The 57,671-nt window shown below is 63.7% G+C and carries 41 protein-coding genes (2 of these 41 cut by a window edge); 21 read left to right on the top strand and 20 right to left on the bottom strand.

Annotated features, from left to right (window positions below; translation table 11 throughout):
* The 5 genes from WKV53_RS24130 to WKV53_RS24110 form a co-directional block, all read right to left on the bottom strand.
* Positions 1-246, bottom strand: the 5' portion of a protein-coding gene (locus WKV53_RS24130) for a hypothetical protein (RefSeq protein WP_341407391.1). Its footprint begins 252 nt before the window's first position; the window shows 246 of its 498 coding nt (coding positions 1-246); the start codon lies at positions 244-246; its stop codon lies beyond the left edge, outside the window.
* Positions 243-1,736, bottom strand: coding sequence for a tryptophan 7-halogenase (locus tag WKV53_RS24125; RefSeq protein WP_341407390.1), 1,494 nt, complete (start codon positions 1,734-1,736; stop codon positions 243-245). Before WKV53_RS24125 ends, WKV53_RS24130 begins: the two co-directional genes overlap by 4 nt.
* Positions 1,737-1,753: 17 nt before the next feature.
* Complete coding sequence (locus WKV53_RS24120; protein WP_341407389.1) at positions 1,754-3,277, bottom strand: FAD-dependent oxidoreductase; 1,524 nt, start codon at positions 3,275-3,277, stop codon at positions 1,754-1,756.
* A 76-nt stretch (positions 3,278-3,353) separates the two neighbouring features.
* Positions 3,354-4,475: an STM4014 family protein gene (locus WKV53_RS24115; RefSeq protein ID WP_341407388.1), complete on the bottom strand. Its 1,122-nt coding sequence runs from the start codon at positions 4,473-4,475 to the stop codon at positions 3,354-3,356.
* Complete coding sequence (locus WKV53_RS24110) at positions 4,472-5,386, bottom strand: STM4015 family protein (RefSeq protein ID WP_341407387.1); 915 nt, start codon at positions 5,384-5,386, stop codon at positions 4,472-4,474. Before WKV53_RS24110 ends, WKV53_RS24115 begins: the two co-directional genes overlap by 4 nt.
* Before the next feature lie 52 nt (positions 5,387-5,438).
* Here WKV53_RS24110 and WKV53_RS24105 point away from each other — a divergent pair, with 52 nt between their 5' ends.
* From WKV53_RS24105 to WKV53_RS24090, 4 genes are read left to right on the top strand one after another with little or no spacing between them, the layout of a single operon-like run.
* Positions 5,439-6,113, top strand: coding sequence for an HAD family hydrolase (locus WKV53_RS24105; RefSeq protein WP_341407386.1), 675 nt, complete (start codon positions 5,439-5,441; stop codon positions 6,111-6,113).
* Positions 6,110-6,916: an STM4013/SEN3800 family hydrolase gene (locus WKV53_RS24100; protein WP_341407385.1), complete on the top strand. Its 807-nt coding sequence runs from the start codon at positions 6,110-6,112 to the stop codon at positions 6,914-6,916. Before WKV53_RS24105 ends, WKV53_RS24100 begins: the two co-directional genes overlap by 4 nt.
* Before the next feature lie 9 nt (positions 6,917-6,925).
* Positions 6,926-8,248 (top strand): STM4012 family radical SAM protein, encoded by a 1,323-nt coding sequence (locus WKV53_RS24095; protein WP_341407384.1) that lies wholly within the window; start codon positions 6,926-6,928, stop codon positions 8,246-8,248.
* 9 nt (positions 8,249-8,257) lie between these two features.
* Positions 8,258-9,136: an STM4011 family radical SAM protein gene (locus tag WKV53_RS24090; protein ID WP_341407383.1), complete on the top strand. Its 879-nt coding sequence runs from the start codon at positions 8,258-8,260 to the stop codon at positions 9,134-9,136.
* On the opposite strand, the gene WKV53_RS24085 is transcribed toward WKV53_RS24090, so the two are convergent.
* Positions 9,111-9,458: a VOC family protein gene (locus tag WKV53_RS24085; protein WP_341407382.1), complete on the bottom strand. Its 348-nt coding sequence runs from the start codon at positions 9,456-9,458 to the stop codon at positions 9,111-9,113. The genes WKV53_RS24090 and WKV53_RS24085 overlap by 26 nt on opposite strands.
* 87 nt (positions 9,459-9,545) lie before the next feature.
* Between WKV53_RS24085 and WKV53_RS24080 the strand changes: the two genes are divergently transcribed.
* Together WKV53_RS24080 and WKV53_RS24075 are read left to right on the top strand one after the other, a co-directional pair.
* A complete protein-coding gene (locus WKV53_RS24080) occupies positions 9,546-10,355 on the top strand; it encodes a trypsin-like serine peptidase (protein WP_341407381.1) in 810 nt (269 codons plus the stop codon).
* Positions 10,356-10,575: 220 nt separating this feature from the next.
* Positions 10,576-12,897, top strand: a complete 2,322-nt coding sequence (locus WKV53_RS24075) for a hypothetical protein (protein ID WP_341407380.1) — start codon at positions 10,576-10,578, stop codon at positions 12,895-12,897.
* A 162-nt stretch (positions 12,898-13,059) separates the two neighbouring features.
* Here WKV53_RS24075 and WKV53_RS24070 read toward each other — a convergent pair whose 3' ends face one another.
* Together WKV53_RS24070 and uvrA are read right to left on the bottom strand one after the other, a co-directional pair.
* A complete protein-coding gene (locus tag WKV53_RS24070; RefSeq protein WP_341407379.1) occupies positions 13,060-13,320 on the bottom strand; it encodes a hypothetical protein in 261 nt (86 codons plus the stop codon).
* Between the two features lie 16 nt (positions 13,321-13,336).
* Positions 13,337-18,994, bottom strand: coding sequence for an excinuclease ABC subunit UvrA (gene uvrA, locus WKV53_RS24065; protein WP_341407378.1), 5,658 nt, complete (start codon positions 18,992-18,994; stop codon positions 13,337-13,339).
* A gap of 131 nt (positions 18,995-19,125) precedes the next feature.
* On the opposite strand from uvrA, the gene WKV53_RS24060 reads away from it, so the two are divergent.
* Positions 19,126-19,491: a globin domain-containing protein gene (locus WKV53_RS24060; protein WP_341407420.1), complete on the top strand. Its 366-nt coding sequence runs from the start codon at positions 19,126-19,128 to the stop codon at positions 19,489-19,491.
* A gap of 6 nt (positions 19,492-19,497) precedes the next feature.
* Here the strand turns inward: WKV53_RS24060 and WKV53_RS24055 are convergent, their stop codons facing one another.
* The 3 genes from WKV53_RS24055 to WKV53_RS24045 form a co-directional block, all read right to left on the bottom strand.
* Positions 19,498-22,143: a serine/threonine-protein kinase gene (locus WKV53_RS24055; protein ID WP_341407377.1), complete on the bottom strand. Its 2,646-nt coding sequence runs from the start codon at positions 22,141-22,143 to the stop codon at positions 19,498-19,500.
* A gap of 21 nt (positions 22,144-22,164) precedes the next feature.
* Positions 22,165-23,412: a serine/threonine-protein kinase gene (locus WKV53_RS24050; protein WP_341407376.1), complete on the bottom strand. Its 1,248-nt coding sequence runs from the start codon at positions 23,410-23,412 to the stop codon at positions 22,165-22,167.
* 63 nt (positions 23,413-23,475) lie between these two features.
* On the bottom strand, positions 23,476-24,828 hold the full coding sequence (locus tag WKV53_RS24045) for a CPBP family intramembrane glutamic endopeptidase (protein WP_341407375.1): 1,353 nt from the start codon (positions 24,826-24,828) through the stop codon (positions 23,476-23,478).
* Positions 24,829-24,971: 143 nt separating this feature from the next.
* Between WKV53_RS24045 and WKV53_RS24040 the strand changes: the two genes are divergently transcribed.
* The 9 genes from WKV53_RS24040 to WKV53_RS24000 all read left to right on the top strand — a co-directional run bounded on the left by WKV53_RS24040 (position 24,972) and on the right by WKV53_RS24000 (position 38,014).
* A complete protein-coding gene (locus WKV53_RS24040; RefSeq protein ID WP_341407374.1) occupies positions 24,972-26,021 on the top strand; it encodes a CPBP family intramembrane glutamic endopeptidase in 1,050 nt (349 codons plus the stop codon).
* Complete coding sequence (locus tag WKV53_RS24035; protein WP_341407373.1) at positions 26,018-26,896, top strand: thiamine-phosphate kinase; 879 nt, start codon at positions 26,018-26,020, stop codon at positions 26,894-26,896. Before WKV53_RS24040 ends, WKV53_RS24035 begins: the two co-directional genes overlap by 4 nt.
* A complete protein-coding gene (locus WKV53_RS24030; RefSeq protein ID WP_341407372.1) occupies positions 26,893-27,282 on the top strand; it encodes a ketosteroid isomerase-related protein in 390 nt (129 codons plus the stop codon). Before WKV53_RS24035 ends, WKV53_RS24030 begins: the two co-directional genes overlap by 4 nt.
* Positions 27,283-27,376: 94 nt before the next feature.
* A complete protein-coding gene (locus WKV53_RS24025) occupies positions 27,377-28,063 on the top strand; it encodes a 3-keto-disaccharide hydrolase (RefSeq protein WP_341407371.1) in 687 nt (228 codons plus the stop codon).
* Between the two features lie 165 nt (positions 28,064-28,228).
* Positions 28,229-29,245, top strand: a complete 1,017-nt coding sequence (locus tag WKV53_RS24020; RefSeq protein ID WP_341407370.1) for a hypothetical protein — start codon at positions 28,229-28,231, stop codon at positions 29,243-29,245.
* Positions 29,246-29,251: 6 nt separating this feature from the next.
* A complete protein-coding gene (locus WKV53_RS24015; protein WP_341407369.1) occupies positions 29,252-30,397 on the top strand; it encodes an FAD-dependent monooxygenase in 1,146 nt (381 codons plus the stop codon).
* Positions 30,394-31,179 (top strand): fatty acid desaturase family protein, encoded by a 786-nt coding sequence (locus tag WKV53_RS24010; protein WP_341407368.1) that lies wholly within the window; start codon positions 30,394-30,396, stop codon positions 31,177-31,179. The genes WKV53_RS24015 and WKV53_RS24010 overlap by 4 nt, the downstream gene beginning before the upstream one ends.
* Positions 31,176-32,105, top strand: a complete 930-nt coding sequence (locus WKV53_RS24005) for a hypothetical protein (protein ID WP_341407367.1) — start codon at positions 31,176-31,178, stop codon at positions 32,103-32,105. Before WKV53_RS24010 ends, WKV53_RS24005 begins: the two co-directional genes overlap by 4 nt.
* Positions 32,106-32,506: 401 nt before the next feature.
* Positions 32,507-38,014, top strand: coding sequence for a beta strand repeat-containing protein (locus WKV53_RS24000; protein WP_341407366.1), 5,508 nt, complete (start codon positions 32,507-32,509; stop codon positions 38,012-38,014).
* Positions 38,015-38,117: 103 nt separating this feature from the next.
* On the opposite strand, the gene WKV53_RS23995 is transcribed toward WKV53_RS24000, so the two are convergent.
* The 4 genes from WKV53_RS23995 to WKV53_RS23980 form a co-directional block, all read right to left on the bottom strand.
* Positions 38,118-39,386 (bottom strand): MFS transporter, encoded by a 1,269-nt coding sequence (locus WKV53_RS23995; protein ID WP_341407365.1) that lies wholly within the window; start codon positions 39,384-39,386, stop codon positions 38,118-38,120.
* Between the two features lie 76 nt (positions 39,387-39,462).
* A complete protein-coding gene (locus WKV53_RS23990; RefSeq protein WP_341407364.1) occupies positions 39,463-39,771 on the bottom strand; it encodes a hypothetical protein in 309 nt (102 codons plus the stop codon).
* 64 nt (positions 39,772-39,835) lie between these two features.
* The gene (locus WKV53_RS23985) at positions 39,836-40,834 is read right to left on the bottom strand and encodes an alpha/beta fold hydrolase (protein WP_341407363.1); all 999 of its coding nucleotides are present in this window, start codon (positions 40,832-40,834) and stop codon (positions 39,836-39,838) included.
* A gap of 70 nt (positions 40,835-40,904) precedes the next feature.
* Positions 40,905-41,978 (bottom strand): LOG family protein, encoded by a 1,074-nt coding sequence (locus WKV53_RS23980; RefSeq protein WP_341407362.1) that lies wholly within the window; start codon positions 41,976-41,978, stop codon positions 40,905-40,907.
* Positions 41,979-42,057: 79 nt separating this feature from the next.
* Between WKV53_RS23980 and WKV53_RS23975 the strand changes: the two genes are divergently transcribed.
* The 3 genes from WKV53_RS23975 to WKV53_RS23965 are packed head-to-tail and all read left to right on the top strand — an operon-like array spanning position 42,058 to position 44,258.
* Positions 42,058-42,498 (top strand): nucleoside deaminase, encoded by a 441-nt coding sequence (locus tag WKV53_RS23975; RefSeq protein ID WP_341407361.1) that lies wholly within the window; start codon positions 42,058-42,060, stop codon positions 42,496-42,498.
* A gap of 45 nt (positions 42,499-42,543) precedes the next feature.
* Positions 42,544-43,560, top strand: coding sequence for a class I SAM-dependent methyltransferase (locus WKV53_RS23970; RefSeq protein ID WP_341407360.1), 1,017 nt, complete (start codon positions 42,544-42,546; stop codon positions 43,558-43,560).
* Complete coding sequence (locus WKV53_RS23965) at positions 43,557-44,258, top strand: pseudouridine synthase (RefSeq protein WP_341407359.1); 702 nt, start codon at positions 43,557-43,559, stop codon at positions 44,256-44,258. The genes WKV53_RS23970 and WKV53_RS23965 overlap by 4 nt, the downstream gene beginning before the upstream one ends.
* Before the next feature lie 84 nt (positions 44,259-44,342).
* Here the strand turns inward: WKV53_RS23965 and WKV53_RS23960 are convergent, their stop codons facing one another.
* Positions 44,343-49,331, bottom strand: a complete 4,989-nt coding sequence (locus WKV53_RS23960) for a lamin tail domain-containing protein (RefSeq protein ID WP_341407358.1) — start codon at positions 49,329-49,331, stop codon at positions 44,343-44,345.
* A gap of 221 nt (positions 49,332-49,552) precedes the next feature.
* Between WKV53_RS23960 and WKV53_RS23955 the strand changes: the two genes are divergently transcribed.
* The gene (locus WKV53_RS23955) at positions 49,553-50,089 is read left to right on the top strand and encodes a hypothetical protein (RefSeq protein ID WP_341407357.1); all 537 of its coding nucleotides are present in this window, start codon (positions 49,553-49,555) and stop codon (positions 50,087-50,089) included.
* On the opposite strand, the gene pabB is transcribed toward WKV53_RS23955, so the two are convergent.
* The 4 genes from pabB to WKV53_RS23935 all read right to left on the bottom strand — a co-directional run bounded on the left by pabB (position 50,076) and on the right by WKV53_RS23935 (position 55,948).
* Positions 50,076-51,329, bottom strand: a complete 1,254-nt coding sequence (gene pabB / locus WKV53_RS23950; protein WP_341407356.1) for an aminodeoxychorismate synthase component I — start codon at positions 51,327-51,329, stop codon at positions 50,076-50,078. The two genes, WKV53_RS23955 and pabB, sit on opposite strands and share 14 nt — an antisense overlap.
* Positions 51,330-51,396: 67 nt before the next feature.
* On the bottom strand, positions 51,397-52,290 hold the full coding sequence (locus WKV53_RS23945) for an alpha/beta hydrolase (protein WP_341407355.1): 894 nt from the start codon (positions 52,288-52,290) through the stop codon (positions 51,397-51,399).
* Positions 52,291-52,340: 50 nt separating this feature from the next.
* The gene (locus WKV53_RS23940) at positions 52,341-52,988 is read right to left on the bottom strand and encodes a response regulator (RefSeq protein ID WP_341407354.1); all 648 of its coding nucleotides are present in this window, start codon (positions 52,986-52,988) and stop codon (positions 52,341-52,343) included.
* A complete protein-coding gene (locus WKV53_RS23935) occupies positions 52,985-55,948 on the bottom strand; it encodes a sensor histidine kinase (RefSeq protein ID WP_341407353.1) in 2,964 nt (987 codons plus the stop codon). The genes WKV53_RS23940 and WKV53_RS23935 overlap by 4 nt, the downstream gene beginning before the upstream one ends.
* Before the next feature lie 169 nt (positions 55,949-56,117).
* Between WKV53_RS23935 and WKV53_RS23930 the strand changes: the two genes are divergently transcribed.
* On the top strand, positions 56,118-57,671 hold the 5' portion of the coding sequence (locus tag WKV53_RS23930) for a coiled-coil domain-containing protein (protein ID WP_341407352.1). The gene runs 564 nt beyond the window's last position; the window shows 1,554 of its 2,118 coding nt (coding positions 1-1,554); it begins with the start codon at positions 56,118-56,120; its stop codon lies off the right edge, out of view.

The raw sequence follows: 57,671 nt of genomic DNA, 5'->3' as shown, positions 1-57,671 counted from the left end.
TGCCTCGTTGGCCGGAAGATTCTTCCTGTAGATCCCCCACTGTTCATACCAGTTCGCACCCCATTCGATGTGCAAACCGTTGACAGCGCTCTGGGCACTGCCGCGAATTCCGTGTAGGGACGAGGTGCGGCTACTGGAATCCCGCCATGCCCAGAAGGTGAACACGATCACCAGCAGGCCCGCCCAAAAGGTGAGAGAGCGGCGGAGGGCGAGGCCGAGTCGTATCCCGTGCCGCGGCTCACTCACGGCAGCGGCACGCGCGGCGACGGCTTCACCGCATTCCGCGCTGCGCCGAGGCAGAGCTCGGCATGCACCGCTTGCCGGGCCATCTGACGGCGCTGCTCGCAATGCGAGTCCCACACTTTCTGTTCGTTCGCCGGGATTTCCGGGTGACGACGGAAAGGCACGCCCAAGCCTAACAATGCCGCCAGCCATGCCTCGAGCCCGACGACGCCGGGCCACGAAGGAATGCAGGACTCGAGGATCGGCGAGGGGCCGATGCTTTGGTAGAGGTCCACGAGTTCGGCGTGGACGAGCAGCTTGGTCTCGCGCGCCGCTTGCCAGAAGGCGGACTGGCTCGCCGTGTTGAAGCGATAGTGGGTGGCATGGAAGTCACGCGTTTCATCCCACGCCTGTGTGGCCACCCGATTGTAGAGCTCGCGGCTGCGTTCGCCGGGCATGCCGTCGTTTTCCACCAGGATGCGGACCAGCCATTGGACGTGGCGGACCAGATGGACCAGTCGCAGCGAGGAGAGCGGTTCCAGGAAGCCGTTCGCGTCGCCAATGGTCACGACACTGCCGCTCCATCCTGCCGTGCGGTAGCCGCAATTCCACGTCTGCACCTGCGGGACCAGCGAAGAGTCACCGGACTTGGCGACGAGTTCCGCACAGGCTTCGTCGTCACTGGTGAAATCGGAATTCCAGGCACTGCCGAGACCGACGGCATCATCGTGCTCCACGCGCCAGCGCCAGCCGCTTTCGAGCGTTTCGAGCGTGGTGAAGGGCCGGATCGGCTCGCTGCCGCGGCGGCGCAGCACGGTGGCGGCGCGGTTGCAGGGCAAGTCGTAGCCGGTCCATGCGGTGTTGCCGGCGGCGGTGGCCACTTGAGCGTCGCGACCGGTTGCATCGAGAAAAAGATCAGCGGCGATCGAGCCACCACCTTCGAGTTGCAGCGTGTCCGGATCGCGGGTGAAGCCGGTAACCTTGCCATCGCGAATCACCACGCCTGCGACGCGGCAGGCGCGCAGCAGCATCGCATTGAGGGACTCGCTCTTGAAGGTGAGGCCGGTGATATGCTCGAGCGGCTTGAAGGCGTTCGAGCCATCGCGCGGGAAGAGCTTTCCTGCGGCCATCAGCGCGGCGCCGGGCGATGAGGCATCAAGTCCCTTCTCCGCGGCGAGGAATCCGGGAGTCGTCTGGAATCCAGACAGGCCGTTGGCAAATGGCGCGTCAAAGGCGCGGAAGAAGGAACCGCGCGCACCCCACAGGCACTTGAAGCCGAGCGTCCAGACCGGCCGCCCCTGCAGGTGGACTTCCGGCCCTTGCAGGCCCACGGCGTGGACCAGGTGCTGAAGTACGGAAGGCACCGTACTTTCACCGGCGGGATCGGTGGCGGTGGCCTGCGGATCACGCACCAGGATGACGGGCAGGTTCGGCAGGGCGCGCTTGATCGTGGCGGCGGCCAGCAGGGCATCGGTGCCGGAGCCGGCGACCACGAGATGGCGAAGAGGGTTCATCAGGAAAATCGGTTGGTTCAGGTCCACTGCCAACCGGACTTGCGGATGGCATCGAGCGCTTCGCGGACGGAGAGGCCGCCCTTGGCAGCGGTGGCAAGTTTATGGCGGTGGCGATCGAACGCCTCACGCTCCTCCGGCGCGGCGAGGTGCACGCGTTCATAGGGCACTTGCATGCCCACCAGCATGGCGAGGAAGCCTTCCACGCCGTAAACGTTGGGCCGGTTCGGGATGGCGTGGACCAGCAGCGTCGGGCTCGGTCCGACCTCGCGATAGAGGCGGTAGAGATCCTCGTAGTTGCCGAGGCTCGTTTCGTTCCGGCAATGGGTCCAGAACGGCGTCGAGAGGCGGGTATTGAACTTGTAGTGGAAGGCGAGGAAGTCGCGGATCTCGTCCCATGCGACGCCGACGATGCGGTTGTAGCTCGCCTTCATGCCCTCGTCCGGGCTGCCGCCGGTGAGATGCAGCGATTCCACCAGCCAGCGTGATTCATAAACGATCTGCGCGAGTGCGGTGGCTTCCAGCGGCTCGACGAACCCGGAGGCATTGCCGATGGCCACGACATTACCCACCCAGCTCCGCTCGTAGCGGCCGCTGCGGAATTTCACAATCCGTGGCTCGGTGGTGATCTTCGGGTTCTTCGCGAGAAACTCGGCCTTCGCATCTTCATCCGAGACGAAATCGCTGGCATAGACATAGCCACGATTGATGGAGCCCTCGTGCTCGATCTGCCAGCACCAGCCATTGTCCATCGTCTCGGCGGTGGTGTAGGGAAGGATCGGCTCATCCGTCCGTTCCCAACCGGCGACCATCGCGCGGTCGCAGAAGAGGCTGCCAGCGAAGCTCTTGAAGGGCTCGTTCAGCGCTTTGCCGATCAGCTCGGCGGCGAAGCCGGAGGCATCGACGTAGAGATCCGCGGTGCGACTGCCGCTGTTCTTGAAATGCAGCGCCGCCACTTCGCCATTTGCCATTTCCACGCGGTCGAGCGTGTCATCCTCGAGGATCACGCCGCTCTGCGCGGCGGTTCCTTCGAGGCAGGCGACCAGCCGGTGATTCTCGATGTGGAAGGCATACTGGCCCTTGATCACCGGGCGATTGAGCGGGCCGGTGGTGAAGGCATTCCCATGGGTCATCAGCGCCGAAGCCTGCGACAGGTTGCGGCATTCACCCGCGGTGTAGAAGCCCGTGGCCTTCCGCGTGCCGGGGAACTGCTGGTCGTACTGGAACTCGAAGTCGTAGAAAAATTCATCGCGGGGTCCCCACAGCAGACGGAGCCCCTGTTTCCACGTCGGCTGCGCTTCGCGGTAGAACTCGTCCTTGGAAATCCCCAGCGTGCCGAAGAGATGCGCGGGGAACACCGCGGTGGTTCCTTCACCCACGCCGATCACCCCGATCTCGGAGCTGCGCACCAGCGTGACTTCCAGCGCCGGCATCAGCCGCTTCAGCGTGAGCGCTGCGATGAGGCCGGCACTGCCGCCACCGAGCACCAGCACGCGCCGGATCGCTGCCGCCGGACTTCCTTGGGATTCAGAAAACGAGACCATGGTCAGATCACCATGCCAGCGAATGCCGGGCGGGGTGGCAAGGGGGAAGATGGAGCCTGCCTTGGATAAGGTGAGATCACCACCGCCAGAGGTCCACCTCGAGCTCCCACGGGTTTTTGCCACGCCAGCGCTCATGATGGAGGAGGTCGCCGAAGGCATTGATCTCGGCGATCACCTCGCCCTGGCCACGGACCCCGATCATCACGTCGACTCCCACATAGTGACATCCGGGGAAGCAAAGTGCCGCGGATTCGGCGAGCTGAAGTCCCCGTCGCCAGGCCGGCTCGCCAACCGCCTGCCAAGTGGCCTTGAGGTCGCCGCGGCGGTTGTCGAGATGGAGATTCGTGATCGGACCGCGGCTCGTGCGCACCACCACGTGTGCGGCCATCCCCGCGACCACCACCACGCGCAGGTCGAAGGCGCGACCGCCGAGCGTGGCTTTTGGAAACCAGCGTTCGACCAGCGCGCGTTGGCGGCCTACGGCATCCACCGTACTTCGCAGCTCGTCCAGCTGGCGGATCTCGCGCGGGCGTTTCAGGTTACGGATGACGTTTCCGTCCGGTTGCGCCGTGGTGACGGCGCGCCAGTCGCCACGCTTGTTCCGGGCGATGGCCATCACCCCGGATGCCGATGAACCATGGCAGGGTTTCAAGAACACCCGGTCGTGGCCCCGGTCCATGATGGCGACGAGGTGGTCGAAGCCGTGACAAAGCCCGCCCGAGGGCGGCATCGAGACGTCAGCCGCCTCCAGCACCTCGCGGGTGGCCAGTTTGTCGAAAAGCACCGCGATTTCACCCGGCGCGTTCATTGGCCGCACGCCGGTCCGGCGACACCAGGCGTCGATGTCGTCCAGCACGGCACGAAAGCCAAGATACCACTGGCGCTGGTGGCGGAGTTGCCCGTCGTCATCGGGCAGGGCGGCGCAATCTTCCGGGGCGAGCGTGGGATGGTGGCTCTCCGCCTGGCGGGTGTCGTGACCGCGGGTGAGCAGGACGCGCTCGGCCGCCGGGCAATCGGCGGGCGTCTCGATGCGCAAGGCATCCACGCCCGACAAACGGGCAGCCGGATCGAAATCCGGTGCCAGCGCTTCCTCCCACGGGATCACCCGCGGCTCTGGCAATCCACGGCTCGCGCAGGCGGCGAGAAAGCCCGCCGTGCGGCGGGTGCCCGGCTGTCCCAGCAGCGCGAAGCGGGTCATTCCCCCACTGCCACGTAGTAATGGGGTTCGCCGTCCCAATCGTCCGGCTTTTCCTGGGCACCGACATCGACCTTCGGACCCAGCCCCTGGAGCCGTGCGATGGTCGCATCGGTCAGATAGTTCCGGTGAAGGTTGAGCGACTTGAGATTGCGAACCTTCCCGGACGCGATCAGCGCCTCGGCCCCCTTGTCGGTCATCGTGCCGAGCGAAAGATCGAGTGCTTCCAATTGCCCCAAGACCGGGGCATTCGTCATCGCCTCCGCGAGTTCATCGGCGATCAAGCTGTTGCGGATGCCGAGCGACTTGAGCTTGGGGAAGAGTGCGGGCTCGATCGCCGGCAGCACGTCATCCAGGTCACCTTCCCAGCCGTAGCCATCGTCGCCGAGCCACAGCTCCAGGTGTTCGAGGTTCGGGAAGGAACAGCGGGCGAGATTGTGCAGCACCGCGGTGGGCATGCCACCGGTTTCGATGGTCAAGCGCTTCAATCCTTCATTCTTGCACGGGCTGAGTTCCAGCGATGACTGGCCACGCACGCGCAGCTCTTCCAGATTCGGGAAGGCGGCAAGGATCAGGCCGATGTCACCCTGCTCGATCCATGACATTTCGTTTTCCTCCTGCTCGATGTCACCGAGGAAAATCCCGCGCAGCGCGGGCAGCTTGCCCGCATGATCCACCAGGATGCGGATGATGGCTTGGAAGGACTCGCCGGATTCTCCCGGCATGCCGAAGACGAGCGCCTTGATGGTGGCAGCACGCGGGTCGGCGAGATATGTCGCCACGATCTCCGGAGAGAAGGCATCCTCATCGTCATAGGAGTAGCCGAAGCGAGGGATGGACAGCCCGTAGCCGGCGCCCGGTTGGTAATCTTCGACCTTTTGGCCGAACCATTCCTTGAGGTGATCGTCGATCATGATGGGAAACGTGCGTGCAGCTTTGGATCGAAGCTGCTAGCCGTTCGGCCTCGTGGTGGCAAACATTTCCGGGTTGCGATTCGGTTTCCCGATCAGGGCGGTGGCGTTCGATTTGGACGACACGCTGTTTGACCGGCGCATGGCGCTGGCACGTTTGTTAGATGAGTGGAGCTCTTCGGCGGTGAATCCGGAAGATGCCTGGAAGGTAGATCAGGACGGGCAGGCACCGCGGGAGGAGTTCTTCGGGTGGTTGGCGAGCCGGTTTGGAGGGCCGGGTGGCAATGGGCCGTCATCCGCGCGTCATTTTCAGCGCGCGTTTCCTTTGCACGTCACTCCGGATCCAGCGGTTCTTCACGTGCTGGATCGACTTCGGGAGTCGGGGCTGCCGCTTGGGCTTCTGAGCAATGGCTCGCCGGGCATGCAGATGGCGAAATTGCGCGCGTGCGGAGCTGCGGGTTATTTTGACAAGTGCTGCCGTCTTTTTTCCGGAGGGATCCAGCTGGAGAAGCCCGACCCGCGGGCCTTTCTCCTTCTGGCCTCGCGTCTGGATTGTAGACCCGGTGAGATCCTGTTCGTCGGCGACGATCCGGTGCGCGATATCGCGGGCGCGGCGGCAGCCGGGATGATGACCTGTCGCCTGAAACGTCCGGGACGTACTGGCGACTGCGAAGGCGCCACCATTGAATCGATGGCCGAATTGCCAATGCTCCTCGCTGCTCACGCATGAAGATCGACATGAACCGCATCGTCGGCAGTCACGACCTCGTGTGGATCGTGTTGGATTCACTGCGCCATGATGTGGCGGACCGTGAGATGCGGGAAGGCCGCACGCCGAACCTTGCGGCGTGGTTTCCGGATGGATGGCAAAAACGTCACTCACCGGCGAGCTTCACCTATCCGGCGCATCAGGCCTTCTTCGCGGGCTTTCTGCCGACTCCGGCGGATCCGCGGGCAGAGGCGGACCGGCTGTTTGCGGTGCGCTTCGCGGGTAGCAAGACCACGGGGCCGGCGACTTGCGTGCTGGATGGTCCGGACGTCGTTTCGGGACTCGCGGCGCGCGGCTATCACACGCTGTGCATCGGAGGGGTGGGATTTTTCAACAAGCGCACTCCGCTGAGCCGTGTGTTGCCGGGATTCTTCATGGAGAGCAATTGGTCTTCAAAGACCGGAGTGACGTCGAAAACGTCGGCGGAGGAGCAGTTCGCGCTGGCGGCGCAGCGCCTCGGGGAAATTCCCCGGGACCAGCGGGTCTTCCTCTTCCTCAATCTCAGCGCGATCCACCGGCCGAACCGCCACTACCTTCCGGGAAAGAAGGACGACGATCTAGAGACGCATGCCGCCGCGTTGCGTCATGTGGATGCCTGTCTGCCGGTGCTGGCGGCCGCGCTTGACCGGCGGGGCCCGGCGCACTTGCTCGCGTTCTCGGATCACGGCACGCTTTACGGCGAGGATGGCTTTCATGGCCATCGCGTGGGGCATCCCGATGTTTACACGGTGCCCTATGCCGCCACCATGCTCACGCCTGTCTGACCCCAAACGATGCTGACGCTGCGCGAACGCCTGCAGGACGACCCCTTCCAAGGATACGCATACGCTTATCCACACAAGACCGCGTACCGGCACTTTGACACGCCGCTGCCGCTTCGCGACTTGTGGGCGGACGAAGACAAGCAGGCCCTCTTTCTCTACCTGCATCTGCCCTTCTGCGAGATGCGCTGCGGCTTCTGCAATCTCTTCACGACGGTCAATCCGCGGGAAGGAAAGGTCGCGCGGTATCTTGATGCATTGGAGCGCCAGATCGACGTGACGGCCGAGGCTTTGGGCAGCCATCGCTACGCCCGCGGCGCGATTGGCGGAGGCACACCGACCTTTCTCACCATCGATGAGATGGACCGGGTGTTTGCGATGCTGCGGAAGGCCGGCAGCTTGCCGCGTGGCATCCCGCTGTCGTGCGAGCTTTCACCAGCGACGGCAGAGCCGGAGAAGATCGCACAGCTCCTCGAACAGGGCGTCACGCGGGCGAGCATCGGCGTGCAGAGCTTCGTGGAGAGCGAAACCCGCGCGCTCGGCCGGCCGCAGAAGCCGGCGGTGCTTCATGCCGCATTGGAGCGACTTGCCGCCGCGGGCTTCCCGGTCGTGAACGTGGACTTGATCTACGGAATCGAAGGCCAGACCGCGGGCTCCTGGCGGGAATCACTTGAGCAAGCGGTGCACTACCAGCCGCAGGAAATTTTCCTCTATCCCCTCTACGTGCGGCCGCTCACGGGCTTGGGAAGAAAGGGCCGAGATCCCTCCGACCGCCGGCTTGAGCGATTTCGTCAGGCCCGTGATTTCCTGTTGGAACGCGGCTACCGGCAGATCTCGCTGCGGCTGTTCCGCCACGAGTCGAGTCCGGTCGAGGGCGATGGTGGCGCCAGCTACTGTTGCCAGGAGGACGGTATGATTGGCTTTGGTGCAGGCGCGCGGTCCTACACGCGGCGAGTCCACTACTGCACCGAGTACGCGGTCGGCCGGGCAGGAATTGAGGCAATCCTGGATGATTTCGTGTCCCGCCCTGCCAGTGATCATGGATTCGCGTGGTATGGCTGCGAACTCGATGCCGCCGAACAGAAGCGCCGCTATCTGATCAAGTCGCTGCTGCGGGCAGACGGACTCGACGAGCGTGCCTACGAAACATGGGCCGGCCTGCCATGGACGAGCGACTTTCCAGCACTGGCAGAGCTGTTGGATCACGGTCTCGCCATCCGGGAGGACGGTGTTTTCCGGCTCACGAAGTACGGCCTCGAACGCGCCGACACGATCGGCCCGTGGCTTTACTCGGATGCCATCGCCAGTCGCATGGAGGAATACGAACTCGTCTGACTCACGCCGATGGAAGATCGCTGGGACATCCTCTACCGCGGGCCGCTTTCGAGCTGCAACTACGCCTGCGGATACTGTCCCTTCGCGAAGACCCGGAACACCATCGCCGAGCTGCGCGACGATGCGGAGAAGCTTGTCCGCTTCATCGACTGGATTGAATGCCAGGCGCCGCGCGAGATCGGCGTGCTCTTCACGCCGTGGGGAGAGGCGCTGATTCACCGCGCATATCAGCAGGCATTGTTGCGGCTGGGCAGCATGCCCCACGTCCGTCGTGCCGCGATCCAGACGAATCTCGCGGGAAACCTGAAGTGGCTGGAAGATGCAGACAGGGAAACCCTCGCCTTGTGGTGCACTTTCCACCCCACCGAGACCAAGGTGGAGAAGTTCGCGGCGAAGATCCGCCAGCTCCGGCGACTCGGCATTCGACATAGTGTCGGCACCGTGGGGGTGAAGGAACATTTCCCGGTGATCACGGAGCTACGCGGACTGCTACCGGACGATACCTACCTGTGGGTGAATGCGATCAAGAAGCATCCGCGCTACTACGGCGATGAACACGTGGAGTTCCTGAGCAGGATCGACCCGCATTTCCCGGTGAATCTCCGCAATCATCTCAGCCAAGGAAAAGCGTGCCGTGCCGGTCACACCAGCTTCACCGTGGATGGTGATGGCCACGCGCGCCGCTGCCATTTCATCGACCGGTCCTTCGGCAATATCCACGACGTCGATTTCGCGGAAAAGCTTCGCCCCCGGTCTTGCCCGAATGCCGTCTGCAGGTGCCACATCGGCTACGCGAACCTCGCGGAACTCAAGCTGGACCGCATCTATGGCGAGGGGCTGCTGGAGCGGATCCCCGCGTCTTTCAATGCCTCCGCTGGGTCATCATGAATTCGTTCCCCTCGGGATCGATGCACATGGCCAGATGAAGGGGATCTTCCGGAGTGTCTTCCGGCTCGCGGGCCAGGGTGCCGCCGCATTCCTGTAGTCTGGCGATGCCTGCCCGCAGGTCATCGAGCTGGAAGGAAAGCCCCGTCCACGTCCGCTTCCCCTCGCCGCCGCCGTGGATGCCGAGCGTGGCACCGGCGACCACGATCTCGCTCCACACCTCGGATTCGAAGCTCACGACTCCGCCGAAGAGCTCGCGATAGAAACCCAGGCAGCGCTGCCAATCGGCGGCCCATAGGACGTACTTCACTTTTTCGACCTTCACGGCGGGATCATGGGAGAAGGCGGGCCTTCCGTCCACTCCCCTCATCTTGGGCTCGTCAAGCGGCCCCATCCCGACTATCAGGCGCGCGTGACTTTCCCCTCCCCAAGCCGGGTCACTGCCATGGCGGCGATGCTTTCGCTCGCCCTCATTCCGATTTCCCGTGCCCTGGAGATCCGGAATTACAAGCCGCGTGCGAATGATTGGCTGGTCTGGACGGGAGATGAGGCAGCGTTGAATCCTGCGTTCAAGCCGTCAGCGGCCCGGTTCAGCGGCGTCGGTTTTCCGGATCAGCCGGATGCCTGGGAGCGCCACGTGACGCTGGTGTCCCCCCTTCATTTCGTCTGCGCGACTCATCATCCGCCGGAGGTTGGCTGGCGGATCGAATTCATCGCTGCCGATGGGACTCCCTTTTTCGGAACGGTCGCTTCCGTGGCGGCTGTGCCGAATGCCGACGGGCAGCCGACCGACCTCATGCTCGGAACCTTCGCCGAGGAGATCAATCCCGCCATCGAGCCGTTTCCCGTGTTGGTTCTCAAAACGGAGGCCCGCTACCGGGGACGCCCGATGCTTGTCTTCGGCCAAGCCGGTGAGGCGGCCAAGACGAACCTGCAGGGATTCACGACGCTGGAGAATGACCCGGGGTTCGACACGACGCGGTTCGCCTTTTTCGACTTCGGGAAGCGGAGCGCTTGCACCTACGAGAGCGGCGACTCGGGCTGCCCGGTCTTCATGCTTTCTAACGGTGAGCCCGCGCTGATTGGCACCGCGAGCGGGCAGGATCTGTTAGGCGACGGCTCGTTGCGCAACTACTGCAACTTCATCCCCGCGTATTTGAGCTCGCTCGACGCGATGATGGCACCGGACGGTTACCTCATGCGGCGCGTGCCGGAGCGCTGAAAGCCTCTCGGGAGACGCTTGGGAGCGTTGCATCTGGCAATCCCTCTCTGCCAGCTTTGCATGCTGGCGAGAAATTTTTCCAGCGGCTCCTGATGCCGCAGGTCACTGACAGGCAGGGGTTTTCAGCCTGAATTAGCGGCTGGCCGGAAAAATGCGATTGAATGAACTGCCGCCGGGTCCCGTCAGCCCCGGTGACATTACCCTTACCAAAGGAGAAATCATGAAACCAAAATACTTTCCGATGATGCTCGGCAGCTTGTTCGCCCTGACGGCGACGGCTTCCTTGGTGGTGCCATTGACGGCACAGGCTCAGGAAGAGCAGGCGCAAGCGAATGAAGACGTCGAAGTGCTGACCCGTGGCCCGGTTCACGAGGCATTCGCGGAGACTGTCAGCTACGAGGCTGAAGCCGGGCTGACCGTCAAATCCGCCCCGCCCGCAGCGATTGAAGAACTTCCACCCGACCAGCGTCCCGACGGTGACAATGTCACGTGGATCCCAGGCTACTGGGCGTGGGATGATGACCAGAATGACTTCCTGTGGATCAGCGGCATCTGGCGCAATATCCCGCCCGAACGCCAATGGGTTCCCGGCTACTGGAACGATCTCAATGACGGTGGCTTCCAGTGGATCTCGGGTTACTGGGCGGACACCACGACCGATGAAGTAGAGTATGTCCAGACCGCTCCACCCAAGAGCATCGACAGCGGCCCGAACATCGCTGCTCCCGATGATAATCAGACATGGGTGCCCGGTAACTGGATGTGGAATGAAAGCCGCTATGTCTGGCGTCCCGGCTACTACCTGCCGCTTCGCCAGAATTGGACGTGGGTGCCGGCCCGCTACAACTATAGCCCGCGCGGTTATGTCTTCGTCGACGGTTATTGGGACTACGCGGTGGCGAGCCGTGGCGTGTTGTTCGCCCCGGTCTACTACCGCCGCCATGTGTGGAGCGATCCGGGTTACTACTATACTCCTAGTATCGTGGTCAGCCTGAGCTTGTTCACGGATCACCTTTTCGTCCGCCCGCGTTGTGGCCACTATTACTTCGGTGACTACTATGCTCCCCGTTATGCCGATCTTGGCTTCTACTCGGGCTTCGACTGGCAACGCCATCATCGTGGTTATGACCCGATCTGGGCCTACAATCGCTGGGACCACCGGAATGACCGTGGCTGGGAGCGCCGCTACGAAGACAACTTCAACTTCTTCCGCGCCAACGAACGCTTCCGTCCGCCGCATACCTGGGCCGCCATGCGCGCCCTCGGGGACGAACGGTTGGAAGGCGGCCGTAACCGGAACTTCGCCCGCAGCTTCGATAGCTTGGTGAAGGACCCGGATCGCGTGCAGCAATTCCGCCCGGTCGACAAGGACCGCCGCGAAAAGTTTGTGGCCCAGCGTCAGGAGATGCGGGAATTCAGCCGCCAGCGCCGCGATATGGAAGCGAAGCCAGTTGCCGCGATCGCCGACAAGGCTGCCCGTGAAGGTGATGGCGAAAAGAGAGGGGGCGCTTTCCGCGAAAAACTCCGCCGCTCGCCGGTGGTGAGTCGCCAGGCTGACCAGCTTGCGGCGAAGGAAGCTCCGCCGAAGCGTCCCGAAGGCCGGGGCAACAAGGCGCTCAAGGAAGCCGCCGCCGTCGCAGCCGCTGGAGGTAACAACACTCCCGGACGCGGCAAAGGACGTGACATGGTCCAACGCCAAACCGAAGGCGACGGCGTGAAGCCTGACCGTGGCCCCGCCGGCCAAGGCAAGGGCAAGGCCGATGGCAACAACGAGCCGAAGGTCACACAAAACGACCGCGAGCGCCGGGTTCCCGGAAAGGATACCGGAGGCAAGCCCGAGCGGCAGATCCAGCCGAAGCCCGAACGTGAGAAGGTGGCTCCTGAACGCCAAGTCCAACCGAAGCCCGAACGTGAGAAGGCCGCGCCAGAGCGCCAGGTTCAGCCGAAGCAGCAACAACGCGAGAAGGTAGCTCCCGAACGCCAGGTGCAGCCAAAACAACAGCCGCGCGAGAAGGCAGCTCCCGAACGTCAGGTCCAACCGAAGCCAGAGCGTGAAAAAGCAGTTCCGCAACAACGCGAAGTCCAGCCCAAGCGCCAAGTCGCTCCTGAACCACGGAAGGCCCAGCCCGAGCGCCAAGCCCAGCCGCGCCAACCTCAGGTGAAGCCCGAGAAGCGCCAAGGCAAGGACAAGGATCAAGCCAGCGCGGCCCCACAACGTCGCCCGGAACAAAGCGTCCAGCGGATCGCCCAGCCGAAGCCCCAGCCTCGTCAGGAACAGAAGGCCGCTCCGAAGCCGCAGGTTCAACAGCGCCAAGCTCAGCCCCGCCAACAGCAGCCGCAGGCTCGTCCGCAGGTCCAGCAACGCCAGGCACAGCCGCGTCAGCAACAGGCCCAACCGAAGCCTCAGCAGCGTCAGATCCAGCCGCGCCAACAACAGGCGCAGCCGAAGCCACAGCAACGCCAAGCTCAGCCGCGTCAGCAGCAGAGCCAGCCGCAGCAACGGCAGAACAAGAAGGACCGCGACAAGAAGGACAGCGCTTGATCCGATCCTGACTCACTCATGCCGCGCAAGGGTCCGCCCTTGCGCGGCTTTTTCGTTTGGTAGAGTAGGAATGGCGCCAAGTGGCTGAGCACTACTCCGCTAATTCACTATATAGGCATTCCGGATTAACGGAGTGAAATCTGCACGATCCGCCGATGAACATCAGCGTCTCTTCGTCATCAGATGCTTGACCAAGTCCATCACTCCAGCACTTGGCAGCGTCGGATCGACGTAGGCGTGGAGCACGTGAAACAGGAAGTAGTAAAACCGGCAGGCCGCCCACACACAGATGCCTAACAGAACCGCCCGGTGAAACGCCGGAAGCTCGACGAAGATGATCAGACCTCCCGATAGCACTGCGAGCAGCGCGAAGAGAATGCCCTTCGCGACAATCCAGCGTTTCGAGGTGAGATCGGGTCCCATGCGTGCGCTGCCAGATTCACCGTTTCGCGTGGCTTGGCAAGGTTCCGGCGAGTGCCGCCGCCAGGAATGGCGCGGTGCGGGACTGCTTCGACTTCGCCACCGTTTCCGGCGCGCCCTGCGCGATGATCTTGCCGCCGTGGTCGCCGGCCTCGGGACCGAGGTCGAGGATCCAGTCCGCCTCCGCAGCAACGGCCATGTGGTGCTCGATGACCACGACCGTATGGCCTTCATCGACCAAGCGGTGCAGCACGTCGATCAACCGCTTCACGTCTTCCAGATGCAGACCGACCGTCGGCTCCTCGATCAGGTAGAGATTGGTGCGGTTGAGCGTCTTGAGGTTCTTCGCGGAGACGCGGCCCTTGGTCAGCTCCGTGACCAGCTTGATGCGCTGTGCCTCGCCGCCGGAGAGCGTGGGCGATGGCTGGCCAAGCTGGAGGTAGCCGAGGCCGGTGTCCGCCAGCAGCTTCAGCGGCGCGGCGATGCGCGGCTGTGACTCGAAGAACTCGGCCGCCTGTTCGATCGTCATGCGCAGCACCTCACCGATGTTCTTCTCACGGAAGCGGACTTCCAGCGTGGCGGGATTGTAGCGCATCTCCGCACACGCCTCGCACGGGACCCAGGTGCTGGGCAGGAAATCCATCTCCAGCTTCACGCGGCCATTGCCCTCGCAGATCGCGCAGCGGCCATCGCCGGTATTGAAGGAGAAGCGCGAGGCCTCATACCCGCGGACGCGCGAGTCAGGAAGCTGGGCGAAGAGCTTCCGGATATCGTCGAAGACCTTCACATACGTCGCCGGGCAGGAGCGCGAGGTCTTGCCGATCGGCGACTGATCGACTTCATAGACCGACTGCAGCTTTTCAAAGCCCGTGGCTTTCGTGAACGGGGCATCCTTCTTCTTGCTCTTGGTCTTGCCGGCAGTCGCGGCTACCGCGAGGCACGAATGCATCAGCGTGGATTTCCCGGAACCGGAGATGCCTGTTAGAACCGTCAGGCGACCGAGCGGAATCGCCGCTTCGATGCTCTTCAGGTTGTTCACGCGGCACTCGCTGACCGTGGCGAAAGGATGGTCCTTCTTCACCGCACGACGACCACCGCGGGTCGGGTGAATGATGGGATGAGTGAGCGCGCGATAGGTGGGCGATACCATGAGCGCCGAGTCATCGGCAGCCGACTTCTTCTTGCCGCCTTTTCCGTTGAGAGCACTTGGAGCCTGCGGCGGAGCGCCTTGATACACCACTTCACCACCGAGCCGTCCCGCACCCGGGCCGAGATCGATGAGATGGTCCGCGCGGGCGATCGTGTCTTCGTCATGCTCCACGACGATCAAGCTGTTGCCGCGATCCCGCAGCGCGACCAAGGTTTCTAACAAAGCCGCATTGTCGCGCGGATGAAGGCCGATGGTCGGCTCGTCGAGCACGTAGAGCACGCCGCGCAGATTGGATCCGAGCTGCGCTGCCAGGCGAATGCGCTGGCTCTCGCCGCCGCTCAGGGTCTTGGCCGAGCGATCGAGCTGGAGGTAGCCGAGGCCGACTTCTTGCAAGAACGAGAGCCGCTGGCGGATCTCCGGAAGGATGTCGCGGGCGATGAGTTGGTCGCGGTCGCCGCGGATGGTGAGCTTGTCGAAATGTCCGCCCGCATGATCGACGGCCAGACGCGCGAGATCTGCCAGCGGCGTTCCCTGCAAGCGCACCGCTCGTGCTTCGTCATTGAGACGGGCGCCATGGCAAGTCGGGCACTCGACGAGTTCCTCGTCCTCCATCCGCTCGATCTTGCGATCGGCATCCATCTCCGCCTCGAGCACGGATTCGTAACGCGAGGTATCGAGGTGGAAGCGATGCTTCGGCACCACACCATGGCCGCGGCACTGCGTGCACCAGCCATGCGGCGAGTTGAAGGAGAACAGCCGCGGATCGAGTTCCTCAAAGGACTTGTGGCAGCTCGGGCAACTCGCTTCCGACGAAAGGAGGATGAACTTCTTGTCCGGCGTGAAGAGCTTCAGCACCCCTTTGCCGATATCGAGGGCCTTGGAAATCGTAGCGGGCAGCTCGGAGATGGCAGAGTCCTTGCCACCAGCCTTCGCCACTTCGGAAACGACGACATCGATGTCGTGTTCCTTGAAACGCTCCAGACGGGTGAAGCCCTCGGCATCGCGGAACTGCTTGTCTACGAGAAGTCTCGTATATCCATGCTTCAGCGCCCACTCGGCGACTTCCGTGTGGTAGCCCTTTCGTCCGCGAATCACTGGCGCGAGGATCGAGACCGATCCCTTCTTCAGCAGGTTGCGGATGCTTTGCTCAATCGCTGCCAGCGACTGCTTCTCGACCGGAACATTGCAGTCGGGGCAATAGCGCGTGCCGAGCTTCGCGTAGAGCAGGCGGACGAAGTTCCAGATTTCCGTCACCGTGGCCACGGTCGACTTCATGCCGCCCTGCGAGACGCGTTGCTCGATCGCCACGGTCGGTGGCAAGCCGGCAAGTGAATCGAGCTCCGGCTTTTCCAGCTGCTCCGCGAACTGCCGCGCATAAGCCGACATCGAGTCCAGGAAGCGTCGCTGTCCTTCCGCGAAGAGAATATCGAAGGCGAGCGTCGACTTGCCCGAGCCGCTCAGGCCGGAGACTACCACGAACTGATCCCGCGGGATATCGATCGAGATGTTCTTCAGGTTGTGCTCACGAGCGCCGCGCAGGGAGATCGTATTGGACGTGGGAGAAATCGCAGGAGTTGCGGCCGCCTTCGATGGCGCGCCGGTACGAGCCACCTCGCCTTGGAGCATTGGCTTGAGGAAACGCGCGGTCTCGGTGCCCTGCTCGGCGATGTGCTCGGGCGATCCTTCCGCGACCAGCTTGCCACCGTTCGCACCAGCCTCAGGACCGAGATCGAGGATCCAGTCGGCACACTTGATGACGTCGAGATTGTGCTCGATGACCAGCAGGCTCTGTCCTGCATCTACCAGCCGCTGGAAAACCCCGAGCAAGCGCTCGATGTCGGAGAAATGTAGGCCGGTCGTGGGCTCGTCGAGAATGAGCAGCTTCGACGTGCTGCCATCGCGTCCGGTGGCTTCCGCCAGAAGCTGGCAAAGCTTGAGACGCTGCGACTCACCGCCGGAAAGCGTGTTCAGCGGCTGGCCAAGCTTGAGGTAGCCGAGGCCGACTTCCGCCAGTGGTTGGAGCAGCTTTGTGATCTGCTCGTGACGCTTCGCGTGATTCGTCGGCAGTCCTTCGGTCTCGCCGTAGAATGCGAGCGCCTCCTCGATGCTCAGATCCAGAATGTCCGCGATGGATTTTCCGAGATAGTGGAGATCGAGCGTCGATGGCTTGTAGCGGCGGCCATTGCAGTCCGGACAGGTGACATGGAGGTCGGAAAGGAATTGCATCTCCACCTTTTCGCTGCCAGCACCGGCACAACGGTCGCAGCGACCCTCGCCGGAGTTGAAAGAGAAGAAGCCAGTTTGCAGGCCACGCGATTTCGCGTCATCGGTCAGCGCGAAGAGCTGGCGGATCGGATCGAAGGCACCCAGCAGCACCGCTGGCGTTGACCGCGGCGTGCGAGCCAGCGGCGACTGATCGACGAGCAGCACATCCTTCAAGTACTGCGTTCCCCGTAGTTCCTTGAGCGGCGCGGGATCGAGTTCTGCTTCCTCCTTCCGCAGCTTGCGGCAGAGGTTCGCGTAGAGGACATCGTGGGCGAAGGTCGACTTGCCCGATCCGGAAACGCCGGTGAGGCAAACGAAAAGACCGAGCGGAAGATCCACATCGAGCTTCTTCAGATTGTGGCGGGACGCACCGCGGAGTTCGAGCTTCGCCTTGCCAGGCTTGCGGCGCTTGGCAGGAATAGCGATCGACTTGCCACCATTCAGCCAAGGGAGCGTGCCGATCCCATTCTTGGCGGACTTCCCTTTCGACGGCGCAGCCACGGTGCCCTGGTAAACCAGCTCACCACCGTGAATGCCGGCCGCCGGACCGATATCCAGGATCTGATCGGCTGCGCGCATCACCGCTTCCTCATGCTCCACTACCACCAGCGTGTTCCCCTTGTCGCGCAGCCCGTGCATCACACCGACGAGGCGATGGATGTCGCGCGGGTGCAGCCCGACCGTGGGCTCGTCGAGAACGAACAGCGTATTGGTGAGGGAAGCTCCCAGGCAGGTCGTGAGATTCACACGCTCGATCTCGCCGCCGCTCAGGGTGCGGGCGGGACGATCGAGGGTCAGGTAGCCGAGTCCGACTTCATCGAGATACTTCAGGCGCGAAGTGATCTCGGTGAGGATCAGTTTCAGTGACGCGTCTTGAGTGCCCAGTGAGCGTTGATCCGTGATCAGGGTGGAGAACCAAGCGGAGAGATCGGTGAGCGGCAGCGTCCACAGATCGGGCAAGGTCTTGCCATCGATCTTGAAGCACAGCGCTTCCGGCTGCAGCCGCTTGCCGCGGCAGGTCGCACAGGTCGTGTAGGAGCGATAGCGGCTGAGGAAGATGCGGACGTGCATCTTGTAGGCCTTCGTTTCCAGCCAGTCGAAGAAGCCCTTCACGCCATACCAGCCACCGGAGCGCCAGAGTTCCTCGAGGTCTTCGGAGCCGCTTGATTTACGATCCCCGTAGTAGATCCACTCGCGGGTAGACTCGTCCATGTCTTCCCACGCCGTGTCGATGTCGACGCGGTGCTCCTTGCAGCAGCGCAGCAGGTCGCGCTGGCATTCCTCGCCACGCTCGCCTTGGAAGGGCTTGATGACGCCTTGCCGGATCGTCAGCGAGGGATCGGGAACCGATTTGTCGAGGTCGAGGCCGATGACCCGGCCGAAGCCGCGGCACTTGGGACAGGCGCCGAGCGGGTTGTTGAAAGAGAAGAGGGCAGGGGAGGGGGCACGCAGCGAGTTGCCCGTGGCGGGATTGGTCCAGGTCGCGGAGAAGCCCTTCGCCGAAGCCTGCGGCTTGGAAGCGAGCGAAAGCGTCGCATGGCCCTTGCCCAGGGTGAATGCATGCTCAAGCGCCTCCAGCAGACGCGTGCGATCGCTGTCTGCGACAGTGACCCGGTCCTGGATCACGCTGATCGTGCGGGCCTTGAGATTGGCGCTGCCCGGATCATCCGTGCGGACGATCTCATCTCCGATCAAAACCCTCAGATAGCCCTGCTGGCTGAGGAAAGGAAACAGGTCCTCGCTCTTCGTATCCGCGGGAATCGCGACAGGAAAGGTGACCAGCACCTGCTGCTTGGCGAGATTCTCGAAAGCCCAGGCGGTGGCGCTCTCCGGAGAGTCCGGAAAGATCTCCTCGCCGGTGTCCGGATCGTAGCCCTTGGCCAAGCGGGCGTAGAGCAGCTTCAGGTAGTCATTGATCTCGGTCAGCGTGCCGACAGTCGAGCGGGTGGTCCGGATGTTGTTCTTCTGCTCGATCGCGATCGCCGGCGGAATGCCATCAATGTGATCCACGTCCGGCTTGTCCATCCGGTCGAAGAACTGCCGGACGTAGGGCGAGAAGGTCTCCACGTAGCGCCGCTGGCCTTCGGCGTAGAGCGTGTGGAAGGCGAGCGAGGACTTCCCGGAGCCGGACGGGCCGGTAACCACGGTCAGCTGGCCGAGCGGGATATCCAGGTTCAGGCTCTTCAGGTTGTGCTGGCGAGCACCGCGGATCTGGATGGCGGCTTGCGGACGGGGAGGAGTGGCGGACTTCTTCGCGGGCACGGCGTGGACAGTAGGCAGGACTTCCGATCGCGCTAGTCTATTGTTCATATGAGCGCCTGTCCGCCTGTCGGCTGCCTCCCGTGGGACTTGCGCGCGCGAGGGGCCGGTGCCATGACACGGGCGTGGAATCCATGGAGGAAATCGTCGCCCGCGAAGTCGGCGCAGATGGCTTGGCAGCAATGGTCGCGGCTTTTTACCGGCGCGTCCGCACGGATGACGTGCTCGGCCCGCTCTACCCGGAGCAGGACTTCGAGGGTGCGGAAAAGCGGCTGCGGGAGTTCCTGCAGTTCCGCTTCCTCGGCCACGAGGCCTACGTGGAAAACCGCGGCCACCCGCGGCTGCGCATGCGGCACCCGTTCGCTATCGGCGACAAGGAAGCGGCCCGCTGGGTGGACCTCATGGAGGCCGCGATGGCCGAGTGCGAAATCAGCGGCGAGGCGTGGTCGGCGATGTCGCCGTTCTTCGCACAGGTCGCGGAATTCCTGAAGAACCGCTGAAGCTCCTCAGCGTCCGGCGCGCTTCGCGCCGATTTTCGCGCCCTTGCTATTGGTGCCGGAGAACTGGTTCGGATCGTCTTCGATGACGAGTTCATCAATGCTGCCCGATTCCCACGTCACCGTGTAAATGCGCTTTCCGACGGTCTTGGCGACAATCTTCCATTTGCCGTTATCCTTCTCGGTAAATGAGGTGCCGTCCGGCCGGAACACAAAAAGGCCGCCGCCATCGTTCCAAGACCACGCGCCAGTCAATGGCTCGGTGCCGACGGGCTCGCGCTCCGCCTCGAAACGATCGCCTTCCTGATTGGCTCCCTTGAGCTCATTCTTGTCGGAGGAAAGCGTGATGGTATCGCGCCAGCGGCCGTCTTGCCATGCCATCTCGTAGACCCGGCCACCGGGGCCGCTGCGGAGGTATTTCCATTTCCCGACCCAGCCGTTCTTGTGATTGGTGGCGGTGCCGTTCGGCTCGACGATGAAGGTGACCTCCCGATTGAGCACCCACCGGCCGAGCATGGGATCGTTGGCGTTTTCAGGAAGGACAGCCTTGGCGGAAGATTCCGGTACGAAATCGGAGGGTGAGACCTGCGAGTTTTCGCCCCAGCTCTTCTTGGCCTCCGCCCCGTCGAGGACGTAGGTGATGGTCAGCCCTTTGTTCCACCCCGGATTCGGATCCGCCCCGAGGTCCGGAGGGGTCACACGGAATGCCTCCTTTTTGACCGTCAGCCACTCGCGCACTTTTTCGGTAACGTCGGCGTTCTTGCCGCCGGTACCATAGACGGCCGAGACAATCTTGAGGGCTGCGCCGGCGGGGGCCACGCCCGTTTGGTCGAGAACGAACGCGAGGTTCTCCTCAGGGTGAATGATTCGCATCCAGGCAGCCAGTTCGGCCGAGCCGGACGCGCGCTCGTCGAGGGCCGTGGCGACTTTTTCGTCGCCGGACTCGCGGGCCTTGGCCGCCGCTTCCTTGACACGGGTGACGTAGGCATCACGGATTTTCCCGACCTTGCTTTCGAAGCCGTCGTCGATGGCCTTCTGCTTGCGGGCGCCAAACTCGGCGATCTTGGCCATGCGCTCGGACAGATTGATACCACTGTCGGTATCAACGCGGGGCGGCACGCGGGTGGCGGTTGCCAAACGCTTCAGCCGCTCGACGTGGGGCTTCCACGTGACTTGGTCGCCTTTGCTGAGGGTCCTCAGCCATGTGTCGAGATCCCGGGAAAAGGATTTGGCATTCTCCGTCAGTTCCCTGTCCCGGTCTTTCTCCTGTCCTTGAAGCAAGGCTCTGGCCTTGGTCTCCAGCTCGACGATGGCGGGCGGCAGCTCGACCGGCGGCTTGATGATATCCTCCGGCTTGATGTCGTTCCCGAGCCCTAGGACCGGGGTGGTGGGGTCCGTCGTGTGATTGTCCGTAGAGGCAATGTCGGCCTCAGGGGTCGTGCCTGCATCCGTTGGATTCGCGGGAGTCCCCGGATCCGGATCCGGTTTCACCGGAGTCGTGGTGTCCGTGCCTGCCGTTCCGGTGTCTGGTATCGGCTTGGACGTTTCGCCTGAAGGACGCGGAGGCTTTGTGGACGACGAGCCGGAGCTTGCGGTTTGATGCGTCTTCGCGGCGTCGTAAGCGGCTTGCTTGGAGGCCTTTTCCGCCTCCATGCCCTTGAGGTACTTCCACGCGATGGCGGTGACGACGATCAGGACGGCCAGAACGCCGGCCTGGATCACCAGACTGCCCACACCGCTGCGGCTTTTCACCATCGCCGGCGCAGGCTCCATCGACTTCGGTGCCCGGACCGGTGCGTGGGCTGCGCCTTGGGGAATGCTGCCAGTGGTCCTCGGTGGCGGGACGCGGTGGTCGCCACGCAGCCATTGATCCAGTGCGGCGGACATCGACTCGGCGCTGGGGTAGCGCATGCTCGCCGCGGGGTGCATCGCGATCGCGCAGATCACGTCGAGTTCCTTGCTGCAACCGACAAGCGTGGACGGCGGAGGCGGAGGAACGTCGTAGGGCGGACACTTGCCGATGAGCAATTCGTAGAGCACCACGCCGAGGGCGAAGATGTCCGAGCGGTGGTCGGCGTGATCCGGCTGGCGGATGATTTCCGGGGCGCTGTAGCCCGGCGTGCCCATCAGCAGACCGGTGGAATTTTCACCGGCCGGGCGGGCCAGGCCGAAGTCGCCGACCTTTGGCTCGGCCTTCGGGGTCAGCAGGATATTCGCTGGCTTGATGTCGCGGTGAATGACGCCGTTTTCATGGGCGTGCGCGAGGCCGTCGCAGATCGCTTTGACGATGGTGACGGCCTGCCGCGGCTCCACCGCGAGATTGTGCGCGGAGTGGAAGAGCGACTTCCCCGGCACGTACTCCATCACGATGTACGGCATGCCATCGGCATCCCCGTAGTCAAAGACCCCGATCAGGTTCGGGTGGTTCAGCCGGGCCATGGCCTTGGCCTCGGTCTCGAAGGAGGCCCGGAACTCCGGGTCGGCGCCGAACTCGCGCGGCAGGATCTTGATGGCCACGTCCCGGTCCAGGCTGCGCTGGCGCGCCTTGTAGACCGCTCCCATGCCACCTTGCGCAATGAACGCAATGAGCTGGTAGCCCGTCAGCAGGGACTCCAGGTCTTCCAGCGAAGGTGGATCAAAGGATTCCGCGTTCATGGGAGGGGTACGACGGTTGCCTCACGGAGGCGGAGCAGGTTCCGCGCCCTTGGGCGGTGCGGTGGACGTCGGGGCCGGTTCCGGCTTGGTTTCCGGAGCGAAGCGAATCGTACTGGGGTCAGGCTTGGCCTCTTCTCCCTTCTCCTTCTTTCGCTTCGTCTCCTCGTTGATGGCGCGAATTCTCGCGTTCTCCTTTTCGACCGCCTCGCGCTTGGCCTCGATCTCGAGCCTTTCCTTGTCGGACTTGCCCTTCTGGAAGAAGACCAGTCCGCCACCGCCGATCACGATCAGGGCGATGATGATTGGCACGGTCAGGTCCGCCTTCTTCTTTTTCTGAATCATCACCGGCGCACGTCGCGGCATGGCGGCGTGGGCGGAGCGCACGTGCGGGACATGAGGACCCACGTGAGGCGTATGCGGAAGCGGTCCGCCTGCGCGATGGACAATCCGCAGGGTCGAGGTTTCCGGCACGCGGTTCGCCCAGACCACCAGGTCGTTCGACATTTCCTCGGCGCTGTTGTAGCGGCGGGAGGGTTCCGGGTCGGTGGACTTTTGCCAGATGACATCCAGCTTCTTGTCGCACCCGATGAGGTTGGACGGCGGCTGCATGTCCTCGTCCTCCGGCTTGTGGCCGGTGAGCAGCTCGTAAAGAATGACACCGACGGCGTAGATGTCGGTCCGGACATCGAAGTGCTCCGGGTTGTCATAGATCTCCGGCGCGGTGTAGCCGGGAGTTCCCATGATCAGACCGGGGCTGTCGGCATCGGCCGGGCGGGCCAGGCCGAAGTCGCCGATCTTCGGCACCACCTTCTCGTTGAGGAGAATATTCGCCGGCTTGATGTCGCGGTGAATGACGCCGTTTTCGTGGGCGTGGGCGAGACCGTCGCAGATGCCTTTCACCAGTGCGGCCGCCTGCTCGGGATCCACCGCCAAGTTGTAGGCGGAGTGGTAGAGCGACTTGCCGTTCACATACTCCATCACGATGTAGAGCATGCCGTCGATATCTCCGGAGTCGTAGACGCCGATGAGATTCGGGTGGTTCAGGCGGGCCATCGCCCGGGCCTCGGTCTCAAAGGATTCGCGGAAAACGGGGTCTTCGCCGAGTTCGCGCGGCAGCACCTTGATCGCCACAACGCGATCAAGCGCCCGCTGGCGGGCCTTGTAGACCGCTCCCATGCCACCTTGGGCAATGAAGGAGTCGAACTCGTACGCGGGCAATAGTCCGGATAGGACTTCCAGCGACGGCGCTTCGAAGGAAGTGGAACTCATGAATCTCGGGAGGCTGCAATACAGGTTTCAAATGTCGATGGCGAGTGGAACCCAGTCGTCAATTCATAGCGGCGCATGATAAACGATCCATTCAGGAACCTTGATCGCGAAATTATACAGTGCATGGAGGCAGATGGCTGTCACCAGCCTGCCGGAACCCGCGAAACAGAGCGCGCAGGCAACGCCGAGCAGGCCGACGGAAGTCAGGCCGTAGCCATCGTAAAAGTGAACGACGGCGAACACCGCCGCGGAGATCAAAGTTGCGGCCGGCACCCGCAGGCCATTGGCCAGCGAGCGGAAGAGCACCCCGCGGTAGAGGATTTCCTCCGCGGCCGGGGCAGCGAGGCAGGCGGAAGTAAGGGCCAGCACCAGGCCCCACGGCCCTTCCTCCATTTCAGAAAGCCCGCCGGCGGGGTCGTCCGGGATGTCAGCGCCGAGCATGAAGTGGCGCAGCACTTGGTCCGCGATCATCAGCAGGGCGAAGCTGCCGAGCACCAGCTTGCCATCCGGCGCGGCATTCAGCCCCAGCCGGGTGTAGACGTGGCGGCCCTTGCGAAAGAGGAAGGCGAACGCCAGCAAGGCCGGCAGGAACCGCGTGGCAGCATCGATCAGGGCGAAAAGCCCGGGCGCGATTGACACCGGCTGGCCGCCCTCGCCGGTCCATTTTTGCGAAATCAGGAGATCGAGGGCCTTCCCGAAGCCAATCGACGCGAGATACGCGAGCAGGAAGACCCCCAGCCCCAGCGCCGTCGGCCAGTGCCCGATGTAGCCACGTGGCTGGCTGCGCAGCGCCGTCCAGTAGCCGCGCACCACCGCGGGCAGGAATGCCAGGCCGCAGAGGGCCAGTAGCCATACCGCGCCGCGGGACAACACCGCCCGCAGGGCGACCTCGCGGCTGCGGGGGTCCTTCGAGCGCTCGGGCATCGCTTGGACCGTGCCGTCGCGCCGGACCGATCCCAGCTGGGTCAGGTACTCGCGGTCCCACCACGAATCGCTTCCTTGGGCGACCCTGCGGAAAATCAGATCCGGATCGGGCGGCGGCGGCATCAGGGCCCCGTCGTTCTTCCGCACCACTCGCAGCACCCCCAGCGCGAAGGCCCCGTCTTCATCGAGGGTGCGATCGTTTTCCAGCATCTCCAGCGAGAGGATGGCATGCGTCAGCGCATGCTCCCGGTCCGGGATGCCGAGCAGCTTCCGCGGCAGCTCGGGCAGGTCGCCAGCGGTTTCGGCCAGCCGCAGCTCGCGGTCGGCCTTGCGCAGGGCCATGCGCCCGACCCCGTCTTCCCAGCCGTACTTCGGGCCGAAGTGATTGTCCCACAGCCACACGCCCATCACGAAGATCAGCAGCGCGAGCAAGGGCTCCGGCATGTGCCTGCGCAGGATCGAGCGGTAGGGGTTGGCGGCCTGCTTGGACACGGAGGGAAATTCGGTGCCGCGACCATCCTGATTTTTTGGAAAACCGCAAGCTTATCAAACCATCATCATTTATTAACTAAAAATATCTGCGCCCATTTCCCGCTGGCTCCGCTTCTGTCTGGCCGCCACATTGCCGCCGCCGAATGGAATTTTTCATCGCTGCCACGCCTTCCGTTTCGGGTCCTGACGCCATCATTCTGGGGACCTTTGGAGCCGCCGCCGTGGTTTTTTTGGTGAGTTGGTCGATCCGGACGATGTTCGGAAAGGTGGAGCCCTTCGATCGGCCCTCCGACGAACCGCCTACAATATCCGCGGAGGATGCCGCGCTCTCCATTCCCGCGGCCGACCCGGTGGCGACGCCGCCGTTGCCGCGACCCGACTCCGATTCACCCTACGCACCTCCCGGGACGCTTCCGCCGCCGATTCCCGAGACCGAGGAAGTGCCGGCAAAGAAGGGCCTCTTCAAGGTCAGCACCGCGATCTATCGCTTGCTGGACCTGCCGCTGATCGGGCTGGTTTTCTTCATTTTTGCCGGCCTCACCGCGGCCAATGCCGGAGCGGACGAGACGCCACTGGACAAGAAGTACACGCCCGGGGTGCTGGTCGCCTCGATCATCTTCCAGCTCCTCATCATGGGCATGGTGCTGGCCTTCGTCACCTGGCGGGTAAAGATCGTGGAATGGCTCGGCCTGCGCTGGCGGAAGTGGCCGCTGGCCTTCGCCATCGCGCCCGTGACGGTGTTCTTCATGTGGTGCTTCATGGGGGTGCTCTTCATGACCGGGTGGAACAAGTGGCTCGAGGAAAGCCTGCACATCGAGTCCGTGCAGGAGGCGGTGAAGGTCTTCAAGGAGGTGCAGAATCCGGTGGTGATCACCCTGATGGCGGTCACGGCCGCCTTCGTCGCGCCGATGGCGGAAGAGATCGTGTTCCGCGGCTACCTCTACCCCGCCGCCAAGCGCTTTTGCGGACCGGCGGGCGGCATCGTCTTTTCCTCGCTCGTTTTCGCCGCGGCCCACGGGCATGTGGTGGCCTTGCTGCCGCTGTTCGTTTTGGCGGTGATCCTGTGCCTGCTCTACGAGTTCACGGGCTCGATCCTGGCCTGCATGTCGGTGCATTTCCTTTTCAACGCGGCCACGGTGGCCATCCAACTCCTCGCCCGCTCCGGCATCATCGACATGCCGGCCGACTCATGAAGAAGCGCCTCCGCGATCTCGGTGAAGACGCCCTGATTGCGCGGCTGCTGCGCGGCTTTCCCGGTGGCGAGAAGCTCATCGTGGGCCCGGGCGACGATTGCGCGGTGGTCGATCCCGGTCGCGGCCCGCTGCGCTTGCTGAAGACGGATGCGATCGTCGAGGGCGTTCATTTCCTGCCTGAGACCCCGTCGGAGAAGGTCGGCTGGAAGTCGGTGGCCCGCGTGCTCAGCGACTTCGCCGCCATGGGCGGCGTGCCGGAGCACCTGCTGGTCACCGTGGCGGTGGATCCCGAAAAGCCGGTCGCCTGGATGGATGGCCTCTACCGCGGCATCCGCAAATGCCTCGCGACCTATGGCGGGGTTTTGGCCGGCGGCGAAACCTCGCGGCTGCCTTCCGGCGCGATGATTTCCGTGGCGGGCGAGGGCAGTGTGGAGCGGAAGCACCTGGTTCTCCGCAGCGGCGGCAAGCCCGGCGACCTCGTGGCAGTCACCGGCCGCCTCGGCGGCTCGATCCGCGGCAAGCACCTGAATTTCGCCCCGCGGCTCGCCGAGGCATCTTGGTTGGTCCGCCACCTGCGGCCGTCCGCGATGATGGACCTGTCCGATGGCCTCGCGAAAGACCTGCCGCGCCTCGCCGAGGCCAGCGGTTGCGGCTTCGAGCTCGGCGAGGTCCCCGCCACCCGCGGCTGCACCCGCGCCCAGGCGCTCGGCGATGGCGAGGACTACGAGCTCCTCCTCACCGTCTCGCCGCGCCGCTGGAAGGCGATTTGCCCCCTTTGGCCAAAGGACTTCCCTCCGCTCTCGATCGTCGGCAAACTCCTCCCCCGCGGCCAAGGGACCTCCCTCACTGGCGGCTGGGACCATTTCTCCCCATGAAATCGCTGATCGAGAACTACTACGCCGCCTTCAATTCCGGCGACCGCGAAGCCCTGCTCGAACTGCTGGCCGACGACGTCGTCCACGAGGTCAACGAAGGCCAGGCCGAGACCGGCAAGGACGCCTTCCGCGCCTTCCTCGAGCGCATGGATCGCAGCTATCGCGAGACGGTGGAAGACCTGGCGATTTTCACCGGGCCGGAAAGCCGTGCCGCTGCCGAGTTCTACATCCGCGGCGAATACTTGGCCACCGATGAAGGCTTGCCTGAGGCGAAAGGCCAGACCTACCACCTTCGCGTCGGTGCCTTCTTTGAGGCACGGATCGGCAAGATCACGCGGGTGACCAATTACTACAACCTGCGGACTTGGCTCTCCCAGGTCTCCTGAGGCGCAGGCAAGCCGTGGGATGACGCATCGCGGATTTGGCTCGTCTCCGGGAAAAGAAAGGTTTCATGTATTCCCTGCGTTCTCCACGCGAATCATGAAACTCATCGCCCCGCTCTTCCTGTTCGTCGCCACGCTCCACGCCGGCGAGAAGCAACTCTTCAACGGCAAGGACCTCACCGGCTGGGAGGGCAATCCCAAGCTCTGGTCGGTGCAGGACGGCACCATCACCGGCAAGACCACCGATAGCGGCGACACCAAGATCTCCCACAATACCTTCCTCGTCTGGAAAGGCGGGAACGTCAGCGACTTCGAGCTGACCTTCAAATACCGCATCGAGAAGGGAAACAGCGGCGTGCAGTACCGCTCGAAGCTGGTCGAGCCGGGACCCTTTGGCCCCGTCGTGAGCGGCTATCAAGCGGACTTCGAAGCCGGCAAGACCTACAGCGGCATCCTCTATGAGGAAAAGGGCCGCGGCATCCTCGCCCAGCGAGGTGAGAAGACCGAGGTCGGCGAGAACGGCAAGCCCCAGCTCGCCGGAAAGGTCGGCGACTCCGCCGAGATCCAGGCCGCCATCAAGGACGAGGACTGGAACGACTACAAGATCATCGCCAAGGGCAACCACGTGCAGCACTTCATCAACGGCAAGCAGACCGTGGACGTCACCGACAACGACACCAAGAACGCGCCGAAGGAAGGCATCCTCGCCCTGCAGATCCACGCCGGCCCGGCGATGGTGGTGCAGTTCAAGGAACTGGTGCTGAAGACGGAGAAGGAGAAGTGAACCGCTGTCTTCGACCGTAGGCGCGTTCGCGGGAACGCGGAAGCCGTCGTGAGAGGACGGCTTCTCGATAACCATTCTGCGCTGTGACCAGCGCGCCTACGGAAGCTTGTTCGGGCATTGAAGTTAGGTGTTCGCCTTTTCAGCTCGAACAGGCATCCTCCCCCCGTGATCTCCCGCCGCAAGATCAAGTACACCGTCTCCCCCACGCTCCGGCAGTATCTCTATCACTTCGACCGCCTGCGCGATATCCCGCTGGTCTACGATGACCTGACGCGTTTCGCCGGATCGATGCCCTACGAGGATCCGCGCGGGAAGGAAACGCTCTGGCTCTCGGTGTACTACCCGCAGGAGCTGATGCTGGAGCTGAGACCGAAGCTCACCAAGATCTATGCCGAGCTGAAAATCGGCGGTGAGTCGGACCTTCACGAGCACCTCACCGTCGATCGCATCGATTTCGGCGAGTTCGGCAACTCGCGGCCGTTCCGCATCCGCATCACCAACCTCTACAACGACAACTCGGACTACTTCTACGTGAAGCAGGCCGATGCCTCGCGGATCTACGGCCTGGAGCTGGAGCACATCCTCTCGCCGAACCGCATCAACTACCTGGTCAATGGCAACACCTTGATCGAGGAACACATCGCCGGGGTGCCGGGTGATGTCTTTCTCAAGGATCACCTGCCGCGGCCGGAGCTGAACAAGGTCCGCATCGCGAAGGAATTCACCAAGTTCAACGAGCGCTGCTTCATCCGCCTGCTCGGCGACATGCGCAGCGTGAACTACGTGGTGGATATCACTCCGGACTTCGAGGAGATCCAGTACCGGGTGCGGCCGATCGACTTCGACCAGCAGAGCTACGAGCGCCGCGGCAAGATCTACCTCGCCTACCGCTTCGATTCTAACAAGAGCATCACCAAGCTCGCCTTCGATGTCCTGAACCGGAAGACCATCGACCAGTACGTCGCCGAGGAACACGCCCAGATGACCCGCCGCGCGAAGGTCGAGGGCTCACGCCTCAAGGCCCTGTTAGGCGTGATGCGCCGCGAGGAGCTTGCACCCCGCGAGCACGTCGCCTCCCTCGCCGCCGATCTCGCGAAGTATCACCACACCGACATCTTCCGCGATTGCCAGACGATGGGCGAGCTCACCGCCGCGCATGTGGCGCACATGCTGGAACTCTGAGCCGTCATGGGTGACAGCGCCGAAACGGTCATTGTCGGAGGCGGCATTGCCGGCTTGGCGGTGGCCATCGCCTTGCGCCAGCGCGGGGTGGAAACGGTGGTGCTTGAGCAAGCATCCGAACTCCGGGAAATCGGTGCGGGTTTCCTGTTAGGCCCGAATGGTTGTGCAGTGTTGGAGCGTCTGGGTGCCTTGGCCGGGCTACGCGCGGGACATTCGGTGTCCGTGCCGCGATGGGAGCTGCGGGACATGAAGGGCCGCTTGCTTTCCGCGCTGACCATTCCGCGGGACGGCGAACATAGCCTGAGCACGCGGCGCAGTGATCTGCAGGCGGCGTTGTTGGCTTGCCTGCCAAGGGAGACTGTCTTGCCGGGCTGTGAAGTCATCCGGGGCTCGTTTGCATCGGGTGGCGTGACACTGACCCTCGCCGACGGCCGCGAGTGGTTGGCACGGCGGGTCATCATCGCGGATGGCGCACATTCGAAGATCCGGGCTTCCTTTTGGCCGGGGCGCGAACCGCACTATCTCGGTTACATCGGCTGGCGCGGGCTCGTGGACCATGTTCCCGCGGGATGGGAAGGCGGGCGTGTCTGCGAAAGCTGGGGACACGGCAGGCGCTTTGGCATCGCACCCGTCGGCGGCGGGCGAACCTATTGGTATGCCAGCGCGAACGTTGCCGGGCCGAACTGTCGTGACCGGGTAGGAATCGACCAACTCCGCGAGGACTTCGCCGGTTGGCATGCGCCTGTTGCGGAGATTCTCGATACCATGCCGGATGCGGAATTGCTCCAGCATCCGATCAGCGATCTGATCCCGCCGCGGTCGTGGCAGATCGAGGAAAAGGTCGTGCTGATTGGCGACGCCGCTCACCCGTTGAGCCCGAACCTGGGTCAGGGTGCTTCGATGGCGCTGGAGGATGCTTGGGAACTCGCCTTGCAGTGGGGCCGCCCCGATGCGATGGCCCAGTTCGAGCGGAAACGTCGCTGGCGCCTGCGGAAATTATGGGCGCTGTCGCGTTGGCTCGGCACCATGATCCAGTGGGAAAATCCGTTGCTTTGCCGGGGGCGGGATGTCCAGATGCGGGTGATGCCGGATGCTGTCGCCACCGCCATGATGCGCCGCTTCTTGCGGCATGAACCCGGGTACACGGCATGAAGAAGCCGTCGCTGGAATCGCTGGGTCTCGATCTGTTGGAGACATCGGCCGCGGAACGTTTCCGCTGCCTGGTGCTCCCGTTCGCCACATGTGCCGGTTTCTTTGCCGCCGGTGAGCGCGGCTGGTGGGTGATCGCCTTGGGCTGCGCCGTGCTCCAGAGCTTCTTCACGTATGCATCCGTTTCGCATGACCTGGTGCATCGCACGCTGCGGCTGCCGGCTTGGCTGAATGAAACGCTGCTCTTTTTGATCGAGGGGCTGTCGTTTCGCTCCGGTCATGCGTTTCGAGAATCGCACCTGCACCATCACCGGAGGTTTCCCCATGAAGATGACCTGGAAGGTGCCGCGGCTCGCATGTCGTGGTGGCGCGCCTTGCTCGATGGCCTCATCGCCCAGCCTCGCCTGTGGGTGTGGGCGCTCATGCACACGACAGGACGAAAGCGGCTTTGGATTGCAATCGAGGGCGCGGTGATCATCGCGTGGGCCGCATGGTGTCTCGGGTCGCAGGTCGGGATGATCTATCTGGCGGTGACCGTGGCGGGAAGCTGGGTGTATCCGTTCATGACCAGCTTCATGCCGCACGATGCGACGGGCGACGATCCGCTGCGGCAGACTCGCTTGTTTCGCGGGAAAGTGGTGGCTTGGCTGAGCTTGGAGCACCTTTATCATCTCGAGCACCATCTTTACCCGCAGGTTCCTCACCAGCGCTGGCCGGAGCTTGCCAGGCGGCTCGATCCGTTTTTCGAGGAGCAAGGACTCAAACCGGTGGTGCTGTGGCGATGAACTCCGATGATTCCCGTAGTTTCCTATCGGCGTTGATCGGGGACGGCCGCTCCTTGATCTTGTTCACGGCGATCGCGCTGTTGTTCTCGGGTGGTGGTGCGATCTTTCTTTCGGTGACGGGACACTTCCTCCCGCACGATGTCGAGTTCCTCGGCATGCAACCGGTGGCGCTATGCGAGCTGAACCAATGCCGGATCGTTCACTTCATGATCCACGACCGTCTTTCGTTCGGCGGCGTGCTGGTGGCGATTGCCGTGCTCTATGCGTGGCTCGCGCTCTTCCCGCTGCGTGAGGGCGAGAGCTGGGCGTGGTGGACGCTGGCGCTCACGAATGCGACCGGCTTCGGCAGCTTCCTCGCCTACCTTGGCTACGGCTATCTCGACGGCTGGCACGCGTGGGCCACCTTGCTGCTGCTGCCGGTCACTCTGACAGGTTTATGGAAGACCCGCCGGCTTTGCTCGAAGCCTCTGGATTTCAGGGCGGCTGCATGGCCCGTGTCCTGGCGCAGCCGGCAGGCGTGGGGGTGGCTGCTGTGGATGATGTGGGGGAGCGGCCTCGTGGCGGCGGGAGCGACGATCCTGACCGTGGGGATGACGCTGGTCTTCGTCCCCAGCGACTTGGATTTCATCGGCTACACGCGGGAGCAACTCAATGCGATCAATCCGAGGCTGATCCCGTTGATTGCGCACGATCGAGCGGGCTTTGGCGGTGGCTTGTTCACGACCGGCCTGACGGTCCTCTGTATCCTGTGGAAGGCCGCACCGTCGAGGCATGTTTGGCAGGCGTTGACCGCCGCGGGAATCGTGGGCTTCGGCTGCGCGATCGGCGTGCACTACCCGATCGGCTACCTCGATTTCTGGCACCTCGCTCCGGCATGGGCGGGAGCTGCGGTGTTTGTCACCGGGGCTTGGCTCCTGAAGCGCTAGCGCCGCCGCCCACCTGGCGCACATCTGCCGGAAGATTTCCGCGTCCGGGTTCCTGCGAACCTTGTTGATAGCGGCAGCAAGGATCTAGCGGAAGTTCTCGTTCAGGGACAAGGTCGTCGCAGGCTGCTGGAGGGCGGCGATAACAAGCATTCAGTCCGCCGTCTTTCCCCGGAAGGAGCTATGTGAGGCAATATCCCTAGGACTTTACATAGGGAAATGCCGGATCGGGTACCCACCAAAAGGGGATAGACAGTGATTCAATTTGACTAAGCCCTACCGGCTGGGCTCATAAGAATCGATCCTCGGAAAATCCCCAATCCTTATCACAGGGGGATCTGAGTGTGATTTGTCATACGGCCTTGCAGAGCCGTGAGCAGCTTCAACCCAACCCCGTTAAACCCATGAAGTATCCATTCAATCCCCAAGCGCTGGCTTCCGCGGCGCGCCTATCGTTACTGACGACCGCACTGACTTGCTCGGTGCAAGCCGCCACGCTCACGTGGAATTCCGCCGGGCCCTCCAACAACTGGAGCACCGCCGCCGGCAATGGAAACTGGAGCCCCGGGGCCATCACCTGGGTCCAGAATTCCGACGCGCTGTTCGATGGAAGTTCAGGCACGCCGGAAGCCATCGCGGTCACGACCACCAACACGGTGAATGACATCACCTTCGCGGTCTCCGGTTTCAGCGTCACGAGCGCGGGTGCCGGATCATTCGTTCTGGCCAATGACCTCGCCAGCACCATCACGGTGACCAATGCAAGTGACAGTGCCTCGATCGCGGAAACGATCGCAAACAACGCCGGTTCGGCGAGCTCACTCACCAAGGCCGGTGCCGGCACGCTCACGCTGAATGGCACCGCCGCCAGCACCTATTCCGGAACCACCACCATCAACGCCGGCACCCTGATCGCCAGCCATGAAGGTTCGCTCGGCTTCGGCCCGGTGGTGAACAACGCGACGCTGAACGTCAACAAGGCCAACGTGACCTTCACCGGCTTGGGCAATGCGTTGAGCGGCGCGGGCACGACCAATGTCACCGCCCTTGGCACTGGAACCAACACGACCATTCTCAACGGCGACTACTCCAATTTCACCGGCATCTGGAACATCGGCGTGGGTGCTGCGGCAGGTGCAGGCAAGGCCCAGATGAATGGCGCGGACAATGCGGCCGCGACGATCAACATCCTCGCCAACGGCACGCTTCTTGCCGGCGCCGGGGTTCACAACGCCGCGGTCACGCTGGCGGGGGGCGATACCGGGGAATCCCTCGGCCAGCTCCGCGTCGACAACCTCAACACCGTTTGGGCTGGGCCAATCACGCTGGCTGGCGACATGACCGGAGCCGGGGACGGCATCATCGGCAGCAACTCCGGCCCGGTGACGATCAGCGGCACCATTTCGGAAAGCGGCGGTTCCCGTTCGCTGACCAAGGCCGGCGGCGGAACCATCGTCCTCACGGGTAACAACACCTACAGCGGACCCACGCGCAGCTTTGCGGGTAATATCAGCTCCGCGACCATCAAGAACACCGGCGTGTCCGGTCCGCTTGGCACGAATGCCGTCGTCTCGCTCGGCGGTATCGGAAACACCTCCGCACTCCTCTATACCGGCACCGGTGAAACCACCAACCGCACCTTCGATCTCGGCGGCACGACTGGAGGTGGCAGCATCAGCCACAATGGCACCGGCCTGCTCAAGCTCACTGCCAATGTGACCGCGAGCGGCCTCGGCAGCAAAACCCTCGGACTCAACGGATCCACCGCTGGCACCGGCGAAATCTCCGGCCAGATCCTGGACAATGCCACCGCTGGCACGACGACGCTGGCGGCCAACTTCGCCGCGGCAGCCACCACCATCACGCTCGCCTCGGTCGATGGCATCGTGAACGGAGCCACGATCTCGGGAACGGGGATCGCGGGCGGTACCACCGTGACTGCGGTCAACACCGGCACCAAGGTCGTGACCATCAGCCCCGCTGCTTCCGGTGCTGGCACCGCCGGTGCCGTCATCACGGTGGCAGGCGTGGTCAACCGGACCTCGGTGCTCAAGAACAACGGCTCCAGCGTGTGGACACTCTCGGGCAACAACACCTTCACCGGCGGCGTGAACGTCAATACCGGCGACCTCGTCATCACCAATTCCTCCGCCCTTGGCGTGGGGCCCAAGACCATCACGGTCGTCCCGTCCGCGAACCCGAGCAGCCTTAGCTCGCTCGTTCTCGACGGCAGCGGCGGTGACATCTCGCTCGCCAGCAACCTGTCGTTCACCACCAGCTTCGATGCGCTCTCTTTCCCGAATCCCCTGCCGATTCCCGGTGAAGCAGCGATCATCAACAACGCGGGCAACAACACGATCGCCGGCAATTTCACCGCCACTTCCGGCGGCGGTGGCACTGCCTTCCTTTCGAATGCCGGCAGCCTGACGATCTCCGGCACCCTCGCTGCGAATACCAGCAACCGCGGCTTCCATCTCCGCGGCGCTTCGAACGGCACGATCTCCGGAGCGATCACCAACGGCACCAATCCGGTCAACGTCCTGAAGGACGCCGGCACCGGCACGTGGACCCTTTCCGGAAACAACACCTACACCGGCAATACCACCATCACCGAAGGCACGCTCCGCCTCGACTACTCTATCAACGATAGCTCGAAGCTTGCCGATGGCGGTATCCTCAATTTCAACGGCGGCACGCTCGATCTGGCCGGCGGAACCCATACCGAATTCGTGGGATCCACGACCTTGGTGGGAGGCAAGACCAGCTATGTCACCCAAAGTAGCGGTGGCGCGAAGCTCCAGCTCGGAACCGTGACGGCAGGGGCTGGTTCGTCGCTGGTACTCGGCGCGGGTAGCATTGCGACGACCGACAGCACCAATACCAACGGCATCCTGCCGTGGGCTCGCGTGATGGTCGCCGGACAACCGGTGATCGGCACCAATTCCACCAATGACTTCGCCGGTCCGATCACGGCCTACGCGGGTGCCTATGCCGACGTCACCCGTCTCGGCCCGAGCACGATCCCGAGCGATCCCGCTGCGATCGTCCGCATCGTGAACGGCGGCACCGCCGGGAACATCACTCTGACCGATTCGCCGCTGAATCAGATCGGCTTCCTGCAGATGGGTGCTACCGCCGGGCCTGCCACCATCGCTCCGGCCAACGCCACCGACGTTCTCATGGTCGGCGACTTCAGCGGTGGAACGATCTGGCAAACGCCGACTGCCGACAGTCTCACGATCGGAAGCTCGGCCAACCAAGGGATGCTCACGACCCAATTCGGAACCCTCAATCTGGGCAACGACAGCCCGACTCATCCGCTGACGGTGAACTCGGTCATCGCAGACAATGGCAGCGATGTGATCAACGTGGCCACCGGCGGCAATTCCATCGTTCTCAATGGAGACAATACCTTCACCGGCTCGCTGACCGCTGGCACCGGCCTTCTGAGCCTGACCGGTGACAACACCTTTGATGGTGCGCTCACCGTCAACGCGGGTGCCACGGTGGTGCTCTCGGGTGACAACACGGGCCGACCTGCCGCCAGCGCCAACCGCACGGTCATCAATTCCAATGGCATCCTCCAGCTCCAGGCGAATCCCGGAAACACGGTCTCGGGCATCTCTTCGGCACTTTCGGTTGAGACCGTTGGCGCCGTGCAGCCGCTGGCTTTGAACGCGGGTGGCATTCTCCAGCTCCGCTCTGACAATCCGGTCACGTTCTCCGGCGGCAATGGTCTCGGCGGCCTGGGGAGCGCCACGGTCACCCTCGACGTGAACCAGCTTGGCTCGGGAACCGGCAATACCCTGACGATCGCTCCGGCGGGCTTCAACGTGAACACCACCACGATCAACGTGACCGGTGGCAATGGCTACTCGCTCGGCACGGGGATCATCAACAATGTCGCCGGCGGCGGGGTGCTGACGCTGAACCCCACCACGGGAAATCACATTCTCGGTGGCTACACTGCCAATGCGACTTTCTCCACCACCCTGGTGCTCGGCGGTACTGCCACCGGCAACCAAGTGATGGGAGCGATCAACAACCCCGGTACGTCCGGCGCGACGGCGGTGACCAAGTCCGGCTTCAGCACCTGGCTGCTCTCTGGCACCAGCAACTACACCGGCACCACCACCATTTCGGATGGGACGCTGAAGGCAGGCAGTGCAGGTGCCTTCGGAGCCAGCGCCTTGCTGAACATGTCGGGAACCGGCGTGCTCGACCTGAATGGTTTCAATGCCAGCTTCACCAACCTCGGTGCGGGTGCCACCACGGCCACCATCACCGATAGCAGTGCCGGAGCCGGTGTTTCCACGCTCACCATTCCCGCGCAGACAAACACCATCTCCAACAAGATCCTCAATGGTCCTAACAAGGCCGTGAAGGTCACCGTTCGTAATGCCAACACCGGCAACACGATCCTCGCGCTCGACAATCCGAACACGTTCTCCGGCGGCTTGCTTTTGGCACACGGCACCACCACCGGCACACGCCTTCGCATCACTTCGGCACCGGTCACGGTGGGCTCTGCGGGAGCGATCGTCAGCAGCCCGTTCGGAACCGGTCCGATCACTATCGGTGAAACCGCGACCGACAAGGCCGGCCTTCTGCTGGATACCGCCGGTGGCTACACCATCGCGAACGCGATCGTGTTCAATACCGCACTGGGCACCGATCAGGTTGGCATCCGGCTGGATACGGCGGGGCACACGTTCTCCGGAACCATCACGGCGAACCTGGCGAATGCGACATTCACCAACACCGGCGCTGCCCGCTTGACCGGACAGGTCACGGGTCCGAGCGGCTTCCAACTCAATGCCTCTTCGGTTGCCATCACCCTGGCGAACCAGACGGCGAATCCCAATGACTACGTGGGTGACACCACGGTGGGAGCCGGGACCTTCCTGATCCTCGGCGCTACCGACCAGATCCCCAACGGTGCCACGAAGGGCAGCGTCGTCAACAATGGCACGCTCAACATTGGCGGCTTCAATGACACCATCAATGGCCTGAGCGGCTCGGGTGTCGTCACCTCGACTGCCGGCGGCGCCTTGACGATCGGAGATGGCAATGCCTCGGCCACCTTCACCGGTAATACCGGTGGCGGCCTCAGCCTGGTGAAGACCGGCAGCGGCTTCCAGACGATCACCGGTGCGATCGGCCACACGGGCGATACCACGGTTTCGCAAGGCACCCTCGCGCTGAACCTCGCCTCAACCTTCGCCGATGGCTCGGACGTCCGCCTGAATACGGGAGGCACGCTGATCCTCACGGCCGCGGGCACCGATGTCATCGACCAGCTCTTCATCAACGGAGCTCCGCAAGCCGTCGGCAAGTGGGGTCGTCCTGGATCGATCGCTGCGCTCGGTGCGAACTTCGAAACGTCGCTGATCAGCGGTGATGGCTTGCTCAGTGTCACCACCTCCGGCAGCACGCCTTATGGCACTTGGATTGATAGCTTCTTCCCGGGAGAGACCAATCCGGCGATCATCGGCCAGACCGCCGATCCGGATAAGGATGGCGTGGATAACATCACCGAGTTCGCGTTCGGCGGCAATCCCGCCAGTGGCGGCGTGGGGACCAAGATCTATGTCTTCGCTGCCGATAGCGATATCGATGGAGATAGCAACAAGGAGCTGATCCTGACCGCGGCCATCCGCACCGGTACTGCCGCCTTTGGCAATGGCGCGCCGTCCACCGCGGCGTCGGTGGCCGATGGGATCACCTACTCGATCGCCGGCAGCACCACGCTGAGCGGCTTCCCGGTCACCGTGAATGCCGTTCCGACGGCGATCACGACGGGACTTCCTCCCGCCGGAGCCGGCTACAGCTACCGCAGCTTCAGTCTCGGTGGATCGAATGGACTGACGCCTGCGAAGGGCTTCCTCCGCGCCAGCGTCACCGCTCCCTGATAGAATTCATAGGGTAATTGGGCATGGCGGCCATCCCGGATCGGGGTGGCCGCTTTCCTTTCTGGGGTGTCGACGTTCCGTCGACACGGCGTAGATCGCCACTTCACTGATCCTCCTCCGCCGGCAGCAAGAGCGCGAACAAGGCCGCGGGAATGAACAGCCACGAGGCCATCAGCAGCACACCGGCGAAGTCGCCTTGCACCTTGTGTTTGGAGATCCCGAAGAACACCACGCCCGCTGCAGAAAGGATGCGGCCGATATTGTAGCAGAAACCCGCGCCGGTGCTTCGCAGCAGCACGGGGAACAGCGGAGGCAGGCACATCGTGAAGAGGCCGAAGCAGCCCTGCATCAGCCCCGTGATCGCGAAGAGGAAATAGACCGTGTGCAGGTCATGGCCGCGTGAGAACGTGAACCACATCACGAGGAAGTAGCCGCCGAGCATCAGCGCGATCGCCTTCCCGTAGCCCATCACATTCGCGAGAAAGCCCGCGACGAAGTTCCCGATGATGGAGCCGACCATGATCCACAGCAGCGCCATCACAGTCGCGTGGTCCTTATCCGCTTTCAGTGCACCGACCTCGGGCAAGCTCCGGATGTAGCTCTGTTGCCAGAACATGAAGGTCCAGTGTGCGGTGAGCGAGACCGCGCAGATCAGCATCACCTTCCACGTGATGCTGCGCACTTTCGGCCCGAAGAGTTCGCGGATCTTCGGCGCGGGCTGGTCCTTGCGCGCCTCGCTCCACTCCTCGGTCTCCGGCACCGACTTGCGAATCCACAGCGTGATGAAGGCGGGCACGATGCCGACGAGGAAGATCCAGTGCGGCGGGTGACCCGCGAGCAGCGCTCCCGCCACGCACGCGAGCAGGATGCCGCAGTTCACCGCGCTCTGCAGCGTGGCGGCGATCCACGGCCGCCACGACTTCGGCCACGTTTCCGAGAGTAGCGATGCACCCACCGCCCATTCGCCGCCGATGCCGAGCGCGGCGAGGAAACGGAACACCATCAGATGCCACCACTCCGTCGAAAAGAACGAGAGGCCGGTAAAGCAGGCATAGGTCAGAATGGTCAGCACCAGTGCCCGGCTCCGGCCTAGCAGGTCTGCCACGCGCCCGAAGAAACCACCACCGAGCGCCCAGCCGATGAGAAACGCGGCCTGAATGATGGACGCCTTCTTGCCCACCTCCGGATCCGACTCGCCGGTCGAAAGCAGCACCGCCACGAAGGCCGTGGCGACCAGCGTGTAGAGGTGCATGTCCAGCCCGTCGAACAGCCAGCCGAGCCAGGCGGCCACGCCAGAGCGCACCTGCTGCAGCGAGAGATCGCGGAGCCGGCGGACCTCTCGGTCGCTATGGGGCGCGGGAAGGGTGCTCATGGAGCTGCCGACCATCGACAACCCCGCGACCGTGACAAACCGATTCAGCGGCATGAGCCGCACGGCCGCCGTCCCGTCACTCGCCCCGCTTGTCCGCGGTCGGCGGTGTGGCGATGACGCCGCCACCACCCGGGCCGACCGGCGCGGTGGCCGTCATGTCGTTTCTGGTCGGCAGTGTGTTCTCGAGAGGCGGCACCATCATGCCGCTTTGCGAGTTCACCAGCTTGTTGGGTGGCACCGCCGGGGTCTCGCCGGGATCGGGCCGGGGTTTGTTGACGGGCTTGGCCGTGCCTTCCGTGGGAGGCGGCTGATCGACGACGACGTCCTTCTTCGCGCAGGCGGCGAGTCCGAGGGCAATCAGGAGGCAGCAGACGGGCTTCGTCATCGGACGGAACCTTGGAACAGCCACCGCGGCTTGGCAATCGCGAAGCCGGGCGAGGCCCACAGGCTCATTTTTCGATGTCCGGGAGCTTCACCAGCCACTTTTCCACGTCACCGATGACCTGGTCCCTCTTGTCGTCGTACATCAGCAGGTGATAGCTGTCCGGATAGTTCTTTAGGGTGCGGTTGGCCTCCTTGGGGATGGTTCCGTAGAAGTCCGCGACGTCCTTGTCGCTGCTGAAGAAGTCCTTGCCGCCGTGGAGCACCAGTGTCGGCACCGCGAAGGTGCGGGCGCAGTCCGGCATGCTGTCGATCAGGTCGCTGAGTGTCACCAGCAGCCGCAGCGTGTGCTTGTCGATGTGCCAGGAGTTCGTTTCGGCCTGCTCGGAGTGCAGGGTGTCATGGGTCATCTGGACCTCCTGGCCTCCAGCGATCGTCTCCAGCGAGACCCGGGCCGTCGGGGCGACTTCCGCGGCCCCGCGGACGAGGTCCTTTTTCCACTTCGGGAAATCCTCGCGGAATTTCACGACCGGCGAGGACAGGACCAGGGCGTCGCACGGTGGCGCCTGGCCCGCGGCGACGGCTTGCTGATAGGCGTGGGAAATGATGAGCCCGCCCATGCTCTCCCCGAACCACACGATGCGGGCGTGCGGGTGCTTGGCGCGGACCATGGCGGAGAATTTCCCGAGATCGCTGAACCAGAGGTTCGGGTCATCGATGTCGCCGCGGCGCGCCTTGAGCGGATCCTTTCCCTGGCCGCGGATCTCATAGGCATACACGGCGATCTTCGGCTGCTCCTTGAGCAGGCGCTTGCCGAGATTCTCGTAGTCGATGGAGGCTCCGTCGAAGCCGTGGAGGGCGACCACCACGGTCTCCGGCGTGGCATCCGGCCGCATCCACTTGCGATAGCCGAAGGTCTCATTGCGCACGGCTTCCTCCGGCCGGTTGGCGACCAGTGAGTAATTCGTGGCGCATTGGGTGAGCAGGAAGGGCGCAAGCAGGAGCGCGCCCAGCCGTGCGGCCGTGCGTGCCCGGGTGCTCCCGGCGCTGCAGGAAATGCGCTTCATCCGTTGCGAAAATGCCATCTCCAGCCGGGGACGGCAATCATGCATTCCACAATTGCTGGCAGCCCGGCCGTTAGACCGGGGCCGCTTCGCGCTTTGGCAGACCGCGCTGAATGGCAGGCAGGATCTCGCCCAACTCGTTCGCCACCACGAAGTCGCCGGCCGGGCACATGCCGCTCAAAAGGTCGATGAGCGGGTCCCAGAAGCGTACTCCGGCCGGGTTGGCGCGGTTGAAAAGCACCACCGGCTTGCCCGTCATGAGCGGATTTTTCTGCTGCTTGAAGATCATCAGCGCGAGCAGCTCCTGCACGGTGCCAGCCCCACCGGGGAAAATTACGAAGGCGTCCGAGTTTTCGATCATCACCTCCATGCGGGTGTAAATATCGGGCCGCAGCCAGAAGCTGGAGAGGCCGTCGGGCAGCCCTTCGAGCTCGATGATGTGCGGGACGTTCGAGCCCGCGGTCCAGCCGCCGGCGCCCACCGAGCCCTCCACCACGGCACCCATGATGCCGGAGCGACCGGCACCGGAAACGCAGCCGAGGCGATTCACCGCCAGCAGGCGGCCGAGTTCCTCGCCGTCGGCGAGATAGGCCGGATCTTCCAAAGTGGCCGAGCAGAAGACGCAGACATTGCCCGCATAGTCGGACGGCACCGGATTTTCGAAGGACGTGCCCTTGCACTCGCCGATCTTTTCGCGGCCGGCATCCGGAACGCCCTTCTCACGGCCCAGTTCGAGCGTTTCCAAAACACCCTCCGGGCTCTCCGCGGCGAGCAGGAAGTCGCGGTAGTTCTGCTTGATGGTGCCCATCTTGTTCAGGTGGGTGAGCACCGAGAAGAAGGGGTCCCAGGAAAAGTCGGTGTTGAGGATCACCGTTGGCTTGCCGGCCAGATTGCGGTCGAGCGTCTGGTAGCCGACGAAGATCGAGATCGCCTTGAACATGTCTTCCAGCGTCGCCCCGGGCGTGAAGACGAAGGACTCCGCCTCGATGATCTTGCGCTCGATGTTGGAGAGCGTGATGCGCTGGTCGCCGTTCGAATTGTAGATGTCCCAACCGGCCCCGAAGAGCAGGTAGAGGAGGCGGGCGCGGACCGCACGGCCCGGGTCATCGGTGCCGAGAACGGTTCCAGAAAGTCTTACTTTAGGCATGAGATTCGCTAACGTGGGCTGATTTTAGCAGACGCCGTGCCGGAGATATCGGACGGTTTCAACAATGGAGACTAACGCCATGGATCCCTTCCTACAAGCCGCCATCTCGGAAGCTGCTACGGGTCTTTCCGAAGGTGGCATCCCCATCGGCAGCGTCATCGTGCGCCAAGGCATCATCCTCGGGCGAGGCCACAATCGCCGCATGCAGCAGGGCAATCCCATCCTCCACGGCGAGATGGATGCCCTCCAGAATGCCGGCCGCCTGCCTGCCCATATCTATCGCGAGTGCACGCTCTACACCACGCTCTCGCCCTGCCCGATGTGCACCGGAGCGATCCTGCTCTATGGCATCCCGAAGGTGGTCATCGGCGAGAACCAGACCTTCATGGGCGAGGAAGAGCTGCTGAAGAGCCGCGGCGTCCAGATCGAGGTGGTGCAGAGTCCGAAGTGCGTGGACCTGATGCGCCGCTTTATCGAGGCGAATCCGACGGTGTGGAACGAGGATATTGGCGAGCCGTGATTTCACGCTTCGCAGGCGAGGCCTCCGGTGTGCATCGTCCGCGGCGTGAGCCCCGCCTTGGAAACCCTGCTGCTGCCCTTTTCGCAAGGGGAGATCGCAGCGCCGTCACGGGCCTTGTTCCTCGGGGCGGAGCCGCATCCGGACTTGAAGGCATGGCCGCAGGTTACTGGCTGGCAGCCGCTGAAACCGCTGGCGGAGGCGTGGGAGAAGGCGGGCTTCGCGCGAGTCGACGAACCGTCCGGCACCTGGCCGCTGGTACTGCTGCTGCCGGGAAAGTCGAAGGACGAGACACTCGCGGCCTTCGCGAAGGCGCATGATTTGTTAGAAGATGGTGGCACGCTGGTGGTGGCGATGGCCAACCTTGGCGGTGCGCAGCGCTTCGAGAAGGAATTGGAGAAGGCGGCGGGCAAGATCGCTTCTCTCTCGAAGCACAAGTGCCGCGCCTTCCACGCGGTGAAGGATGGCACCTGGGATGAGGCGTTGCTCGCCGAGTGGCGCGCGCTCGGTGTACCGCGCGAGGTGGGTGGCTTCCTCGTCGAAGCCGGCGTCTTCAGTGCGGATCATGTCGATCCCGGCTCGGCCTTGCTGGTTGAAAATCTGCCGAAGAATCTGCGCGGCGCGGTGGCTGATCTTGGCGCGGGCTGGGGCTATCTTTCCAAGGCGGTGGCCGAGACCAATCCGGCGGTGAAGGCGATCCACTTGTTCGAGGCCGATGCACGGGCATTGGCATGCGCGCGGAAGAATCTCGGCGAGGGCAACTTCGAGTATCACTGGCACGACGTCGTCGCCGGTGTGCCGGGGAAGTACGAGGTCATCGTGAGCAACCCGCCGTTTCACACCGGGCAAGCGACTGACATTCACTTGGGAAGAGCCTTCCTCCGCGTTGCCGCTGCGGCGCTCCGCACCGGCGGACGATTGCTACTCGTTGCGAACCGTCAACTTCCCTACGAACCCGAACTCGAAGCGCTTGGCCTAGTCTGGCGCAAGCCGGTCGAGAACTCGACCTACAAGCTGCTGTTCGCCGAGAAGCGGATGGGAACCTCGAACGACTTCCGCAGATGAAACTGGTGAAACTACTCGCAAACCTTGGCTACGGCTCACGCAGCTATGTCGAAGGCTTCCTGCGCAAGGGCGTGGTGACTGACATCCAGGGCCGCGTGCTCGGCACCAAGGATTTCCCTCCCCATGCCGAGATCTTGTTCAAGGGCGAGCCGCTTGATCCGCCTGCTCCGCTCACGCTCATGTTTCACAAGCCCGCCGGCTACACCTGCAGCACGGACGATCCCGGAGACACCATCTACGACCTGTTGCCTCCGCGCTACGCCCTGCGGAACCCGGTGCTCAGTCCCGTCGGCCGCCTCGACAAGGACACCACCGGCCTGCTGCTGATGACGGACGATGGCCAGCTCCTTCATCGCCTGATCAGCCCGAAGCATCACGTGCCGAAGACCTATCAGGTCACGCTCGATCGTCCCCTGGAAGGACACGAGGAAGCGCTCTTCTCCAATGGCGAACTCGTCCTGCGCGGCGAGGACAAGCCGCTCTTGCCCGCGACGCTGGAGGTGCTCGGCGAGAAGGAAGCCCGGATCACGCTTGAGGAAGGCCGCTATCATCAAGTGCGCCGTATGTTCGCCGCGGCTGGCAATCACGTGCTGGAACTCAAGCGAGTGTCGATCGGCGGGCTTGCCTTGCCCGATGACCTCGAAGAAGGCGAATGGCGGATCCTGGGAAGTACGGAACTTGCCGTAGTTCGCCAGTGAGTCGCCGATATCAGGATCGTGACCGCGTAGCGGTCCGGGATCTGTCCGCGGTTTGATGGGAAGGAACCTCCTGCCGAATAGATGTCACGGCTTCCACGTCGCGCGCACGCGCAGGAAGCGCTTTGCCCCGGTGGCCGGTGTGGCGTCGCGGAAGACCGCGTGCTCGATGCCGGAACCGAGCGGCGTCGTTTCCGCGGCGGTGCTTCCGATCACCGTCCATTCGCCTTGGAGGCTGTCGTTGGCGAGGAGTTCGTAGAGGACATCCGTGGCTGTTGTAGGGCGGCGAATGCGCACGGCCGCATGCTTGGCCGCGGCCACCGTGCTCCACGTGAAGATCACGTCCGGCTGGTCGGGTACCAATGGCTGCGTGGCGAAGGCATACTCCTCGACATTGCTGCGGCCGTCGCCGTCGGGATCGGCGGAGGGGCCGGACGTCGCGGATGCGGCGAGCTGCGCCGGCGTGAAGGTGGCCGTGGTCCACGCGTCGAAGGTCCCCGGTGCGAAGACATCGGCAGTGCCCGGCGAGCCGCCGATCGCACCGCTGACGGCCCAGCCTTCCGGGTCGTTGTCTCCCGCCGGTTCGGTGGGATGACGGCGAACGAGCGAGACTCCCGTGCCATCGGCGGCGGTAGGCCACGGGGAGGCATCATCGTAGTTCACGCTGCGGATCACGCTGTCGCCGGGCGTGTAGAGGATCAGGTTTTCACCGGCGTTATCGAGCTTGCCCGAGTAGTGGCCGGCTACCGGCAGATTGTTGCCGTAGCGGTGCTGGAAGGCATCAAGGTTCCCCACCACCAGCACCCGCGCGCCGGGTGCGAGCGTGCGGCCGGTGGCGGCTCCGGTGAAATTGAAGCTCACCGCACCATAGAAATATACCCCATCGAGATCGACATACCGGTTGCTGGTGTTGAGCAACTCCACAAACTCGAAGTCACTCCCGTCTTCGAAGCCCGCGGTGATCTCGGAGGGCGAGGGATCGGCCGGGTGGTAGTGGATCTCGGAGATCGCGAGGTTCGACGGCGACGCCGGATCGGTATCCAGCAGGAAGGTGGCCTCCGTCATCGCGCTCCAGGTGGCACCGCTCAAGGCACGGGCACGCAGCTTGCGCTCGCCGGTTCCCGTCAGGAACAGCGGCGTCGGCGTCGATGACCGGGTGGCGGTCAGCGAGAGATTCATGCTGATGTCGGAGCTCGTGGGAGCGCTTTGGTGGATCTCCACGGCGATGACGTTGTTGCCGGCGAGCAGCAGCGCGGGATTCACCTGGGTCGTGGCCAGGGTGTCCTCGATGTTATTACCCGCGTAGTAGTTGTAGGCAGGGTCCACCGGCAGGTTGCCGGCGATGCGGGTGCCATTCAGGTAAACGGCGTAGGCATCGTCATACTCGACCGTGACATTGAGGTTCGTGATCTGGCCGGGATTGGTGACCGAGAAGGCACGACGGAAATAGGAGGTCGCCGTTTTCTGGCCCGGCGAGACTTCGGTGATCGGGATGATCGTGGTTTCATCGCCATCGCCGTACCCGAGCTCGGCGGTGCCGGTGGACCAGGAGGCGTCACTGAATGCCGCCGCGCGCCACGTGGTGCCCTGATTGCTGCCATCGGACAGATACTTCCAGCCGGATGCCGACATCGGAATGAGATCCTCGCTGGTCGTGGCGGAGGTGTAGGTGAGGGCACCGCTTTTCACCGCGCCGCCCACCGCGCGCGGGTCGGAGCCGTCCGGCATGTAGTACCAGGTCGAGGATGCCGGACCATTGATTACCGCCTGCACGCCGCTGTTCTGGTAGCCGCCGAAGGGGGTGACCACCGGCGCATCGAGCGTGGGATAGAGTCCGTCAGCGCGGAGCTGATTGAGGATGACCGACGTGCGCTGCGGCAGGTAATTGAGCAGCGAGTTCTGCGCGTTGATCCAGGTTTGGCGGGTCTTGGGCGTCGACACCTTGGCATCGCCCCAGCGGGCGCTCTCGGCGATGATGGCGTCATCGACCACGCCCGCGAGCTTGTTGATCCGGTTTTGCCAGGCGTTTGGCGTGAAGGGGCCGTTATTGAAGAGCTGCTTGTGAACGCGATCCGCCCAGCGCATCCGATACTCGGCGTTTCCGATCAGGTCCTGATGGAGGAACATCGGATTCGAGTAGGAAAAGTTCGACTCGTTCGGTGCGGTGAAGGGACCGGTGCGGTCCTCGTCCACGTTGAAGAACGTGTGCTCGAAGTCGTGCGCGAAGAACCGGAAGCCTTGGCCCGGATTGCCATCGCGGCGACGACTGCCGAACCAGTTGTTGGCGCGATCATTGCCGAGGAAGGCCGAGGTGCAGCCGTCGAGGTTGCCCGTCCAGAAGGTCAGCAGCAGGTAGTCGATGAGATTGTCCGGATCTAACAAAACGGGATCGGCCGTTGGAGTCACGCCATTGGCTCCGCGTCCCATCAGGCGGAAGTAGTTCGCGTTGGTCGGATTGGCGCGATGGGTCTTGGCCTTGTTCCAGAGATCCTGCCATGCGACAAGCGTCCCGTCGGTGGCACCGACCGTGTAGTCCGCGGTTTGCTCGGCCTTGACCACGTCGTAGTCCGCGCTGTGGCCGCCGAAGTAGCTTTCCGCGAAGTCGGCCTCGGTGCGTTCGTCGAGATTGTAGAGCCCCCAATACTGGCCATTGAGGAAGAGGTGGAAGTAGCGAACATGCGAGCCCGGCTGGCCCATGTCGAGCTGGGCCTGGCGGGTCGATTCCTCGCGGAGGAAGGTATTGGCGTCATCCCCGCCGAAGGACCATGAGTAGTTCTGCGCGGTGCGGAAGTCGATCTGGTCGAACTCCTGCGCTCCGTAGCGGCCGAAGAGCGGATAGGTCAGCTTCGAGTCACCATACTCGCCGCGGAAGAACGCGCGGAAGGAGTGCTTCGGATTGTCCGTGCTGCGCGAGTAGCCGCCGCGCAGCCGCAGGCCGGCATTGACCTGGAATTCGCTGGTACCGTTCGGATTGGTGCCATTGGGTGGATTGATCCACTCCAGCGAAGCAGGCCGCTCCCACGCGAAGCCGCGGTTGTTAGGATTTGAATAGATGCCTTGTGATCCGTTCATGTTGAACAGATTCGGCAAGTCGGTGGTGATCGAAACTGCTGGCAACGAGGCGATCGCAGCCTTCACCGATGCCTGCCCGCCGATGTCCGGGTTCGAGTGATTCACGATATCCGGGTCCATTCCGTAGTCGAGCACCTGCGAGGTACCGCTGGCCGACGGCCAACCGGGCGGCGGCGTGCCAGTGGAGGACTGGGTGATCACGTCATTGAGGAAGAGATACGTTTGCGTATCGACGTCGGTGGACTCCCAGCCGGGCTTGGTGGCGATGGCACGCAGCACTGACGTGGAGGAAATCGTCAGCGGGCCGGTGTAGGTGGTGCCCGCGGTGGCGGAAGGCGTGGAGCCGTCGAGGGTGTAGTTGATCGTGACTCCTGGCGTGGGCGAGGTGATCGCGACGGTGACGGGTGCGGTGAAGAAACCACGCTTCACGCTGAACTGGGTGTCTTCCACCTTGCCGAGCGAACTGGGCTGGCCGTTGATCCATCCCGGAGTGGCGCGGTCATTGCCGTAGAAGGCAGGCGCTGCCGTGGGAATGTAGGTGCCGGCGATCAGCTCAGGCAGGATCAGGAAGCTGGGATCGTTGGCCGTGTTCTTCATCCCGTGGACGGCGAGCACATTGTTGCCGCTGGCGATCAGCGGGAGCTGGGCCGTCACATTGAAGGCCATGCGCCGCAGGCTGTCGGCATTCGAGCGGGCGCCGCTGGCATTCGAGTTCCATGCCGGGTTTCCCGGGACGTTGTCGCTGGCCACCTTGGTGCCGTTGAGCCATGCGGCGAAGCCGTCGTTGTGGCGCGTGACCAGGGACATCGCGGTGTAGGTACCCGGGCCGCTGGCCGAAAAGGCCGTGCGGAAGAAGGCTCCGGGTTTGCCATCCAGCAGGGTCTGCGTGTTCGTGGCGAAGACGCTGCCACTGCCCGCTGGCAGGGTGCTCGCGGCCAGCCCGCCATTGGCGGTGTCTCCCACCAGACGGAAGACATTCGCATTCCACGTTGTGTACTGTCCCGGCGCGGCGAAGAACTCGAGCGAGTCGCCGCCGGTGCCCTGGAACATCACCACTTCGAAGGTGTGCAAGCCGGCGGTCAGGTTGCGCGATCCGTAGTTGTCGATCGGCCCGTGAAACGTGTCGTCGTTGATGACGGTCGTGTTGTCGATCTTCACGCGGACACCGTCGTCCGAGTTCGTGCCAAAGGTGTAGTAGCCGGCCGATGGAATATCGACCCAGCCGGTCAGCTTGATCGCGTAGTTGTCACTCGCGCCCAGCGGAGGAGAGGTGTTCAGCTCGAAGCGACCGTCGGACCCTTCACCCAGATAGTTGACTATCGGCTCCGTGACCGTGGTTTCGCTGAGAATGAGGGAACTACCCGTGGGCTGCGCGAGCAGGGTATCCGCATCTCCCATGCCGCCGATGGAACCATTTTTGCACACCTGCCGCACCGTGATGCCGGGCACGGTCAGCCCGTGGCCCAGGCCGCTCGGCCCGACCGACCATGTGCCATCGGCAAATGCCGTCTGCGTCCAGGTCGCGCCCGGATCGCTCGCACTCGCCGGCACCCGGTAGCGGGTATTGGCTCCCGGCGCGATATAGACGGTGCGCAGGAAGCGTCCGCCGTAGGATTCATCGCCCTTTTGCGCGGGGTATTGCGCGCCGAAATCCTGTGCCACCGTGGTGCCGTCCGGCTGCACCAGGGCGAGATACTCGCCATCGGCCGACAGCGAGAAATTCGCGTGCAGCGGCTGGTTCGGAAACCTGCGGTTCTTCCCCGATGCCCACACGAGGCGGAACTCGCCCGGTGCGAGGGTCACATTCGGGAATTTCCACTTTTTGAGATCCGTCGCGGTGTCGGTCAGATACCAACCGTCCAGCGACACCGGCGCGGTGGTCGGATTGTGGATCTCGATCCAGTCGGAAAAGTCGCCGTCCTCATCCACCGCGGTCGCCTTGTTGCTCGCCATGAACTCGGTGATCACCGGGTTGGCTGCCGCCAGGCCGGAGCATAGGGACACGAGGGCGCAGAAAAACAGGGTGGGTCGCATTGGGTTTGGGGCCTCCTTACGGATCGAAATGTGACACCCTGTTCACAATTCACATTCGTGCAACTCCCTAAACCGGGGACAAGAGGTCGGGAAAACCCGCAGATTGAGAGAGTTCCATCGCCGGCGGAGGAGCCTGAAAGCCCGGTGGTGGAAGGGGTGTAGTGATCCTGCTCCGAGACACTTTCACTCCCATGGCCCTCGTCCTCGACCTGAATATCATCGCCGTCGTACTGTGCGGGGCGATGATCGGGACATTCGGTTTCCTGGTGGTTTCGATCGTTGTGGCGTTTTTCGATCCTCCGAAGGGTTACGGCTGGTTACGGTGTTCCATCTGCGCGGCGGGCGTCATCTTCAGCTCGGCGATGTCTTTGTTCCTCTACGTGGCCACCTCATTCTGGAGAGGAGGTCAGCTGCTAATGGGCAGCGAACTTTCCGAGCTGCGGATAGGAATGGCGATCCTTTCGATCCCGATGGTCGTCGGCCTTTTGGCTGCAGTTGGGACGAAGCACCAGCTGGTCCGGAGGACGGGAAACCTTGTCGTCTATGGGATTTCTCCCGTGGTGCTTGTTCTGGTGATCGCAGACGGGCCCGGCGGAACGATCAGAGATCTCACGCCTTGGATCTTGACGGCCACCGTGGCGGAAATGATTGCGTGGGGAGTCCTTGTGATTGCCGGTCGCGGAGGTCCTTCGCCAGAGCGTAGGCCAGTTCGACTCAACAAAGCGTGAACCGCTCCACCGCCAGCCGGATCCCGGCGGCCTTGTGGAGGGTTTCGTCGTATTCCTTCTCCGGATCCGAGTCGGCCACGATGCCGGCACCGACGTGATAGCTCAGCGTTTCGCCCTCACGAACCAGCGTGCGGATCGCAATGTTGAACTGACTTTCGCCGTGGTAGCCGAAGTAGCCGAGCGCCCCGCAGTAGACGCCGCGCGGGACTTCCTCCAGCTCCGCGATGATCTCCATCGCGCGCTTTTTCGGCGCGCCGGTGATGCTGCCACCGGGGAAGCAGGCCGCCAGCGCCGCCGGGTGATCGATTTCGGCGCGCAGTGTGCCGGTCACCGTCGAGACGAGATGGTGGACTTGCCCGAGCGTTTCGAGCTGCAGCATCTCGGCGACCTGCACGCTGCCGAATTCGCTGACTTGGCCGAGGTCATTGCGCAGCAAGTCGGTGATCATCACCAGCTCGGCGATCTCCTTCGGGCTGGTCTGGAGTTCGTAGGCGGACCGCCGGTCCTCGTCCGGATCGGCGAAGCGGGGGCGGGTGCCCTTGATGGGGCGGGTCTCGATGCCTTGGCCGGAGAGCCGCAGGAAAGTCTCCGGTGAGGAGGAGAGGATCTCTTTTCCACCGAGTGAAAGGTAGGACGCCAGCGGGGCAGGGGAGCACTCGCGCAGCGTCTCGTAGAGCCCGAAGAGATGCTCACCGCGAACCTGCGCCGCGAAGGCTTGGGTCAGGTTCACCTGATAAATGTCGCCCGCCGCGATCCACTCGTGGATGCGCCGCACGGCTCCAAGGAAGGTCTCCCGCTCCATCATTGCCCGGAACGGCCCGATCTCCTGGCGTGGCATCGGTGCCGGCCGCCGTTCCGCGGAAAGCCGGCCGGTCTCGTGCCAGCGCCCGCTGCGGTGGTCATGGACCAGCATTTCGGGGAAATCGCCGAAGACGAATTCGCCGTCGTAGCCGACCCAACCGCACAGGCCGCCGAGCGGGAAGCCGCGGTCCGGTGCTGGCGAGGCGGCCCCTTTTGCCAGCGTCGCCCGCAATTTCGCGCGGTCCGCGGCGGCGTGGATCGAGCCCTCGATCACCTCCCGCGGCCGGGCCGCGATGATCGACACCGGCGCGCCGTAGCTCGCCGGCAGGTTTCCCGCGGTGTCAAAGAACACCAGCCCCGGCAAATGCGCGAGCGACGCCGCCACCTCGGCCGGCGTCAGGCCGTCGAGCGGGGCTAGGGCGGTGGCGGCAGGGTCCACGCCGCGGAAGGTGGTGGCGTCCGGCCCGAGATTCCAACCTCAAAATCGCCTGTTTGCAGACAAGCAGTCAGCGCTTCAGCCACGCGTCCAGCAGCGTCGGCCATACCGCGAGATCGCCCTTGCCGTTCATGCCATACCCGTGGCCGCCTTTTTCAAAGCAATGCAGGCTGACCGGCACGCCGTTCGCCTTGCAGGCGGCGGCGAACTCGAAACTGTTCCGGCAATCGACCATGTCATCCGCCGTGGTCAGCAGGAATACCGGCGGTGTCTCCTTGCTGACCTGCTTTTCGGTCGAGCACTTCTCGATCATCTCGGGCGACGGATCCTTGCCTAACAGATTCGTCCGCGACCCGGTGTGGGCGAGCGGACCCATGCTGATGACCGGGTAGATCAGGATCGAGAAATCCGGACGTGCGCTTTGTTTGTCGATCTCGTCCTTGCCCTCTTCCGGGAAGGTATCGGCGAAGCGGGTGGTGCAGAGGCTGGCGAGATGGCCACCGGCGGACGAGCCCATCACGCCCACCTTCGCGGGATCCACGCCCCACTCCTTGGCATTCGCCCGCACGGTGCGGATCGCGCGGCGCGCATCGAGGAAAGGCACGGGAAATTGGTAGCCGAGCTCGGCCTTGCCGGTGACGCGGTACTTCACGACCACGCCGGTGATGCCGCGCTCATTGAGCCACTTCGCATAGTCGTGGCCCTCGTGGTTCATCGCGAGCACGCCGTAGCCGCCACCGGGAAAAATCACGACCGCTTGGCCGGTGCGCTTGTCGGCAGGAGCGAGATGGACGGAATACTGCGGCACCTCGATGTCGCCGTAGCGCCACCCATCGGTGACGTTTTCCGTGCCCGCAGGTGGCCGCTTGGCACCAGGTGCCTCACCGCCGGGCCACAGGGGCTTCCAGTCATCGGCGGCGGAGAGGGCGGTCACGAGGCAGCAGAGCGCGAGCAGCGGTTTCATGGCGAGGCTCGTTACCGATGTCAGCATGCCGATGTTTCGGCAAGCTCCCTTCATGTCCCGCCACCGACATCCTTCATCCCCAGGAATTTCAGCGCTGCTTCCGTGCGGCAGCGGACGTGCAGCTTTTCGTAGATCTGCTTGAGGTGCCAGCGGACGGTCTCGACCCCTACTGACAGTTCATCGGCGATTTCCTTGTTCGCCAGACCCTTGGCCAGCCCTTGGAGCACCTCGATTTCGCGGCGGGACAGATTTACTGTTTCCGCGGGAGCAGCAGCGGCAGTCTTGCGGAAGGATTCCACGACCTTGAGCGCGATCTCCGGCGTCATCGGTGCGCCACCAGCGAGGATTTCGCGGATCGCCTCGATGATGTCCTGGGGCTTGCTGCGCTTGAGAATGTAGCCGCTCGCGCCGGCCTTGAGCGCGTCGAAGATCTTGTCGCCGTCTTCATAGACCGTGAGGATCAGCACCCGCAGCTCGGGCAGCAATTGCTTGAGCTTCGCCGTGCACTCGATGCCGGAAAGATTCGGCAGGTGAATGTCCATCATCACCAGATCGGGCGTCAGCTTCGGGATGAGGCGGATGCCTTCTTCGCCCGAAGCGAAGGTGCCGACGCATTCGCAACCCGGGATCGACTCGACCAATTCGGCGAGGCTGGCGCGGACGGTGGTATTGTCTTCGACGATGGCGATGCGGTTCATTTGGGAAGCGTGAGCGGGAGTTCGAGCGCGACCACGGTGCCAGTGGGCGCGGATGTGATTTGAAAGGTGCCGCCGGCCGATTCCATCCGGCGCTGCATGTTGAGGAGACCATTCCGCTCTGCCGAAGCGGCGGCAGGGTCGAAGCTCTTGCCATTGTCCACGATGTCCACGAGCAATCGGCCATAGCGGCAGCGCAAGGTCAGGCCGACCTCGGTGGCGCCCGAGTGCTTCATGGTATTGTTCACGGCTTCGTTCACGGTCATCAGCAGGTTGTGGCGCTGTTGGGAATCCAGCGTGCACTCGGGCAGGTCCTCATCCACCTCCAGCCGGCAGCGAATGCCGGCGGCGGTGAGGCTTTCGCGGACCCGCGAGCACAGGTAATGAACCGTGGAGGAAAGCGTGTCGTTGTGCGGATTTACCGTCCACACGATCTCATCCAGCGATTTCGCCATGTGGCGCGCTCGCTCGACCATGCCCAGCACCTTGTCGCGCGGCGGGCCTGCTTCCATCGCTACACCGGCAAGGGTGCCGAGGAAATTGATCTCGGTGAGGCTGGCACCGAGGTCATCGTGCAGGTCGCGGGCGATGCGCGCGCGCTCCATTTCCACGCGGCGTTCCTGGCGCAGCGCTTCGACCTTCCGGCGCAGCCGGCGGCGGGACCACTTGTAGACGACAGTGGCCAGCAGCATCGCCGTGGCCACCGAGGCGGCGAATTGGAAAGCGAGCCGCTGCCAGAAGTACGGCTCCTGTCGTACTTGGATCGTCGCTGCCTTGGGATTCCACGAGCCATCGCGGCCGGCGACCATCAGGTCGAAGCGATACTCGCCCGGCGGCAGCGCGGCGTAGCTGACCGTGCGCGCGCCCTCGATCTCCTGCCACTCCTTCTCCAGGCCGTCCATGCGGCAGCGGAAACGCACGCGCTCCGGCGCGACGAATTCCGGCGAGGTGAAGCGAATCCGCAGCGTCCCAGCGCCAGCGGGCACCTCGATCTGCTCCAGCGCCTGCGGCCGCGAGCGGTCCCAAAGCTGCCCGCTGTCCGTCGCGGCGGAGTCGATCCGCACCACCGGCGCGCGCGGCGCTTTCGAGAAGTCCTTCGGGTCGAGATGGATCGCACCGGAAGCAAGTGAGAACCACAGGGTGCCGTCCGCTGCCTTCGCACACAGGTTGCCGTGCTCGCCGCTGAACTGCGGCGTCGGCAGCCCGTCCTCGCGACCGAGGCGGATCCCGGAAAAGCGGATGCCCGATTCCAGTTCATCGCGAGATAGCCGCTGCAAACCGGCGTCGGTGCCGAGCCACAGGTTCTTCCCGTTGTCTTCTAACAACTGCACCACCGTGCTGCTCACCAGTCCCCGGTCGGTGTCCCAGCGGGTCATCGCGCCGTTACGAAAGCGGACGAGTCCCTGGCCCAGCGTCCCGATCAAGAGATCGCCGCCGCTGTCTTCTAACAACGCCACCGGATTCAGGACGTCCTTCCCCGGCTCTTCACCCACGCGGGTCCACTTGCCGTCCACTCGCCGCCACAGGCCGTCCGATCCACAGGCGGCCCACACATTGCCGTCCCGGTCTTCCAGCGTGTCGTGAAAGCGCATCTCCGGACCTTCCGGACCACGGTAGGCGGGATCGAAGCTGCCATCCTTCAGGCGGTGGATGCCGAACTTCTGGACGCCCACGAGCAGCGAGCCATCGCGCATTTCATGAAGGGCGGAGACTTCCTTTTCAAAGCCGGCCTCGGCTACTGCCAGCCGCTCGATCTCGCCATTGCGGATTCGCAGCAGGCCATCCCGATAGGTGCCGGCCCACAGGGTGCCATCTCGGGTGGTGCTCAGCGACCAGATCAGGCCTTTGTCCGGCTGCTCGAAGTAGGAGAACGCCGGCACGAAGCGGTGGTTCTGGAGCCGGAAGATGCCCGCGCCATCGGTGCCTGCCCACACCGTGCCATCGCGATCGATGACCAGCGCGGAGGTCACCGTGCGCCCCAGGCCCTCCTTCGCGGCGAAGCTTTCAAAGGGCCGGCGGCGCAGCAGGTTGAGACCGCCACCATTGGTGCCGAGCCAGACCAGCCCGTCGTCATCGATCACCAATGCGCGCACGTCATCGAGCGAAAGCTGGCCGGTCGAATCAAGCGTGGTCCACTTGCCGTCATTCAGCACCAGCGCACCGCGGTCACGGGTCGCGACCCACAGCTCGCCATTCGGTCCGGCAGAGCAGGCGAGGTTCGGCCCCGCTTGGCCGCCGGGCATCGATTCGCCGAGATCTTCCCACGTGCTGCCACGCTGGCGCAGCAGGAGGCCCGTGCCCGCGATCACCATGCGGCCTTCGCCGTCGCGGCAGAGTTGGCGAAGCTCGTAGCCATTCCACGGGCCGGGGACCGAGCGTGCCTCGCCGGGCCGGTCAGGATGCCAGCGGCACAGGTGGCCGCGGGTGAGAATCCACAGGCCGCCATAGCCATCATCCAGGAAGCTGCGGGTGTCCGCCGGGATGTCGCCGAGATCCACCTGGGTGGCCTTTCCTTCCGCCCAGCGCCAGCACGCCTGATACATGCCGAGCCAGATCGAGCCGTCCTGTGCTTCGCCGAGCGAATAGATCTGCTCCACCGGCACACCCGCCGGGATGTGCCACGTTCCATTCTCGCGATACGCCGCACCTTTCCGCGTGCCCACCCAGACCCGGCCGCGGCGGTCGATGTGCAGCGAGTGGATCTGCGTGTCCGGCAGGCCATCGGGCAGCGAGAAGAGCTCGAAGCGCAGCCCATCGAAACGCGCCACGCCATTCCCCGTCGCGATCCAGAGGAAGCCATTGTCGTCGCGAGCCACGCCATTCACCACATTGCTCGGCATGCCTTCGCCGGTCTGCCAAGCGCGGCTCAAGTACGATGCTCCCCGTAGCGGCGCGACGGCTGCCACCGCGAGGGCGAGGCAGACGTGCAGGCGGATGGCGGCCGCGCGGAAAGGGTTTCCCATGAAAGCGAAGCGAAGGCGGTTTTGCGGATGGTTCCGGTACTATGACTCCTACGGCGGGTTCCGGGCAACCGTTTCCACGGCGTGCGGACCACTTCCACCCGCACGGGGGGGCGAAAATCCTCCCTTGCCGTGCCTTCATTTTCTGCCGCTCCTTTGAGAGGCCTCCGTGATGTCCCAGAAACCCGAGCCCGTGAACCATCGCCGCCGCGCCGTGAAGCGCGGTGCCGCCGTGGCCGTGCTCGTGATCGGGGCCGCCATTGGCGTCGCGGTGCCGATGCAGCGGTCGCACGCGGAGAAGGAGGCCCGCCGGGAACATCTGGCCTCCTCTTTGGCAGAGGGCCTCCGGCAGCTGGAAGCGGTGCGCCAGGAATTCTCCGGCCTCGAAACGTCCAAGCGTGACGAACTTTCCCTGCATGTGGCCACCATCGCCCCACGGGCCGCCGGTGAAGTTGCAGTGATGCAGGATGCCGCCCTCACCGCCCAGCGGAAGATCGCACAGGCGCTCGAGGGCACCTTGGGCGACCTCACCGAGTTTTCCGCGAAACGCGCGAACGTGAACTTCGATCGCGTCTTTCAAGCGCACGAGTTGGTCGCTGGGTGCCAGGAGGAAATCCTTTCCTCCCAACAGAGAGCGCTCGGCGAGCTTTCACTGCTCCATCCCGGCCATCCCGCCGTGGCCGCACAGCAAGCGGCCCGCGAGGCCCAGGTTTCGATCGGCACCAAGCTGGGCGAACTGATCGCTGCCCGCGACCTTGCCCGCGGCTCGCGTCTTCGCACCGCCAGCGAGCGCGAATATGACCACCACACCTATAACAAGGAGCGCGCCGAACGCCGCCTTGCGCAGATTCCTCGCGACCTCGAGACGATGACCGGCCGTGCGAGCGAATTGGCTGCGATGCAGAAAAGCGTGGCTCATGAGCTGGCCGTTGCCACAGATGAAACGACCCGCTCTCGACTGGAAGGCGAGGCGGTCACCGTGACCCGTGCGCTGGCGGATCTTTCGAAGCGCAAGGGCGATGCCGAAAAGCAACTCGCTTCCGCCGCTTCCACCTTGGCCAAGCACGCCCCGAAGGTTGCTGAACTCGAAGCGGTCCTTTCCCGCGAGCCCACGCCGCCCACTCCCGAAGATCTCAAGGTGATCGGGCTGCAGCGCGAGCTCGTCGAACTCCAACGCCAGGCAATCAACCTGCAAGTCGCTGCAGCTGCTGCCTTGAAGGACTTTCCCTCGCTCGCCAATTCCCAATGTGTGAACGATGCCATGGCGGCGCTTGGTACCGCGGCCACTGCGGATTTCCGGGCCGATGCCTACCATCGCGCCATCGCGTTGGAACAAGAGCTTCGCGCCAGCTTCCGCAAGATCCAAGCGATGGATCTGGCCATGACTCGCAGCCTTCCCCTGGCGGAGGCGATGGCATCGATGGAGCCCGCGCCCTTGCCGCGTGCGGAGCTTTCGGCGCAGGACGACCGCGCGAGTGCGGAGATCGATTCGGTGGTGGCCGGTGCGCACGCTTTGTTGGATCAAGCCCGTCGTCTGGTGATCGCGAAGGAGACTGCCGTGCAACGCGGCGCGATGCTGGGGAAACTCGAATCCTTCGTCGCTGCCGTCCGTGAGGATCCCGCCCGTGACCTGACCGGTTTGCTGGCTGGCCGCGATGAAGGCGTGACCCGCCTGATGCCCGGTGGTCCGGGAGGGCCGCCGCCATTGGATGCGAAGACGGTCTCG

The sequence above is a fragment of the Luteolibacter sp. Y139 genome, assembly GCF_038066715.1.
GTDB lineage: Bacteria > Verrucomicrobiota > Verrucomicrobiia > Verrucomicrobiales > Akkermansiaceae > Haloferula > Haloferula soli.
Note: the sequence above shows the minus strand (reverse complement) of the source record. Positions and strands in the feature narration are given on the sequence as shown.

Bases quoted from the DNA above. Each gene is read 5' to 3' on its own strand.
- WKV53_RS24125 (WP_341407390.1), bottom strand. From the start codon at position 1,736: ATGAACCCTCTTCGCCATCTCGTGGTCGCCGGCTCCGGCACCGATGCC.
- WKV53_RS24120 (WP_341407389.1), bottom strand. From the start codon at position 3,277: ATGGTCTCGTTTTCTGAATCCCAAGGAAGTCCGGCGGCAGCGATCCGG.
- WKV53_RS24115 (WP_341407388.1), bottom strand. From the start codon at position 4,475: ATGACCCGCTTCGCGCTGCTGGGACAGCCGGGCACCCGCCGCACGGCG.
- WKV53_RS24110 (WP_341407387.1), bottom strand. From the start codon at position 5,386: ATGATCGACGATCACCTCAAGGAATGGTTCGGCCAAAAGGTCGAAGAT.
- WKV53_RS24100 (WP_341407385.1), top strand. From the start codon at position 6,110: ATGAAGATCGACATGAACCGCATCGTCGGCAGTCACGACCTCGTGTGG.
- WKV53_RS24095 (WP_341407384.1), top strand. From the start codon at position 6,926: ATGCTGACGCTGCGCGAACGCCTGCAGGACGACCCCTTCCAAGGATAC.
- WKV53_RS24090 (WP_341407383.1), top strand. From the start codon at position 8,258: ATGGAAGATCGCTGGGACATCCTCTACCGCGGGCCGCTTTCGAGCTGC.
- WKV53_RS24075 (WP_341407380.1), top strand. From the start codon at position 10,576: ATGAAACCAAAATACTTTCCGATGATGCTCGGCAGCTTGTTCGCCCTG.
- WKV53_RS24070 (WP_341407379.1), bottom strand. From the start codon at position 13,320: ATGGGACCCGATCTCACCTCGAAACGCTGGATTGTCGCGAAGGGCATT.
- WKV53_RS24060 (WP_341407420.1), top strand. From the start codon at position 19,126: ATGGAGGAAATCGTCGCCCGCGAAGTCGGCGCAGATGGCTTGGCAGCA.
- WKV53_RS24055 (WP_341407377.1), bottom strand. From the start codon at position 22,143: ATGAACGCGGAATCCTTTGATCCACCTTCGCTGGAAGACCTGGAGTCC.
- WKV53_RS24050 (WP_341407376.1), bottom strand. From the start codon at position 23,412: ATGAGTTCCACTTCCTTCGAAGCGCCGTCGCTGGAAGTCCTATCCGGA.
- WKV53_RS24040 (WP_341407374.1), top strand. From the start codon at position 24,972: ATGGAATTTTTCATCGCTGCCACGCCTTCCGTTTCGGGTCCTGACGCC.
- WKV53_RS24035 (WP_341407373.1), top strand. From the start codon at position 26,018: ATGAAGAAGCGCCTCCGCGATCTCGGTGAAGACGCCCTGATTGCGCGG.
- WKV53_RS24030 (WP_341407372.1), top strand. From the start codon at position 26,893: ATGAAATCGCTGATCGAGAACTACTACGCCGCCTTCAATTCCGGCGAC.
- WKV53_RS24025 (WP_341407371.1), top strand. From the start codon at position 27,377: ATGAAACTCATCGCCCCGCTCTTCCTGTTCGTCGCCACGCTCCACGCC.
- WKV53_RS24015 (WP_341407369.1), top strand. From the start codon at position 29,252: ATGGGTGACAGCGCCGAAACGGTCATTGTCGGAGGCGGCATTGCCGGC.
- WKV53_RS24010 (WP_341407368.1), top strand. From the start codon at position 30,394: ATGAAGAAGCCGTCGCTGGAATCGCTGGGTCTCGATCTGTTGGAGACA.
- WKV53_RS24005 (WP_341407367.1), top strand. From the start codon at position 31,176: ATGAACTCCGATGATTCCCGTAGTTTCCTATCGGCGTTGATCGGGGAC.
- WKV53_RS24000 (WP_341407366.1), top strand. From the start codon at position 32,507: ATGAAGTATCCATTCAATCCCCAAGCGCTGGCTTCCGCGGCGCGCCTA.
- WKV53_RS23995 (WP_341407365.1), bottom strand. From the start codon at position 39,386: ATGAGCACCCTTCCCGCGCCCCATAGCGACCGAGAGGTCCGCCGGCTC.
- WKV53_RS23990 (WP_341407364.1), bottom strand. From the start codon at position 39,771: ATGACGAAGCCCGTCTGCTGCCTCCTGATTGCCCTCGGACTCGCCGCC.
- WKV53_RS23985 (WP_341407363.1), bottom strand. From the start codon at position 40,834: ATGAAGCGCATTTCCTGCAGCGCCGGGAGCACCCGGGCACGCACGGCC.
- WKV53_RS23980 (WP_341407362.1), bottom strand. From the start codon at position 41,978: ATGCCTAAAGTAAGACTTTCTGGAACCGTTCTCGGCACCGATGACCCG.
- WKV53_RS23975 (WP_341407361.1), top strand. From the start codon at position 42,058: ATGGATCCCTTCCTACAAGCCGCCATCTCGGAAGCTGCTACGGGTCTT.
- WKV53_RS23965 (WP_341407359.1), top strand. From the start codon at position 43,557: ATGAAACTGGTGAAACTACTCGCAAACCTTGGCTACGGCTCACGCAGC.
- WKV53_RS23955 (WP_341407357.1), top strand. From the start codon at position 49,553: ATGGCCCTCGTCCTCGACCTGAATATCATCGCCGTCGTACTGTGCGGG.
- WKV53_RS23945 (WP_341407355.1), bottom strand. From the start codon at position 52,290: ATGAAACCGCTGCTCGCGCTCTGCTGCCTCGTGACCGCCCTCTCCGCC.
- WKV53_RS23940 (WP_341407354.1), bottom strand. From the start codon at position 52,988: ATGAACCGCATCGCCATCGTCGAAGACAATACCACCGTCCGCGCCAGC.
- WKV53_RS23935 (WP_341407353.1), bottom strand. From the start codon at position 55,948: ATGGGAAACCCTTTCCGCGCGGCCGCCATCCGCCTGCACGTCTGCCTC.